Origin of the sequence: Methylomonas sp. DH-1, from assembly GCF_046097555.1 — a bacterium.
Lineage (GTDB): Bacteria > Pseudomonadota > Gammaproteobacteria > Methylococcales > Methylomonadaceae > Methylomonas > Methylomonas koyamae.
In genome coordinates, this window is record NZ_CP143089.1 from 3,263,850 (window position 1) to 3,320,598 (window position 56,749).

The window sequence follows — 56,749 nt, forward strand, 5'->3', positions numbered from 1 at the left end:
TTGGCAATCGCTTCCGGGCTGGCGCGGCTCATCAAGGTATCCATTTCCCGCGACTTGCTGATGTCCCAGTTCTGGCAAAATTTGCAGGCCAGATTGCAGCCGGCGGTGCCGAACGACAGAATCGGCGTGCCGGGCAGAAAGTGGTTGAGCGGTTTCTTTTCGATCGGATCGACGGCAAAGCCGCTGGAACGGCCGTAGCTGGTCATCACGATTTGCTGATTCAGGTTTTGCCGAACAAAACACAAACCGCGCTGACCTTCATGCAATTTGCAGAAACGCGGGCACAAATCGCATTGCACTTTGCCGTCTTCCAAAAGGTGCCAATAGCGGGTGGCGGCAGTGTCGGGACTGAGTAAAGTAGCCATGATGACGCTCCTTGAACCTAGCGGAAAAAATCCGGTCGTTACCGGTGCAGTTAGCAGTAGAATAACTCCGGAGCGGCCACGGACTGTAGTTATTTCGACAGCCACGGCTGCCCCGGCTTACTGATCGATTACAACTCTAATAAGGATCAGCGCATGAACAGAAAACCCGCGGTCGCCGGCCGCTTTTATCCGGCGCAACCCCAACAACTCCACGCCGAAATCGCCGGCTTTCTGCAGCAGGCCGAACCGGCGGAACAAGTTCCCAAAGCCATTATTGCCCCGCACGCCGGTTATATTTACTCGGGGCCGATTGCCGCCAGCGCTTACGTGCGCTTGAAGCCGGCGGCCGGATCGATCAAGCGCGTGGTAGTGATCGGACCCTCGCATCGGGTGGCGTTCCGCGGCTTGGCGGTCAGCCGCACCCACGCCTACACCACGCCGCTCGGCGACGTTCCGGTGGACCGGACCGCGGTAGAAACCTTGTTGCAACTCCCCTTCGTCGAATATATCGAGCAGGCGCATACGCTGGAACACAGCCTGGAAGTCCAGCTGCCATTTCTGCAAGAAGTTTTGCGGGACTTCAGCCTGGTGCCTATCGTAGCCGGCGACGCCAGCCCGGACCAGGTCAGCCAAGTGCTGGACCTGCTGTGGGACGGACCGGAAACGCTGCTGGTGGTCAGTTCCGACCTCAGCCACTACCACTCTTACGCCAGCGCGCAACGGATGGACCGCAATACCAGCCAACTGATCGAGCAATTGCGTTATCAGGACATCGGCGGCGAGGATGCCTGCGGCAAAGTGGCGGTGAACGGCCTGTTGAAATTACTGGGCGAAAAAGGCCTGTCGATCAAAACCATAGACCTGCGCAACTCCGGAGACACCGCCGGCGACAAGCAGCAAGTGGTGGGCTACGGTGCCTATGTCGTTGACTGAAGACCAAAGGCAGCGGCTATTGGCGCTGGCCCGGCAATCAATAAGCCACGGCCTGCAGACCGGCCGGCCGCTTACTGTGGAGCTGTCGGACTATCCCGGCGAGTTGAGCGCCCACCGCGCCACCTTCGTCACGCTGGAGCGCGCCGGCCAGTTGCGCGGCTGTATCGGCATGCTGGAAGCGCGGCGGCCGTTGGCGGAAGACGTGGCGGAAAACGCCTTTGCCGCCGCCTTCCGCGATCCGCGCTTCCCGCCGCTACGGGACAGCGAGCTGGCCGGACTCGATCTGCACATCTCGGTGTTGGCACCGGCGGAACCGCTGCCGGTCGCGTCGGAAGCCGATTTGCTGCAACAACTTCGCCCCGGCATAGACGGTTTGATCCTACAGGAAGGTGGCCGGCGGGCAACTTTTCTGCCGGCGGTTTGGGACGATTTGCCCGAACCGGCCCGTTTTCTGAACCACCTGAAACAAAAAGCCGGCCTGCCGGCCGCATATTGGTCGGACAGCCTACGGTTTTTCCGCTACACCACGGAAAGCTTCGGCTGAGCCGCCGCTTCCGCACAACCCAGTAAATTCGCGGCCTCCGGGCTTTTTTCTTGTTCGAAAAGCCGTTGCAACATTATAATGGCGGCATTTTCGGCTAATTTCGGCCCGCCGATTTTGCAGCCGTCGGCAGGATCGCCGCCGGCACCGAACGGATTTCAGCGTATTTGGGTACCATTGATGAAAAACCACACCTATAAACCCTGCGACCTAGTGATTTACGGTGCGCTGGGTGATTTGTCCAAGCGCAAGCTGTTGATTTCTTTATATCGCCTGGAAAAGTCGGAATTACTCGAGCCCGACACCCGCATCGTCGGCGTCGACCGGCTGGACGAGACCAGCGAAGGCTTCGTCAAAATCGCCCGCGCCAGTCTCGATGCGTTTCTGAACAACACCATCAACGAAGAAATCTGGCAACGTTTTTCTAAGCGCCTGTCTTATTTGAAAATCGACCTGACTCAGCCGGAACAATACCTGCAGCTCAACGCTGCCGTGGAGCCGGACAAACGGGTCATGGTCAATTATTTCGCCGTTGCACCGTTTTTGTTCAAAAACATTTGCCAGGGCCTGCAAAGCTGCGGCGTGTTGACGCCGGAAGCGCGAATGGTGATGGAAAAGCCTATCGGCCACGATTTGAAATCCTCGAAAGAAATCAACGACGCCGTCGCCGACGCGTTTCACGAAGACCAGGTTTACCGGATCGACCATTATCTGGGTAAGGAAACCGTATTAAACCTGCTGGCTTTGCGCTTCGCCAACTCGATTTTCACAACCAACTGGAACCACAACACGATAGACCACATCCAGATCACGGTCGGCGAAGACATCGGCATCGAAGGCCGTTGGGAATATTTCGACAAGACCGGCCAGTTGCGCGACATGTTGCAAAACCATCTGTTGCAAATCCTAACCTTCGTGGCGATGGAGCCGCCGGCCGACCTGGAAGCGGAAAGCATCCACATGGAGAAAATCAAGGTGCTGAAAGCCCTGCGGCCTATCACGGCGCGCAACGTCGAGGAAAAAACAGTACGCGGCCAATATACCGCCGGTTTCATCAAAGGCCAGGCCGTACCGGGTTATCTGGAAGAAGAAGGGGCCAACAAGGAAAGCACTACCGAAAGCTTCGTCGCGATCCGGGTCGACATCGACAACTGGCGTTGGGCCGGCGTGCCGTTTTACATGCGTACCGGCAAACGCATGCCCAACAAGCGCACCGAAATCGTCGTCAACTTCAAACAGTTGCCGCATAACATTTTCAAGGATAGTTTCCGTGATTTGCCGGCCAATAAACTGGTGATCCATTTACAGCCTAACGAAGGCGTAGACGTGGTGATGTTGAACAAAATCCCCGGCATCGACGGCAACATCAAGTTGCAGCAAACCAAGTTGGACTTGAGCTTTTCGGAAACTTTCAAAAAGAGCAGCATCTTTGGCGGTTACGAAAAGCTGATTCTGGAAGCCCTGCGCGGCAACCCGACGCTGTTTTTGAGCCGCGAGGAAATCGAACAAGCTTGGGCGTGGGTCGATTCGATCCAGGACGCTTGGGCGCACAGCCACAGCGCGCCCAAATCTTATCCGGCCGGAAGCTGGGGCCCTATCGCCTCGGTGGCGTTATTGGCTCGCGACGGCCGAGCTTGGGAAGAGTAACCATCTAAATCCATCACGAGTAAAACGATCATGGTTAGAGAATTTTTTTTCGAACAGCGCAACCACTTGTTCACCGCATTGGTAGCGGAATGCCACGACGTCTTGTCCGAGGCGATCAGCAAACATGGCCATGCCGTGCTGCTGGTTTCCGGCGGCACCACGCCGGCACCGTTGTACGAAGCGCTGTCCAAATCCGACCTGAACTGGAAAAAGATCAAAGTAGCCCTAGTCGACGAACGCTGGGTGGACAGCGACCATAGCGCCAGTAACGAAGCCTTGATCCGCCGCAGCCTGCTGATCAACAACGCTCGCAATGTCGAGTTTGTCGGCATGAAAACCGCTGCCGCGACCGCCGCGGCCGGTCAAGCCGAAACCGAAAGCCGTTACCAAGCATTGCCTCAGCCGTTTACCTTGAGCATCGTCGGTATGGGCATCGACGGCCATACCGCGTCGTTGTTTCCGCACGCCCCCGGTCTGGCCGAAGCGTTGAGCGAAGATAACACGCAACTGACCGCGGCAATCGACGCGATTCAGAGCGAAGTCACCGGGCCCAACACCGAACGCCTGACCTTGACCCGCAACGGCCTGCTGAAGTCGGAACGCATCGTGATCCTGTTCACCGGCGAGGACAAACTGGCCGTATTCGGCCAAGCCCAACAGCCCGGCCCGGTCGAAGACATGCCGATCCGCGCGCTGTTGAACCAGGAGCAAGCGCCGGTGGAATTGTACTGGGCGCCTTAACCAACGTATTTCAGGGCGGGTTAGGCGCGCATGACCCAAGAATGCTCGATCCCAAGACCTATAGGCGCGTCGCAAGCTAATCGGCGCAATGGCCGCCAGGAGATTCTATGCACCCTACTTTAGAAAAAGTCACCGCGGACGTGGTGAAACGCAGCCGCGAAACCCGTGCGGCTTATCTGGCTCGGATCGACGCCGCGGCCGCACAGGGCCCGCATCGCGCCAAATTGCCCTGCGCCAATCTGGCGCATGGTTTTGCGGTGTGTTCGGCGGCTGAAAAAGAAGAGCTGGCCCATGGCCCCAAAGCCAATGTCGGCATCATTTCCGCTTACAACGACATGTTGTCCGCCCACGAACCGTACAAGGATTATCCGGCGTTGATCAAGCAAGCCGTGCGCGAAGCGGGCGGCGTCGCCCAGTTTGCCGGCGGCGTGCCGGCGATGTGCGACGGCGTTACCCAGGGCATGCCGGGGATGGAATTGTCGTTGTTCAGCCGCGACGTGATTGCGCTGTCCACCGCCATCGGCCTGAGCCACAATATGTTCGATGCCGCACTGTATTTGGGAGTCTGCGACAAAATCGTGCCCGGCTTGCTGATCGGCGCGCTCAGCTTCGGCCATTTGCCGGCCGTGTTCGTACCGGCCGGCCCGATGACCAGCGGCCTGTCCAATAAGGAAAAATCGCGCGCCCGCCAAAAGTATGCCGAAGGCAAGATCGGCGAGAAAGAATTGCTGGAATCCGAGTCCAAATCCTACCACAGCCCCGGTACCTGCACCTTCTACGGCACCGCCAACAGCAACCAGATGATGGTGGAAATCATGGGCTTGCATTTACCGGGCGCGTCGTTCGTCAATCCGTACACGCCGCTGCGGGATGAGTTGACCAAGGCCGCCGCCAAGCAGGTGTTGAAATTCACCGCACTCGGCGACGATTTCCGGCCGATCGCCCACGTCGTCGACGAAAGAGCCATTATCAACGCGATTATCGGCCTGTTGGCGACCGGCGGTTCGACCAACCACACGATACATTTGATCGCCATCGCCCGCGCGGCCGGCATCATCATCAACTGGGACGACTTCGACAAACTGTCGAAAATCATTCCGCTGCTGACCAAGATTTATCCGAACGGCCCGGCCGACGTCAACCAGTTCCACCATGCCGGCGGTATGGGCCTACTGATCAAGGAATTGTTGGAAAACGGCCTATTGCACGGCGACATTCTGACCATCGGCGACCAGCGGGGCATGGCCCAATACAGCCAGGCTCCCGCGCTTGACGGCGCCGGCAAGCTACACTGGGCGGAAGGCCCGGCCCAATCGCTGGATCCGGAAGTCATCGGCAGCGTCGCCCAACCCTTCGCCGCCGGCGGCGGCTTGCACGTGATGCACGGCAACTTGGGTCGCGGCGTCTCGAAAATTTCCGCCGTTGCCGAAAAGCACCAGGTAGTAACGGCGCCGGCCATGGTCTTCGACGATCAGCTCGACGTGGTTGCCGCCTTCAAACGCGGCGAACTGGAAAAAGACGTCATCGTGGTGTTAAGGTTTCAAGGCCCGAAAGCCAACGGCATGCCGGAACTGCACAAACTGACCCCGGTACTGGGCGTGTTGCAGGACCGCGGCTTCCATGTCGGTCTGGTGACCGACGGCCGCATGTCCGGCGCCTCCGGCAAAGTGCCCTCGGCCATCCACATGTGGCCGGAATGTATCGACGGCGGCCCATTGGCCAAGGTGCGCGACGGCGACATCATTGTGCTGAACACCCAGACCGGCGAAGTCAACGTCCAAGTCGACCAAGCCGAGTTCGAGGCCCGCGCCGCCGAGCCCAACCACGCCACCGGCCACCACTTCGGCATGGGCCGGGAATTGTTCGGCGCGATGCGGGCGCAGGCGTCGTCGGCGGAAACCGGCGCCACCAATCTATTTTTTGTCGATTGAACGACCGGATTTCAAGCGACTCGGCCAATGCGGTTTTCGCGCTAAGTCGAATCGGATTTAACATATTGGCAACAGGCAGCGGCAGGCAAACATGAAAGCAGATATCGGTTTAATCGGATTGGCGGTGATGGGACAGAATTTAGTCCTGAACATGAACGATCACGGCTTCAAGGTGGCGGTCTACAACCGCACCACCAGTAAAGTCGACGAGTTCCTGGACGGGCCGGCTCAAGGCACCCAGGTCGTCGGCACTCATTCCCTGGCGGAATTGGTCGACAGCCTGGCATCGCCTCGCAAGGTCATGCTGATGGTCAAGGCCGGCAGTGTCGTCGATCAATACATCGACGATTTGTTGCCGCTGCTGGCGCCAGGCGACATCATCATCGACGGCGGCAATTCGCTGTTCACCGACACCAACCGCCGCACCCAATACCTGGCCGATAAAGGCCTGCTTTATGTCGGTACCGGCGTCTCGGGCGGCGAGGAAGGCGCCCGCCACGGCCCGTCCATCATGCCGGGCGGCAATAAAGCGGCGTGGCCGGCGGTGAAGCCGATTTTTCAAGCGATCAGCGCCCATGTCGATAACCAACCGTGTTGCGAATGGGTCGGCGACAACGGCGCCGGCCACTACGTGAAAATGGTGCACAACGGCATCGAGTACGGCGACATGCAATTGATTTGCGAAGCCTACCAATTATTGTCGGAAGGCCTGGGCTTGAGCACCGACGAAATGCAGGCAATTTTCGCCGACTGGAACCGCGGCGAATTGAGTTCTTACCTGATCGAGATCACCGCCAACATCCTCGCCTATAAAGACGAAAACGGCGAGCCGCTATTGGACAAGATTCTGGATACCGCCGGCCAAAAAGGTACCGGCAAGTGGACCGGCATCAATGCGCTGGATTTGGGAATTCCACTGACCTTGATCGGCGAATCGGTCTTCGCCCGCTGCCTGTCGGCGCAAAAAGACGAGCGGGTCAGAGCCGCGAAAATTCTGCCCAAGCAGCATAAAGCTTTCAGCGGCGACCGTCAGGCCATGGTCCACGCCATCCGCCAGGCATTGTACGCATCCAAAATTATTTCGTATGCCCAAGGTTTCCGCCTGATGCGCGAAGCCGCCCAGGAATACAAGCTGGCGCTCAATTACGGCGACATTGCCCTGATGTGGCGCGGCGGTTGCATTATCCGCAGCCAATTTTTGAACGATATTAAACAGGCTTACCAACAAAACCCCGACTTGGAAAACCTGCTGCTGGCGGATTTCTTCGCCGCGGCGATGCAGCAGGCCGACGCCGGCTGGCGCCAAGCCGTGGTCATGGGTATCGAATTGGGCATTCCGACGCCGGCGTTTTCCTCGGCGCTGGCCTATTACGACGGTTACCGCAGCGAACGCCTGCCCGCCAACCTGTTGCAAGCCCAACGCGACTATTTCGGCGCCCATTCCTACGAACGCACCGACAGTCCCCGCGGCGAATTCTTTCATACCGACTGGACCGGCCGCGGCGGCAAAACGGCGTCGACGACGTATACGGTTTAACCGCCGGCACCGGAAAGCGGGTTATCCGATAAACACGAGTTGGGTTAGCGTAGCGTGGCCCGACAATTAAGCCCAGTTGGGTTAAGCTACAACCCAAACCCACTAATGGATAAATCAATGACAGTAACTATCAAAGAAGTCATGACCACCTCGCCGGTAATGCCGGTCATGGTTATCAATAATCTGGAAAACGCCGTGCCGCTGGCCAAAGCCCTGGTCGAAGGCGGCTTGAAAGTGCTGGAAATCACCTTGCGCACGCCGGTGGCGCTGGATGCGATTCGCCGAATCAAAGCCGAAGTACCCGGCGCGATCGTCGGTGCCGGCACCATCATCAACGTCACCACCCTGCACCATGCCATCGACGCCGGCGCCCAGTTCATCGTCAGCCCCGGCGTGACCGAAAATTTATTGGACGCTGCATTGGAAACCAGCGTACCGTTGTTGCCCGGCGTCATTACCCCAAGCGAAGTCATGCGCTTATTGGATAAAGGCATTACCGCGATGAAGTTTTTCCCGGCCGAAGCCGCCGGCGGCATTCCGATGCTGAAGTCGATAGGCGGGCCGCTGCCGCAAGTCACCTTCTGCCCGACCGGCGGCGTCAATCCGAAAAACGCGCCGGAATATTTGGCGCTGAGCAACGTCGCCTGCGTCGGCGGCTCGTGGATGGCGCCGGCCGAACTGGTCGACGCCGGCGATTGGGCCGAAATCACCCGCCGCGCCGCAGCCGCATCGGCTTTGAAAAAGTAATCGGCCGGAGCCGCCCTGCGGCCAACGGCCTGGCGGCGGGATGCGTTGGCTGCAGCCGCCGCCGTTCGCAAGCCTCCGGCGGCGCTGACCGTCGCCCTCGTCCGGATTGGAAAAGCGCAATCTGTTCCGATCCGGTTCAATCCCACATCACCGCCGCCGGCACGGCTAGCCGAGCCATGAAAAAACCGCCGCTGCATTATTTCCGCCGCGATTTCAACGCCATGGGTACGCCGTGCCAAATCCAGTTGTTCGCAGCCGGCGCAGCCGAAGCGATGGCCGTCGCCGATGCGGCCATCGCCGACGTCCGGCGTTTGGAAGCCCGCTATTCGCGTTACCGCGACGATAGTTTTCTATCCGAGATCAATCGGGCCGCCGCCAGCGGCGCCGCGATCGAGGTCGACGAGGAAACCGCCGGCCTGCTGGATTACGCCGCAACCTGCTACGCGCAAAGCGGCGGCCTGTTCGACATCACCTCCGGCATCCTGCGCCGGGCCTGGAAATTCGATTCCGGCCAATTGCCGGAGCAATCGTTGATCGACAATTTGTTGCAACGCGTGGGCTGGCACAGACTAAGCTGGCAGCGGCCGCGGCTGGCCTTTGCCACGGCCGGCATGGAAATCGATTTCGGCGGCGTGGTCAAGGAATACGCCGCGGACCGGGCCGCAGCCTTATGCCAGGCCCATGGCATCCGCCACGGCCTGGTCAACTTGGGCGGCGATATCAAAGTCGTCGGCCCCCGCGCCGACGGCAGCCCGTGGCAAATCGGTATCCGCCATCCCCACCGAAGCGGCGGCTTGCTCGATACGCTGGCCCTGGCGGCGGGCGCGGTCGCCAGCAGCGGCGATTACGAACGCTGCATCACATTGGACGGCGTGCGTTACGGCCACGTCTTGAATCCGCGGACCGGCTGGCCGGTGCGGCATCTGGCTGCGGTAACCGTCGTCGCCGAATTCTGCGTCGTAGCCGGTAGCGCGTCGACGATTGCGATGCTGAAAGAAGGCGACGGCCCGGCCTGGTTGGCCGATCTGCAACTGCCGCACTTATGGGTGGACCTGAACGGCGAATGCGGCGGCTCGGCGGCACTCGGGGTAGCGCAGCCGGCAGATCCGGAGCGGCAGCGCTGAACCTTCAGGGCCTATCCGGCTCGGCGAACTCGTAGAGTTTGTACTTTTCCACCAACGGCCGCAGCACTTGCTGGGCGACCCGCAGATATTCCGGATCGTGCAGAAATTGCTGGTAAGCCTGGCGGCTTTCGAACACGGCGGAAACGGCGACATCGTAACTTTCGTCCAGCGCCGCATTGGCTCGGCTGCGCCGGACTGCGGCCGGCGTACCGGCATCGTAAGCCACCACCCCCGGCAATCGGGCCAGCGGCCGGCTGGCCTCGATGTATCGCTGGCGGGCTTGCGGGTCTCCCGGCTGTTTCAACCAGACCACGGCGACGTGGTGCATTCTGCCGCCGGCTTCCCCGGTTTGCGGTTGCACGGGCTGGGAGCAGCCCGCGGCTAGCCAAGCGGCCAGCGTCAGCCCATAAAATGGTTTCATAGTGTGGTCTCCACAGCGGTTCTAATGGCCGGCAACCGCTTCATTGGCTGCGCAGGCGTTGGATACGTTCTTCGCTATTCGGGTGGCTGGACAGGTAATCCAAACCGGCGCCGAATTTTCCGTCAAGGCGACTTTGCCGGGCGGTTTCCAATTTCAGCAGCATATCGGCCAAGCGGCCAGCCGAAAGCCCGTTCGCCCGCAGCGTTTCGGCGGCAAAATTGTCGGCATCGCGTTCGAACTCGCGGGAATAGCGCGTTTCCAGCGCCAAGGCCGGCGCCGCCGCCAGCAAATTGCTGAAATCGCCGAGATACCAAGCCATCGCCAGACCGACCGCCGAAGCCTGCAACATCTGACGCAGAGCATGGCGCCCGGCGACATGCCCCAGTTCGTGCAGCAAAACCGCAACGATTTCGGCGTCGTCTTCCGCCAATTCGACCAGCGCGTCCAATACCACCACGCTCCCGCCCGGCAAGGCGAAGGCATTGGCACCCAGTTCGGCGCTGGCGCGAAATTGCAGTCCGGCCGGACGGACGGACGGATCGGGCAATACCAAAGCCGCGAGTTTGGCTTCCAGTCCGCGCCGCCGATCCTGGCTTAAGCCGCTGGGCTGCAATACTTTACCGTCCAGGTCGGCCAAAACTTCGCGGTCCAGGCCCGCGGCCAGTTCGGCCGGAATCCGTTCCGCCAGGTTTTGCGCGGCATAGGGCAAGCCCCACAGATAGCCGGCGCCGGCCGTCGCCAGCACCAGTAACAAGGCCAAGCCCGACCAGCGCCAGCTATTCTCCAACGCCGCCACCCGGCTATCGGCACCCGGAAACAACTCGGCAAACCCGCGGTTGTCGGCTACCTCGCAGCGGGCGCCGTCGGCGAACAAAACCACGCGCGGCGTGCTGCCGAGCGGCGGCTGAATGTCAAGGCCGGCCAGCGCGTCGCGGCGGACCACATCCTTACCTTGCAGCAACAGCTTGTCGCCCTCCAGGCACAATGTGACCGGATGGGCCTTGGCGTTACGCCCGTCGTAGTAAACCGCCGCTACCCGCATTTACAAGGCGATATCGAAATCGAACATTTCGGCCATTTCGTCGCCGGCCGCCGAAGCATCGGCCTGCAGTCCGGCGACGAAATCGTCCGGATTGCCCTCCATCAGCACGTGCAGATGTTCGATCCGGTAACGCGCCAGCCTGATATCGGCAAACGGTTTGTACAAGCCCAGCGTCAGCACCACCAACACGACGTTGCTCAGCATCAATCCCAACAATTGGTAGGCACTGACATTGGCCACGAAACGGTGCTCGCCCAGCGTCGTCGCCCCCCAAACCAGATTCTGCAAACGCGCCGTGACATAGGGATAGGCAAACAGCAGCAACCCCAAATAAGTGCCAAGCGCAGCCAGCAACAGGCTCATCGCCGTCAATTGGCCCTCTTCCACGGCGAACCAGCCGTTGCTGCCCAATATGCTGGTCAACACCATCAAACCGGCGAACAGCACCACGCCCAACATCAACGTCATTAGATAAATGGCGTAATAGGCGCCGGCACCTGCCGAAAACCTGAATTCGGCGCTGCCGTAGCTGCTGTTGTTGCGGGTATAGGCCGCCATGCGTTGCTGCGCGAACGGCCACAACAAACCCAAACTGAGACCGGCCAACAGCGGCCACAGCAAAAACGCCAGATAAGCCGGCCCGGTCCGGCCGCGAAAGGCAAAGCGCAAGCCGCGATAGCTGGTATTGTGCATTCTGAACCGCAACGACCGCACCAGCAGCCAAGGCGCCAAGGCCATAATCAACATCAGAATGAACGCCGCCGCGGTTGGTGCAAAGCTGCTGGCTGCGGTATAAGCGGCAAACAAGGCAAAGGCCGCCAGCCGGCCTTTCAAGATGGCTATGGGCTCGCCGTGGTAATCGAAACCGGCCCCGGCCAGACGGGTGTGCCGATAAAAATACTGGTTACGCCGCACCTTGGCCCAAGCCGAATAGATTCCGAGCGTCGCGATACTCAAGCCAACATTGACTATCCAAAGTCGAAAATACTCGCTGCCGCTACCGCTGAAATGCAGTGGCAGCGGCTGCGCCTGATGCTGTGCCATGTGAAGCCCCCTTCGGTTAAATTATCGGACCAAGCATAGTGCATGTCTTGGCACTGGCAAAAAATCGGCGTTGGCAAATACAGACCGTGGCCTATAATGGCCGAAAGGGGCTCTGACGGGTTCGACCCCGGTTCCGGACCGCAGCCGCCGCAACGCAGGCAGCGGCCGATGCCCCCGGTTAAAAGCCCTGTCCACCCGGAACCGAATAACAAGAAGAACGATGAAAAACAATCAACCGGTTACTCAGCGGGAAATCTCTTACAGCCCGGAAACCACCATCACCTCGGCCACCAATCCGGCCGGCGCGATCAGTTACATCAACCAGGATTTTCTAAAAATCAGCGGATTCGGCCAAGACGAGCTGATCGGCAAAAGCCATAACGTCGTCCGCCATCCGGACATGCCGCCGGCCGCTTTCGCCGATTTGTGGCAAACCATTAAAAGCGGCCGACCCTGGATGGGCATCGTCAAAAACCGCTGCAAAAACGGCGACCATTATTGGGTGGATGCTTTCGTAACGCCGCGTTTCGCCAACGGCAACATCGTCGGCTACGAGTCGGTCAGGGTCAAACCGAATGCCGCTTGCGTTGCCCGCGCCGACGCCATCTACCGGCAATTGAACGCCGGCAAAAACGCCGCAGCCGGCCGCGGCTCCAGCCTATCGGCCAGACTGACTCTGGGCTTTGCCGCGATCCAAGCCGCCGGCTGCGCCGGATTGGTCTTGGCCGGCACGATCTCGCCCACCGCAGCAGCCATGGCCTTCGCCGCCACGGCAGTGCCGGCCTATGTCTGGAGCGCGTTGGCACTGCGGCCGTTAAAAGCCGCCGCCGGCGAAGCCGGCGACATTATCCGCAACCCGTTGATGCAGCAGATCTACACCGACGATGCCGGCGAAGTGGGCCAACTGCTGTTGGCGATCAAATTGCTCAAAGCCAAGTCCAGAACCATCATCCGCCGCCTGATTCAAGCCACCGAACCGTTGGCGGAAAAGGCCGAAGCCAGCGACCGCGCCGTGAAAAGCGTCAATCTGGCCATGGCCCGACAAATGGGGGAAATCGAACAGGTGGCCGCGGCGATCCACCAAATGAGCGCGACGGTCAGCGAAGTCGCGCGCAGCGCGGCCCAGGCCGCGCAAGCCACTAACGACGTCAACCGCCAATCTCACGATACGCTGGCGCGGGTCAACGACAGCATAGAGATGATCAATCGGCTGGCCGCCGCCGTCGACCAAGCCGAAGCGGTGATCCAGGTTCTGGCCGACCGCAGCAAACAAATCGGCGGCGTATTGGATGTAATCCAGGGCATTGCCGAACAGACCAACCTGCTGGCGTTGAATGCCGCAATCGAGGCGGCCCGCGCCGGCGAACAGGGCCGCGGCTTCGCGGTGGTAGCCGACGAAGTGCGCACCCTGGCCGGCCGCACCCAAAACTCGACCGAACAAATCCATAAAATGATCGAAGCCTTGCGCGGCGGCGCCGACAATGCGGTGCGGGAAATGGCTAAGGTCCGCGAACTGGCCGCCTCCGGCGCGGCGCAAGGCAAGAATTCGACGCAACTGTTGCAGGAAACCGGACGTTCGGTGGGCGTGATCAACGACATGATCGTGCAAATCGCCAGCGCAGCGGAGCAGCAGCATGCCGTGGCGGAAGACATCTCCCGCACTGTGGAAGCGATTGGCACCTTATCGCGCGAAACCACCAATCACGCCAACCTGGCCAGCGCAGCCAGCGGCAGCGTATCCGAGTTGAGCAAAGAACTGGACATGATGGTCGAGCAATTCGACGACAAAACGGATTAGCCCGGCGCCGGCATTATTCGGCCGGCTTCCACTTGATGTTGCAGCCGATGCTGGGGATTTGCTCGGCGCCGATCGGCCGGCCGGCCAACAGATTATCCAGCGCGTTGCGCAAATCGGCGCCGGTAACCGGCTCGGCGTTCTTCGGCGTCGCCGCATCCAGCCGGCCGCGGTAGACGCAGGCCAGCCCGGCATCGAACAAATAGATGTCCGGCGTGCACGCCGCCTGGTAAGCCTTGGCCACAGCCTGGCTTTCGTCGTACAGGTAGGCGGCAAACGGATTGCCCCACTCGGCCATCATCGCTTGCATTTTGTCCGGCGCATCCTCCGGATAATTGGCGATGTCGTTGGCGCTGATGGCGATCGTCGCGACGCCGGCCGCAGCATATTCGCGGGCGATGGCGATCAATTGTTGTTTGACGTGCAACACGTAGGGGCAATGGTTGCAGATAAACATCACCAGCGTCGCCCGCTCGCCGCGCAAATCCTGCAACGCGAACTCGCGGCCGGTGACGCTGTCGGGCAAGCGGAAATCGGGGGCAATGGTGCCGAGCGGCAACATCGTGGAGGCGGTAGCGGCCATAATTGACTCCTGTACGGATTGAGAAACGGCCGCGATTATAAAACAAGCCAGGTCTGTTTTTAGCCGGCGAATCGCATTAACATCCGTCACCGGTTTCGGTTTATTTCAGCTTTATCCGCCTATGATCGAATCAGCACCTACCCCGCGGCTGGCCGGCGCTCCCTATCTGGAGAGCTACGTATTGACCGAAAAACTGGGCGAAAGCCTGCAAGCCGCGGTTTACAAGGGCTACCACAAGCACGTGCCCGAGTATCCGCTGGTAATCAAATGCCTGAAACTGCTGTCGAGCTGGGAAGACCAATCCCGCCATTTGCGGCAGAAAATCGAGCGGCTGAAAGTCTTGCACGACGCCCGGGTCAGCACGCCGCTGGCCTTGGAATCCGACGACGGCGAACAATTCATCGTCCAACCCTGGTTCAACGGCCAGCCGCTCAACCATTGGGCCGCGTTAAGGCAAGCCGTGCAACTCGGCGATTTTTTCACGCTGGCCTGCGCGCTAGCCGAAACCCTGCAGGCGGTCCACGATGCCGGCATCACCCACGGCGGCATCAAGCCGAACAACATTCTGATCCACAACGGCAATCTGAACCTGCGTTTGACCGACTTCATCACACCGCTGGACATTCGCGACGTCAGCCATTTCATCTACGATCCGGAGTTCGTCCGCAACACGCTAGCCTATACCTCGCCCGAGCAATCCGGCCGAATCAATTACCGGGTGGACTTCTCGACCGACCTGTACTCGCTCGGCATCGTGTTCTACGAGTTGCTGACCGGCCGGCTGCCGTTTTTTTCCAACGACCCGTTGGAATTGATCCACTCCCACCTGGCCGAGGAAGCGGTCAAAGTCCACGACATTTGCCCCGGCATACCGCGCCCGCTGAGCGAGATCGTCGCCAAACTGACGCTGAAGCAACCGGAGAAACGCTACCAAAGCGCATCCGGCCTGCTGGCCGATTTGTTGCGCTGCCAAAAGGATCACGCTAGCGGAGTCGCAGTCGGCGATTTTGCCATCGGCCAACACGACCGCAGCCGGCGGGTGATTTTCATTTCGAAAATGGTCGGCCGCCAGGCCGAAAGCGAATTGATCCGCGGCGAATACGAACAAGTCGGCCGCGGCCAGTTCCGGTCGGTGTTCATTTCCGGACTGTCCGGCATCGGCAAAACCCGCTTGATCCAGGAGTTGCAAAAGCCGCTGGTCAAAAACCGCGGTTATTTCACATCGGGCAAATTCGACCAGTACCAGAAGAACATCCCATACAGCTCGCTGATCCAAGCCCTGCGCAATCTGATCCGCACCTTTTTGACCGAAAGCGACGCCCAACTCCGCCAGTGGCGCGACAAAATCCTGGAGGCGGTGGAACACAACGGCGGCGTGATCATCGACGTGGCACCGGAATTGGAATTCATCATCGGCCCGCAACCCGAGCCAGCGCATCTGCCGCCGATGGAAGCCCGCCACCGCTTCAACAATTTGTTCGGCCGCTTCCTGGCCTGTCTGGCCAGCGCCGAGAATCCGCTGGTGTTGTTCATTGACGATTTGCAATGGTGCGATAGCGCCAGTTTCGACTTTCTGCAAAACCTGTTCGCCAACCACCGCGAACATCCCTTCTTATTTTTCATCGGCGCCTACCGCCACAACGAAGTCGACAGCGCCCACCCGCTGACCAAATTGATCCGCAACGTCCGCGAACTGGACGGGCCGCTGCGGGAAATCCGGCTGGAAGCGCTGAGCGACGCCGACTGCCACGAAATGGTGGCCTATATCCTGGATTCGCCGTTGGCGGCGACGGCAAAACTGGCCGAATTCATCGCCCATCTGACCGAAGGCAATCCGCTGTTCGTCAGCGAAAGCCTGGCCTGGCTCTATAACGAAGGTTTGCTCAACACCGACGCCAACCGCTTTTGGCGCTGGGACATGCAGCGCATCCGCGAATCGCGGATGCCGGCCAGCGTGGTCGAACTGTTCGGTGCCAAGGTGCGCAAGTTGCCGGCGGAGACGCTGCGAGTATTGCAACATTGCGCCTGTATGGGCAACCGTTTCAGCGTCGAGGAACTGGCACTGGTGATGGACCTGCGCATCGAAGCCTTGTTCGAAGCGTTGAAGCCGGTATTGAGTTCCGGCCTGCTGCTGGAAAACAAGGCCGATCTGCAGTTCGTCCACGACCGGGTGCAAGAAGCCGTGTTGCAACAGGTCGATCCCGCGGTCCGGCCCGACATTCACTGGCGTATCGGCCACCGCTTGATGCGTGCCGTCCCGGTCGGCGGCGATCTGCAAAGCCTGGACAACCTGTTTACCATCGCCGCGCACCTGAACCGCGGCCGGCCGGAGCTACTGGACCAAGAAACGGCGTATTGGCTGGTCGACATCAATTTCCAGGCCGGCAACAAAGCCCTCGATGCACTGGCCGGCGACGCCGCCAACGAGTTTTTCCAAAAAGCCCGCGATTATTTGCCGGAAGATAGCTGGGAAGCGGCCTACCCGCTGACTTTCAGGATTTACCAACGCCTGGCCAAAACCCATCTGATGTGCGGCCGCTACGAGAGCTCGGAGGCGCTGCTGAACAGTTTGATCGAGCGCGCGGTCAGCGACCTGGACAAAGCCGAGGCTTTGGCCGAGCAAACCACCTCGCTGTCTTCGTTCGGCAATTTCAAGCAAGCCATCGCCACCGCCAACCGCGGCTTGGCCTATTTCGGCAAATCCATCCCCGACGACGCCGACGCAGCCCGGCAACGCATGTTGGAGCTGATGGCGCGCATCGACCAATGCGGCGACGTCTGGCAAGCCATATTGAATATGCCGTTCACCGAACAGCGGCAAAGCAAAATCGAGCTGGCTTTTTATAGCGAGTTGATCCCGGATTTGTACATGTGCGGCCTGGTGCCGCAACTGTATTTGTCAGCCGCACAGTCGACGCTGCATTGCCTGGAAGGCGGCATGGACGAATCGGTGATTTACTCGTTTTCGATCATGGGCTTGAATCTGGGGGAACAGGGCCGCTTCGACCAAGCCTTTAAATACCAGGATCTGGCGCACGACCTGTGCGCCAACTACCCCAATACGTTCGGCGCCACCCGCGGCATGAACGGCATCGTCTGGTGCAATATGCATTCGCGCAGCCATCCGGCCCAAATCGTCGAATATGCGCAAAAAGCCATACAGTGCGGAAAAAACTGCGGCGACCTGTACAACGCCGGCCTGTCCTACGGCCCGCTGATGTGGAATCTGCAAGTTCAGGGCAAAAATCTGCGCTGGGTCGAGGAAACCGCGGAAGAATGCCTGCAATTTTCCGGCAAAAACCAATTGTCGTTTTCGGTCGGCCTGGCCGAGGCGGTATTGGCCGGCTGGGTGACGCCGCTGAAACCGGAACGGCCGGCCATCGACATGCAGGCCACGTTGCGGCATTGGGCGGAAAACAACTATGTTGCGGCCTCCGGCAGTTATTTCGTGTTGCTGGGTTTTGCCGAATATTACCTCGGCGACTATAACGCGGCCGCCAAATCCCTGGCGGCGGTGGAACATTACCTGCACGGCCTGACCGACAACGTGCTGAAGCGGATGTGGTACGCGTTCCGCATTCTGAACCGTCTGCGCCTGCCGGAACCGCTGGATTGGCCGGAAATCGACCGGGAGATCGCCCCGCTGCTGAGCCAACTGGAAACCTGGGCCGCACTGGGGCCGCTGCTGCAACCTTACCTGGCGCTGATTCATGCCGAAATCGCGCTACGCCAGCAACAGTACCGGGAAGCGCGCAATTTATATCTGGACGCCATCGCGCTGGCTCTGGAATACCAATACGGCTTGTTGGCCGGCCATCTTTACGAAGCGTTAGCCGACTTATTGGTCAAACAGCGTTTGGGCGACGCCGAGCTTTACTACGGCGAAGCCCGCCGCCATTACCGGTTGTGCCGGGCCGATGCGTTGGGCAAGCGGCTGCAGGAACGCCACCCCTACGTCCACCCGGAAACCGGCGCCCGCCACACCGCCAAATCGGAACCCGCCGCGGCGACGCTGCCGAATCTGGATATCAATTATTTGATGAAATCGGCGATGGCATTATCGGCTGAGATCGATCTGACCCAACTGATGCAGAAAATTTTGGCGGTGGTACTGGAAAGTTCCGGGGCCCAACATGCCTATTTGCTGATCGGTCAGGGCGAAGAATTGTGCATTGCCGCGGAACAGCACGCCGGCAAAAAGCGCTCGATCGCCAAAACCCATTACAGTCTGAACCAAGCCCAGGGCGTTTGCCGGGCCATCGTCAATTATGTGCACCGGACCCGGGAAAAAGTCGTGCTGCGCGACGCCGGCAGCGAAGGCGAGTTTCAAAACGCGCCGGAGGTCGCCGCTTACGGCCTGCGTTCGATTTTATGCCTGCCGGTGGTCAAGCAGACCGAACTGATCGGCTTGCTCTACCTGGAAAACCGGCTGGCCGACGGCGTATTCACGCCGGAAAAAATCGGCATGACCGAATTGCTGACCGCCCAGGCGGCGATCTCGTTGGAAAATGCCCGCTTACTGGAACAGACCCGCCAAGCCTACAAACAATTGCAGGAAAACCAGGATCACATGCTGCAGATGGAAAAACTGTCCGCCTTGGGCACTTTGGTCGGCGGCGTCGCCCACGAAATCAACAACCCGCTGATGGGGCTGATGAATTTCGTCGAATTTGCCGCCGAGCGCAGCGAAGATCCGAAATCCAAACACATCCTGCAGCAGGCGATGCAACAAATCCAGCGCATAAAAAACATCGTTTCGAACATGCTGGTGTTCATGCATAACCAAACCGCGCAAATCGGCAGTTGCTCGCTGGCGGAAGTCTTGGAGCAAACCCTGCTGTTGATCGGCGCGGAACTGCGCAAGGCCGGCGTGGAGGTGCGTAAGGAGCTGCCGGCAGGTTTACCCAACATCGGCTGCAGTGCGGAAAGCCTGCAGCAAATCCTGCTGAATCTGCTGATTAACGCCCGCGACGCCTTGGCCGGCCGCGAACAGCCGGTCATTGAAATCTCGGCGACTGCGGCGGAAAAAATGCTAGAGTTGACGGTAACCGATAATGGTCCCGGCATCAGCGACGAAGTGCAAAACCGTATGTTCGATCCGTTCTTTACCACCAAACCTCCCGGCAAAGGTACCGGCCTGGGCTTATCGGTGACACGGCGCCTGGTGCAAGACAATGGTGGCACCATTGCCGTGGAAAGTAGCGTTGGTCAGGGTTGCCGCATCCGGTTAAAATTTCCCCACTATTAATCTTTGAAATTCACGGACCTGAACAATGGTAAACAGCATCTTGGTGATCGACGACGATCCGGCGGTACGCGGCGCGTTCAAGCTGATTTTGGAAGACGAAGGCTACAACGTGCGCGAAGCCGAAAGCGGCGAAGCGGGCATCGCCCTGGTCAAGGCCGAACGCCCCGATCTGATTTTTCTGGACCTGCGCATGCCCGGCATCGACGGCGTGGAAACCTTGCGCCGCTTGAAAGCGCTGGACCAAAGTCTGAACATCTACATCGTCACCGCTTTCGCTGCCGAGTTTATGGACCAATTGAAGAGCGCCCACGACGAAGGCCTGCAATTCGAATTGGCCAGCAAGCCGCTGTCGGCGACGCAAATCCGCAATATCGCCCAGGTCGTGCATATAGCCAAAATTCACGAGGTACGCCGCGCTAACCACCACAAATTGGTGTTGACGCTGTATGTGGTATCGCTGAATCCGGAAACCCGGCGCCTGGTCGAGCAAATCAGCGCCGTGTTGGCCGGCATTTACGAGCCCGGCCAATGGGTTTTCGATGTAGTCGAGGTGCTGGGGATGCCGGAAAAAGCGTTGGAGAAGGAAATCTTCGCGACACCGATGTTAGTGCGCGACTTGCCGGAGCCGGTATTGAAATTGCTCGGCGACCTGTCGCGGATGTCTTCGGTCATGGCCGCAATCACCACCCAAGCCCAGGGGACCGGCGTACAAACCGTGATCGTCTGAAGCCGGATCCGCACCGCACAATGCCGCAAACCTTCAAACAACTGAAGCTGATATTGGACACGATCACCGACGGTGTCATGGTGGTGGACCCGCAAGGCATCGTGCTGTATTCCAACCAGGCCGCCGAACAACTGTTGGAACGCGGCCCGCTGACCGGCCAGGCTTTGGCCATCCCGGCCGCCACCGATCAAGGTACTCACCAGGATATCAATCTGATCCGGCCCAGCGGCATCGCCTGGGCCGAAATGCGCTCCACTCCGCTGGATTGGGAATCGGCCCAGGCCTATGTAATTGCGCTACGCGACATCACAGCGCGCAAACAAGCCGAACTTGCGCTGCAGGAAAGCGAGCTGCTATTCCATACCTTGTCGAAAATCGCTCCGGTCGGCATTTTCCGCACAGACCAGTTTGGCAGTTGCGATTACGTCAACCAGCGCTGGTGCGAGATTACCGGGCTCAGCCACAGCCATTCTCACGGCGACGGCTGGCTTGCCGGCTTGTACGTCGGCGATTTGGAGCGGGTCAAGGCCGAGTGGGCGGCGTGCGTCGCCAACGCCAAACCCTTCACGCTGCAATACCGGTTTCAGCATATCGACGGCCATCTGCGCTGGGTCATCGGCCGGGCCGAACCGGAGTTGGACGAAGCCGGAAATCTGCTGGGTTATGTCGGCACGATTACCGATATCTCCGAAATCAAGGCCAAAGAAGAATCGCTGGGCCAAGCCGCCGCGGTATTCGAAAGCACCCGCGAAGGCGTCATGGTCACCGACGCCAACCGCCGCATCTTGATGGTGAACAAGGCATTCACGACCATAACCGGCTACAGCGCGGACGAGGTCATCGGCAATAGCCCGCGCCTGCTCAGTTCCGGCCGGCACGATGCCGAATTTTACCGGGAGATGTGGAGCAGCATCGAGGCCACCGACCATTGGCAGGGCGAAATCTGGAATCGGCGCAAAAACGGCGAAGTCTATCCGGAACTGCTCAGCATCAGTACCGTGCGCGACGGCGACGGCGCCATCAGCCACTATGTCGGCGTGTTTGCCGACATTACCAAACTGAAGGCTTCGGAAATGGAGCTGGAATTTCTGGCCCATCACGATCCGCTGACCAAACTGCCGAACCGGATGCTGTTTCTATCCCGGCTGCAACATATCATCGAGAAAGCCCGGCGCCAGTCGACGCAAATGGCGGTGTTGATGCTGGATCTGGACCGCTTCAAGGATGTCAACGACAGCTTCGGCCATTTGGCCGGCGACGACTTATTGCAGATGGTCGCCAAGCGGCTGACCAAACGCCTGCGCAGTTCCGATACCGTCTGCCGCCTCGGCGGCGACGAATTTGTCGTGCTGCTGGAAGAAGTCGGCCATCCGGAGGCGGCCGCCCACGTCGCGACGCAGATCATCAAGACCTTGAGCCAGACCTGGCACCTACCCAGCGGCAACGAAGTGCGCATTGGCGTCAGCGTCGGCATTTCCATGTTTCCGGAACACGGCAACACCCCGGACCAATTGATCCAACATGCCGATACGGCGCTGTACCAAGCCAAAAACGAAGGCCGCAACCGTTTCAAATACTTTTCCGAGGAATTGACCCGGGCCGCGCGCGAGCGCATCGATATCGAGATCCGCCTGCGCCAAGCCATCGAGCTGGGAGAGTTGCGGGTATTCTTCCAACCCCAGGTCGATGTCGAAACCGGCGAAATTCTGGCCGCCGAAGCACTGGTGCGCTGGCAAACGGCGACCGGCGAAACGGTGTTGCCGACTCGCTTCATTCCGATCGCCGAGGAAACCGGACTGATCACCGCAATCGGCAATTGGGTGCTACGCGAAACCTGCCGCCAGGGCCGGGAATGGCTGGATGCCGGCTTGCCGCCGTTGCGGCTGGCGGTCAACCTGTCGCCGCAACAGTTCCTGCACAGCGACATTCGGGCCGAGGTGACCAAAACTCTGCGCGAGACCGGCTTCCCGGCGCATCTGCTGGAACTGGAGTTGACCGAAAGCGCATTGATGAAACGCGAAAAAGAGGCGATCCAAATCCTGCACAATCTGCACGACTTGGGCGTGCATCTGGCGATAGACGATTTCGGTACCGGTTATTCGTCGCTGGCTTATCTGAAATTGCTGCCGCTGGACGTGTTGAAGATCGACCGCAGTTTTATCGAAGATATCCCGCACCACACCGACGATATGGAAATCACTGCCACGATTATTGCCATGGCCAAAAACCTGCGCATGCGGGTTATCGCCGAGGGCGTCGAGACCGCGGAGCAGTTGGCTTTTCTGAAAACCCGCCAATGCGATTTGTACCAGGGCTTTTTAACCAGCCCACCGCTGTGTGCGTTGGAGTTCTCGGAATTTTTGGCGGCTTACCGCCGGGAGCGGTCGCAGCCGGCGGCTTAAACCGGCCGGCAAGGCGGAGGCGGATTTCGCTGCCGCGATCCCGGTTTTAGCCAATCCGCGGAAAAACGTTATAATGCGGCTTTTTAACCCGACCCATAAGGATCAAAAGATGGCCGACAATCTGATTGCACCTTCTATTCTTTCCGCAGACTTCGCGCGCTTGGGCGAAGAAGTCGTCAATGTTTTAAATGCCGGTGCGGATATCGTGCATTTCGATGTGATGGACAACCATTTTGTGCCTAATTTGACTATCGGTCCTCTGGTCTGCGAAGCGTTGCGCAAACACGGCGTCACCGCACCGATCGACGTGCATTTGATGGTAGAACCGGTCGACCGCATCATTCCCGATTTCGCCAAAGCCGGCGCCAGTTACATCACCTTCCATCCGGAAGCCTCGCGCCACATCGACCGCAGCCTGCAAATGATCCGCGACCACGGCTGCAAATCCGGCCTGGTGTTCAACCCGGCCACGCCGTTGACCTATCTGGAACACGTACTGGATAAATGCGACATGATCCTGTTGATGTCGGTCAATCCCGGCTTCGGCGGCCAGTCCTTCCTGCCGTCCGCATTGCCCAAATTGCGCCAAGTCAGAAAAATCATCGACGACAGCGGCTTGGACATTCGTCTGGAAATCGACGGCGGCGTCAATACCGCCAATATTCGCGAAATCAAGGAAGCCGGCGCCGACACCTTCGTTGCCGGTTCGGCGATCTTCGGTAAACCGGACTACAAAGCCGTCATCGACGAAATGCGCGCGGAATTGGCCAAAGCCAAATAACCAAGCTTGATCGGCAGCCGCTGCGGAATCGCTCCGCAGCGGCTGAACCAGAGCCACACCCGCCGGCCCTGCCGGCAAACGTCTACCTTTCTCCTCTGCATGGACTTGGAGCCTACGCCGCCGACTCGAATCGGATGCTTTGCGGCTTGGCTGAATTTCCAGACCGATTCGCGCAGCCGCAACGCAGCGGCAAAGTTAAACTTCTAATCCGCAATGGCGATTGATAGAATCCGAATACCGTTTAGCAACCGAGATTAACCATGAGCGTTATCGAAAAAATTCAAAACCAGTTATCCGAAAACCGCGTGATGTTGTACATGAAAGGTACGCCGGAATTTCCGCAATGCGGTTTTTCCAGCCGGGTGGTACAAATATTGGCGGCATGCAATGCCGAATATAGCCACTTCAATATTTTCGAAGACCAAGAGTTGCGCGAAGCATTGAAGGAATACTCCAATTGGCCGACTTATCCCCAATTGTATATCGACGGCCAATTGGTGGGCGGTTGCGATATCGTCACCGACTTGTACAACAAAGGCGAACTGGCGAAGATGCTGTCCGCCGCAGGCGCCGCAGAATAATTTGCCAGAAAAAACCCCGCCCAGCCTGCGCTTGCGGGGTTAGACCGAACCGGCCCGCGACTAAGCGGAGCGATCCCGACTATTTCGAGTAGTAATCGAAGTCTTCCTTTTTTTCCAATTTGAAACGCGGCTCGACATTGATCGTTTGCTCTTTGATCTCGTCCTCGGCTGCCGGCTGTTTGCGCAGTTCTTCCAGAAAATCTTTGAACCACTGGCTGCCGACCACTGCCGCCATGTCCGGGTCCTGCAAAATATTTTGCTCGTCCGGCAAACTGCCGAATTCGCGGGCGGTTTGCAGCGCTTTCAGGCAAGCGTCCTGGTCGCCCCGTAATGCATAGATGCAAGCCAAGTTGTAGGCGGCACTGCCTTTTTGAATCGCGCCGGCTTTTTCGAAAAAATCCTCGGCGAATTTATACAACTCGGGTTTTGCCGAATCGGGGCTGATACGGGCCAATTCCATAAACGCGACGCCGCCGTCGATCGCAGCCCCCAAGTAGTTCGGTGCGGTCAACAGGCAGAACGAAAACTTGGAAATTGCATCCTCGTATATTTCGATGGCTTGTTGCGCTTGCTGGCTTCTGGCTTCGTGCAGTAAGGCAAATCCCCAGTGGTAAAGCGCTTCGGACACAATCAAATGGTCGGCGATCACGCTGGCGAAGCCCTGGTAAGCGCCTTTGTACAGTTGCTCTGCCTTGCTGCCTTCGCTTTTGCGGGCCTGAGCGACTTGCTTGATGGCGGCATCCAAGGTCGAACGCTTCTTAAATGAACTCAACAACGACATGAAGATTCCTCACTTCTGTTTTACAAACCGGGTTGCGATAAAATAGCGCAGCATACTACAACATCCCGCCACAACCGGAAAAGTAAATGAGCGAAACCCTCGCCGAGCTGGAAAAAGCCAAAATCAATTTGGAAACGTCGACGATTCCTTGGTCGGAGTTACAGCGTTTTTTTGCGGCCGGCCTGGCGGTTGCCGTCGCCGACGACTTGGATTTGCTCGAGGTGGCTTGCCAATTTTCGTTGGACAACAAGGCTCAGGTCGAAGCATGGCTGAACGCCGGCCAAGTCGGCCATGTTTCCGACGCCCAGGCCGCCGCCTGGATCGCCGCCGACAGTTCGGTCTGGGCCGTGGTGGTTAAACCGTGGGTGTTGGTACAGAATTACCGAAGCTGAACGGTGTCGGCGACGGGTAAGCCGGCGACAGCAACTGCCGCCGCCGGCCCGCCGATTGAATCACTCTATCCCGTAATGGCGGCGCAACCAGTAATCCGCGCTGACGAAACGGCCGCCACCCAGGAAAAACAAAGCCAGCAGCATCACGAAATACGTCGCCGCAAATTCGATACCGTTATTTAAAATCGCCAACGCACCGTTTTCGGTGATCCATTCGTAATCGCCTTGCGCCTGCAGGATTTCCTTGGCCCGCTCCAGACGCTCGATTGCACCGACGGTCCGGTCGGTAGCGAAAATCCCGCTGCCGGTGGCGATGGCAAGCCAACCGTTTTGCAGGTGGGCCGTGGCCGCGGCAACCGCCATGATCACCATCAACGGCAGACAGATCGGCCGGGTCGCAAAACCGAACAACAGGCACAAGGCGCCGACCAGCTCGAACAACGCCACCAAAAACACCAACACATAAGGAGCCGGCAGCCCCAGCCCCCACTCGGCATTGCCGAACCACTCCGCCGTATCGGAAAAACTGGCGAACTTTTTGGTGCCTGCCATCCAGAACACCGGCACCAAATACAGGCGGATCAGCAAAGGCGCCAGAAAATCCAGAGTCCCGGCTTTATCGCAAAAGCGGCTGGACAGCCGCATCGCATCGGGTATATTGCCGATCAGCGTCTCAAGTACCTTGTTTAATGGCGTAATATTCATTAGTAACCTCCCCCAAGTTTTTATTATTGATCTGCCATATGCGCATCAGCAGTTCGTCTATTTTTACAGGCATTCCAGTTCAGTTGCCAATTGAATTATGCCAAACCTTGTTCGCCGCGCCCAATCTGCGCATCGAGCGCATCGTCTCGCGCGGGCATATCACGCCAAAAGACGCTTGGTACGACCAGGCCTGGGACGAATGGGTGCTGGTATTGCAAGGCGCTGCGCGGCTGAGTTTTAAAACCGCTGCGGCGCTGGAGATGGTTGCGGGAGACTATGTCATGATCCCGGCGCATTGCTTGCACCGGGTCGATTGGACCAGCCCGGACCAAGACACGGTCTGGCTGGCGATCCATATCGGCGATTCCGCCGCTAACGAGGTTTAGCGGCGTTGACGTTGCCGCGGCGCGGTTTGCGCGGAGGGGTGCGTTTGCCGGGATCGGACTTGCCGCCGCTTGGTTGGGCGCGGCGCCCGGTTTGCTGCGGTTTGGGCCGCGGCGCTATCGGCTTTGCCGGCGGCTTGCCGTTGCCGGGCTCCAACGATACGCGAGGGTAACCGGTATCGGCGACGCGCGGAATTTGCCGTTTCAACAATTTTTCGATTGCCGCCAACAAATGCGCCTCTTCCGGGTCGACCAACGAAATGGCCTGCCCTTCCGCGCCGGCCCGGCCGGTGCGGCCGATGCGGTGCACGTAATCTTCGGCGACCTGCGGCAAGTCGAAATTGACGACATGCGGCAATTGGTCGATATCCAGCCCGCGCGCGGCAATATCGGTCGCGATCAACGCAGTAATCGCACCATTTTTAAATTCGTCCAAAGCCCGGACCCTGGCGCCCTGGCTCTTATCGCCGTGCAAGGCCGCGCAACGGATGCCGTCTTTGATCAATTGCTTACACAAGCGGTCCGCGCCGTGTTTGGTCCGCACAAATACCAGTACTTGCTGCCAATGGCCGTCGCCGATCAAATACGCCAACAGCTCGCGTTTGTATTCGCGCTGAATGCCGTAAACCAATTGCGAGACGGTATCCGCGGCGGCATTGCGTTTAGCCACGGCGATCTCGACCGGATCGTTCAGCAATTGCTCGGCCAACGCACCGATTTCCGGCGCGTAAGTCGCGGAAAACAGCAGGTTTTGCCGTTTTTCCGGCAACAGCGCGATGATTTTGCGAATATCGCGGATGAAACCCATATCCAGCATCCGGTCGGCCTCGTCCAGCACAAAATGCTCGACGTGGGACAAATCCAGGTGCTGTTGCTGAATCAAATCCAGCAATCGCCCCGGCGTGGCGACAACGATATCGGTACCGCGGCGGATTTTCTGAATCTGCGGATTGATACTGACGCCGCCGAAAATCGCCTCGGCAAACAGCGGCAGATGCTTGCCGTAAGTTCTGACGCTTTCGTAGACCTGCATCGCCAGCTCGCGGGTCGGCGTCAACACCAACACCCTGACCGGCCGCGGTTTTTGCGGAATCGGCTGTTGCTGCAGGATGTGCAACAACGGCAAGGTGAAGCCCGCGGTCTTGCCGGTACCGGTCTGCGCACCGGCCAAAACGTCTCGACCCTGCAGAATCACCGGAATCGCCTGTGCCTGAATAGGCGTCGGCGTTTGATAACCTTGTTCGGCAACCGCCCGCAACAATTGTTCGGACAAACCCAGTTCTGAAAATAACATTGATCAACCCATCAGATGGCGTCCGCTGAGCCGGACGCGAAACCATTAATGCCCAATTACCCGATTTATCGCCGGGAAAAATCGGCAAACACAAACTTTTTATCTAAAATAACCACCCTAACAGGCAAGTTATTCTTTTTACGGAGGCCCGCATGACCGAGAAACGCAATCACCCGAGATTACAACCGAAAGGCCTGAAAGCCGGCCTCCGCTTCTACTCCGCCGAACAGGAAATCGCGCTGGATGCCGATATTCTGGACATCAGCTACAGCGGAATTCGGGTTAGACTGAAACAACCGATCGCCGCCGAAATCATCGGCCATATCAAAATCACGATGACGCTGCCCGAATCCGGCAGCACCTTCAGCGTTCACGGCATCCTGAAACACCAACAAAACGAATCCGAATGCGGCGTGCATTACGTGGACCACATCGACGGTTCTATCGACGATGTGATGTTCGAATGCATCGAGCTGGATAACTCCACCGTATTCATCAAAACCCAATAAACCGCTAACTGGTAATCACGAAACGCAGCGCATCCAACCGTAACTGGGTATCCTGGATGCATTCGTGAGACAGCATCGTTTGCTGTTTCAGTTGTTCGATTTCTTGCGGTTTGATGCCCGGATTGATTTTTTTCAAGCGTACCAACCGCTTGATCTCGCCGGTCAACGCCGCAATCATCCGGTTGCCGCTCTCGGTCACCAACCTTTGCATCTGCGCCGCGGCCAAGCGTTCGGCCACCTGGATCATGTCCTGAATGTGCTGGCGCTGGCTATGCAAAAACTGGGCGATCTGCAGTTTATCGAAGCTGTCTCCGGTCTCGGTCAAGCTATCGTGGCCGACAACGGCCGTCAGATCTTTCTTGTTTTGGTCGACCAGGACGCGGATTGGAGTGTGCGGCAAAAACCGGCCTAATTGCAGTTCTGCCGGTGCGCTACATTCGGCGACGAACAATAGCTCCAGCAGGAATTGGCCGGCTTTCAACTGCGGATGTTTGACCACGCTGACTGCGGCGTTGCCGGTTTCGCTGGACAAGACCAAGTCCATTGCCGACAGCACCATTGGATGCTCGGCCGTCAGAAACTGCATGTCCTCGCGCGCCAAGGCAATATCCCGATCCACCGTCACCGTCAGGCCGTCGTCCTGCAACATCGGAAAATGGGCGATGCGCAGGTTTTCGCTGGGCCACAAGATATAACAATCGCGGGAATGGTCCTCGACATCGACCCCGTAACAATCGAACATCTCCTCCATGTAAGGCCACAGACTGCCGTCCAGCTCGTTGCGGCGGATCTGCTCCACCAACTGCGCCGCCTCCTGCGGCCGGCAGGAATTCAGCTCCAGCAATAAATCGCGGCCTTTGTGCAATTCTGCTTCAACCCGACTGTTCAAGTCGCGGGTCTTGGCGATCAACACCTCGATTGCCGCCGGATCGCGCGCGCGCAATACCTCATGCAGTTCGCTGCCGAGCAATTTCAGCACTTGCGCCGCGCCAGAACAGTTGTGCCTGAACGCATCCAAACCTTCTTCGTACCACCGGTAGAGCACATGCTGGCCGCTGCCGACCAGATACGGGATATGAATCTGAATCACATGCTTCTGCCCGATCCGATCCAGCCGGCCAATGCGTTGCTGCAATAAGTCCGGATTTTCCGGCAAGTCGAATAAGATCAAATGGCGGACAAATTGGAAATTGCGGCCTTCACTGCCGATTTCAGAGCAGACCAGCAATTGTGCCCTGCTCTCTTCGTCGGCAAAAAACGCCGCGGCGCGGTCGCGTTCGACGATGCTCATGCCTTCGTGGAACACTGCAGCCATATGGCCGACATGGTGGCGGAGCAACTGTTCCAATTGGATCGCGGTCTCGGCCCGCTTACAAATCAGCAGGGCTTTTTCGTCGCCCAGTGCTTTTAATTGGCCGACCAGCCAGTGCAAATACGGGCTATTGGCCAAATCGGCGCCGTCCTCGCCCTGCAAGGGATAGGCATGGCGTTGCCGGTCCGGAAATCCCTGCACGGTATGCCGCGAATTGCGGTATAGAATCCGACCGGTGCCATGATGGTCCAGCAACAATTTGATCAATTCCTCTCGGGCGCTGCCTTCGGCGGCATTAACCTCGCGCAACCAATTGTCGACATTGTCGTGCTGCAACAAACGTTGCAACAACGCTTGTTGCTCGCCGTCAAGCATTTCGCCGGCGATTAACAGATTCGCCAGGCGGGCAACCGGCTCGAATTGGCCTTCCTCCACCAGGAATTGCTTGAAATCGTAAAAGCGGTCCGGGTCCAATAAGCGCAGGCGGGCAAAATGGCTTTCCTTGCCCAATTGCTCCGGGGTGGCGGTCAATAACACCAAACCCGGTGCCGCGGCGGCCAGTTGTTCGACGAATAAATATTCCTCGCTCGGCGCCTCCGCGCTCCATTCCAAATGGTGAGCCTCGTCGACCACGACCAAATCCCAGCCGGCCTCGAGCGCCTGCTCGCGCCGCTCCGGAAAATCGGCGAAGAACTGTTGGCTGCACAGAATCAATTGTTCGTGTTGAAACGGATTGCCCTCGTCGGCAAACGACATGCAGCGCGACTCGTCGAACAGGCTGAAGCGCAAATTAAAACGGCGCAACATTTCCACCAACCACTGGTACATCAAACTTTCCGGTACCAGAATCAAAACCCGCTGGCTCAGGCCGTTGATCAAGCGGTGTTGAATGATCAAGCCGGCTTCGATGGTTTTGCCCAAACCGACTTCGTCGGCCAGCATGATGCGCGGTTCGGCGCGATTGGCAGCTTGGTGGGCAATGTACAACTGGTGCGGAATCAGCGCCGCACGCGCGCCCTGCAGGCCTTTAACCGCGGATTGCTGGTGTTGCTGTTGCCGGCGCCAGGTCTCGTAGCGCAACAAAAACCAAGCGGTCGGGTCGAACTGGCCGGCAAACAAACGGTCTTGCGGCTTGTTGAATTGAATATGGTGATTCAATTCCATTTCGTCGATTTGCTGTAACCGGCCGTTTTCATCCAAGCCGATATAGGTCAACAGGCCGGCGTGTTGCTGTACCTGCTGCACAGTGATTTTGGCGTACTCCACCGACTCGATAACGTCGCCGGCGCTGAACTGTACCCGCGTCAACGGCGCATTGTCCTTGGCGTAAACCCGCCGGTCGCCGGTCGCTAAAAACAAGACGGTGACGCGGTTGGCTTCGGCTTCGACTACCATGCCCAAACCCAATTCGGATTCGGTATTGCTGATCCAGCGTTGGCCGGGAATAAATTCGTTCATGTATTTCTGTTTTAGTTGATTTCCAGTCGGTGCCGACACGAAGGGTCGGCCGGTTCCCGGATAGCAATATAGTCCGGCCGGCATGGCTGCCGAACCGAAAGCTCCGTTTTGCTGGGCCACGCACATTTCCGCCGCCGGCAAAAACCGGTATAAACTTGAGTCCGACCGATATTTTAACGTTTAACCCAGCCTCGTGACCGCCATGCCGAAACCAATTACACCTCTGCTTGCCGCCGACATCCTGATCGAATTGATCGACCATCCGCAAAGCCCGTTCGTGCTGATCGAACGCAAATATCCGCCTTACGGCTGGGCGGTACCCGGCGGTTTCGTCGACGTCGGCGAAACCGTCGAACACGCGGCGATTCGGGAAGCGAAGGAGGAAACCGGATTGGAGGTCGAACTGACCGCATTGCTCGGGCTGTATTCCGATCCGGCCCGAGACCCGCGCAACCACACCGTTACCGCCGTTTACCTAGCGCGAGCCCACGGCGAACCGTTGGCGGCGGACGATGCGAAAAATTGCGGATTGTTTACATTCGACAGTTTGCCGGCCGTTCTGGCTTTCGATCACGCCCAGGTTATCGCCGACTACCGGCATTATAAACTGACCGGCGCGGTAACGCCGTTGAGAATATAAGATTTTGCTGATTTTACCAGGCCGGAGCTTAGTCCGGCCACTTGGCTCAGGTTTTCAAGCCCAGCACGTCCTGCATGTCGAACAGGCCGCACGGCTTATCCGCCAACCAAATCGCGGCGCGCACCGCACCGTTGGCAAACGTCATGCGGCTACTGGCCTTGTGGGTGATTTCGACCCGCTCGCCTTCGTCGGCAAACATCACGGTGTGTTCGCCGACGATATCGCCGGCACGGATCGTCGAAAAGCCGATGGTTTTGCGGTCGCGAGCGCCGGTTTCGCCTTCCCGGCCGTAAATCGCACAGTCTTTCAGATCGCGTCCCAATGCGGCCGCGACCACTTCGCCCATCCGCAATGCGGTACCGGACGGCGCATCGACTTTATGCCGATGGTGGGCTTCGATCACCTCGATATCGGTGTAATCGCCCATCACTTTCGCGGTCATTTCCAATAGTTTCAGCGAAAGATTGACGCCGACGCTGAAATTGGGCGCAATCACCATCGCCACCTGGTCAGCAGCAGCGGCTATCGCCGCTTTCTGCGCGTCGGAATAGCCGGTGGTGCCGATCACCACTTTTTTCCCGGTCTGGCGGCAAATTTCGATGTAATTCATCGATGCTTCGGGGCGGGTGAAATCGATCAACACGTCGAAGCGATCGGCGACCGCGGCCAAATCGTCGGTCACGACTACCCCGGCCGGCGCCAGGCCGGCCAATTCGCCGGCATCTTTACCGACGGCCAGACTCCCCGGCCGCGATACCGCAACAGTCAATTCGGCCTGCTGCGCAGCCAACGCCGCCTTGATCAAACACAAACCCATGCGCCCGGAAGCGCCGGCAACAGCGATTCTTTGCATGGATTATCCTGTCAACTTGTCGAAGAAATTTTTCACACCGTCCATCCAGCTATGTTCTTGCGGACTGTGGTGTTTGCCGCCGCCGGACAAAGATTCGCCCAGTTTCTCGATCAAGGCTTTCTGGTCCTTGGTCAAATGCACCGGGGTTTCCAGTTGCACCTTGCACAGTAAATCGCCGACCGCGCCGCCCCGGACCGGCTTGACGCCCTTGCCGCGCAAGCGGAACATGCGACCGGTTTGAGTTTCCGGCGGAATTTTCAGCATGACCTTGCCGTCCAGGGTCGGCACTTCCAAATCTCCGCCTAAACAGGCCATCGGGAAACTGATCGGTACTTCGCAATACAAGTTGGCGCCGTCGCGGGTGAAGATCGGATGCTCTTTGACCTGCACCTGTACGTACAGATCGCCTGACGGCCCGCCATTCAATCCGGCTTCGCCCTCGCCAGCCAAACGGATCCGGTCACCGGTATCCACGCCGGCCGGAACTTTGACGTTGAGAGTTTTGGTTTCCTGCACGCGGCCTTGGCCGTAGCATTTCGGGCACGGATCTTTGATCTGCTTGCCGGTACCGCGGCAGGTCGGGCAGGTTTGCTGTACCGAAAAAAAGCCTTGCTGCATCCGCACTTGGCCGTGGCCGTGGCAAGTGGTGCAGGTGACCGGACTGCTGCCTTTTTTCGCGCCGCTACCGTTACATTCGCCGCACGCGACCAATACCGGCACTTTGACGGTGGCTTCTGTACCGCCAACCGCTTCTTCCAACGTCAATTCCAGGTTATAACGCAAGTCGGCGCCGCGCTGTACGCTGCTACGCTGCTGGCGGCCGCCGCCGAAAATATCGCCGAACACGTCGCCGAAAATATCGCTGAAGCTCTCCGCCCCGGTAAAACCGCCACGGCCGCCGCCCATCGACGGGTCGACACCGGCATGGCCGAACTGGTCGTAAGCCGCGCGTTTTTTGGAATCCGACAAAACCTCGTAAGCTTCCTTGATCAGCTTGAATTTTTTCTCCGCCTCTTCCGGATTATCCTTATTTCTATCCGGATGGTATTTCATCGCCATCTTGCGATAGCTTTTTTTAATTTCGGCTTCGCTGGCGTTGCGATCCACTTCCAGCAGTTTATAAAAATCTTCTTTTGCGGCCATTTTAATTTTGGAATTTTTTATTGCTTTTTATTTAAAAAACTATTCAGTCAGTTGAAACGTTCAGAGATATTTTCCAATAATCGTTTACCGTGAATCACAGCCAGGACAGTAACTTGCTTTTCATCAGCCTTATAAACCAACCGGTAGCTGTATACAAACCGTTCTCTGATGATACTGTTGCCGATTTCCGGAACTATTCGGCCAATGTTAGGAGAACTCGGAATTTCTTTGGCTATAGAGAATACTTTACGCACCACTGAACGAGCATAGAATACCGAGTCTTTTGCAATATATTCCGCAATCGAATTCAAATCTTCGACAGCCTCGGGAGACCAAATTAGTCTGAGAGCCATTGTGCAAATTGTTTTTCGACTTCAGCATGAGGAATACCGCCTTCAGATTCTGCACGAGCTAGCCCCTGCTGTATTTTTGCAATCACATATAAATGGTATTGAATATCCTCATAACTGCTTTCTTCAGGCAGCCTGTCTAGCAATTCTTTGACTTCAGAAACCGCGGTTTGCATATCGCCTCCTCAAACAAAAAGGTACGCGATGCGTACCCTACAGAACTACCCTACTTTGGTCACTTGTGTTTTTACATCGTCAATTGCCTTTCGCAATAGAGGATATAATTCACCCAACTTTTTATAACAATTCAATAACCGGGGCTCCCCCTCAACTGAAATATTGCTACCAATCATTTCTTGAGGGGCTATCGTTGATAATCTAGCTTTCAACCTGTCTTTTCCATACACGTACCCATGAAAGGCTGATGCCACTTCAGGGTAATTATCTTCTATTACTAAGAAAATTTTTTCAGCGCTCAAGTTTTGATTTGGGTCAATCCCAATTTCAGCGGCAATCATTCTCAACATACCGTCTAATTCGTAGTCCGTGAATTCCATTTAATATCTCCTATACACAAAATGAAAGCCATATTAGGCATCTTTAAGATATAAACAAAAAAGCGGACGGATTTCTCCGTCCGCCCAGAGTTTTACACCTTACTTCTTATCGTCCTTAACTTCCTCGAACTCGGCATCGACCACATTGTGGTCTGGCTCGGCTTGTTGGCCGCCGGCTGCGTGTTCGTGGCTGCCGGATGCAGCCGCTTCGGCGCCGCCTTTTTGGGCATAGACGCGTTCGGCCAGTTTACCCGATAGTTCGGTCAGGGCGTTGGTTTTGGCTTCGATGGCATCTTTGTCGTCGCTTTTCAATACCGCATGCAGGTCTTTAATCGCCGCTTCGATCGCCGATTTTTCGTCGCTGCTGACTTGGTCGCCCAGCTCTTTCAGCGATTTTTCGGTAGCGTGGATCATGCCTTCCGCCGCGTTGCGGGCGGAAACCAGCTCTTTCAGCTTGCGGTCTTCGTCGGCATGGGCTTCGGCGTCCTTGATCATGCGTTCGACTTCGTCGTCGGACAAACCGCTGGAAGCTTTAATCACGATGGACTGCTTCTTGCCGGTGGCTTTGTCTTTGGCAGAGACGTTCAAGATACCGTTGGCGTCGATATCGAACGAGACTTCGATTTGCGGAATGCCGCGCGGTGCCGGCGGGATATCTTGCAAATCGAAACGGCCCAGCGATTTATTGCCGGACGCCATTTCCCGCTCGCCTTGCAATACATGCACAGTCACCGCGGTTTGATGATCTTCGGCGGTCGAGAACACTTGCGAAGCGTTGGTCGGGATCGTCGTGTTTTTCTCGATCAATTTGGTCATCACGCCGCCCAGAGTTTCGATACCCAAAGACAACGGGGTAACGTCCAGCAACAACACGTCTTTAACGTCGCCGCCCAATACGCCGGCTTGAATCGCCGCACCCAAGGCCACCGCTTCGTCAGGGTTGACGTCTTTGCGCGGCTCTTTGCCGAACAATTCTTTAACGAACGCCTGCACTTTCGGCATCCGGGTTTGACCGCCGACCAGGATCACGTCGTTGATTTTTGCAGCCGAAATACCGGCGTCTTTGATCGCTTGCAGGCAAGGACCTTTGGTACGTTCGATCAAGTCGTCAACCAAAGACTCCAATTTGGCGCGAGTCAATTTGACGTTCAAGTGTTTCGGGCCGGAGGCGTCGGCGGTGATGTAGGGCAGATTGATGTCGGTTTGCTCGGCTGACGACAATTCGATTTTGGCTTTCTCGGCTGATTCTTTCAGACGTTGCAAAGCCAAAGGATCGTTGTGCAAATCGATGCCGGTGTCTTTTTTGAACTCGCCGGCCAGGAAATCGATGATGCGTAAGTCGAAGTCTTCACCGCCCAAGAAGGTATCGCCGTTGGTGGCCAAAACTTCGAACTGGTGCTCGCCTTCGATTTCGGCGATTTCGATAATCGAAATATCGAAAGTACCGCCGCCTAGGTCATAAACCGCGATAGTGGTGTCGCCTTTAGGCTTGTCCATACCGAACGCCAGTGCAGCGGCGGTCGGTTCGTTGATGATGCGTTTGACATCCAAACCGGCAATACGCCCGGCGTCTTTAGTGGCTTGGCGCTGCGAGTCATTGAAGTAAGCCGGCACGGTGATGACCGCTTCGGTCACTTCTTCGCCCAGGAACGCTTCGGCGTCTTTTTTCAGTTTCATCAACACGCGGGAAGACACTTCCGGCGGCGCCATTTTTTTACCGTGGCATTCCACCCAAGCGTCGCCGTTGTTGGCTTCGATGATTTTGTAAGGCACCATTTTGATGTCTTTTTGCACCGCGTCTTCTTTGAAACGACGGCCGATCAAACGTTTGATCGCAAACAAGGTGTTTTCCGGATTGGTTACGGCTTGGCGCTTAGCGGATTGGCCGACCAATACTTCGTTATCGTTGGTAAAGGCGATGATGGAAGGCGTGGTACGGGCGCCCTCGCTGTTTTCGATGACCCGCGCGGTGCCGTTTTCCAGTACGGCTACGCAGGAGTTGGTGGTTCCTAAATCGATACCGATCATTTTGCCCATTGAAATTCTCCAGACTTGAATAAGTGGTAAGTTAAAAAGTTGTTAGCGATATGCGGTTGATCGTTTGATTTTCAAGCCTGCTCATCGATTTTTGCGCCGTCGGCCGGTTTGTCGGCAGCCTTCGCCACCACGACCATGGCCGGACGCAACAAACGGCCGTTCAGAATGTAACCTTTTTGAAATACGTTCAATACCGAATTCGGCTCGGCGGTTTCGCTGGGTTGCATAACCATGGCCTGGTGGAATTCCGGGTTGAACGGCTGGCCCAGCGGGTCGATGGTTTCGATGTTGAATTTGGCGAATACCGATTCGAATTGTTTGACTGTGAGCAAGCTGCCCTCGCGTAACTTGACCACTTCCGGGCTGTCGCCGGATGCGGCCTGAATCCCCAATTCCAGACTGTCCAGCACGCTGAGCAATTCCTTAGCGAATTTAGCCAAGCCGTATTTGCGCTCGTCGTCCAAATCCTTTTGTACCCGTTTTTTCAAATTCTCCATTTCGGCCTGAGTCCGCAAGGCTTTATCCAGATTAGCGGCCGCCTGTTGTTGGGCTTGTTCCAATTGCTGGCGCAAGGATTCGATGCTGACCGTTTCTTCCGCTGCCGGCTCTTCGCCGCCGGCTTCCGCCGCGGCCGGTTTGTTTTGCTCCAGTACTTCGGCGATCAGTTCGGCGTCCGTCTGCTGTTCGTGACTCGATTGCTGGTGACTCATAGTTTCTCCATGGTTCTAATTTTTTGAGTTGGGCTAACGATAAGGGCTTTTATTTCGGATTCAAGGCCGCGCCCAATAATTTTGCCGTGACGTCGACGAACGGAATCACCTTCTCGTAAGCCATCCGGGTCGGACCGATCACGCCCAGCACGCCGACGACTTCGTCGTTGACCGAGTAAGGCGCGGTTACCAGGCTGCAACGCTCGAACACGCTGTAGCCGGACTCTTCGCCGATAAAAATCTGGACGCCGTCGGCCTGCAGGCATTGGTCCAACAAATGGATCACGCCGCGTTTCTGGCTGAAGGCTTCGAATAACTGTTTGAGCCGGTCCATGTCCGACAGCTCGGAAAAACCCATCAAGTTGGTTTCGCCGCTTAACACATAGTCGTCGTTGGGCTGCTCGGCAAAGGCCAGTTGCGCCATGTTGACCGCATCGATCATGCCCTGGTTGACCGAATGCCTGTCTTTTTCCAGATCCTTGACCACCAATTCGCGAATTTTGGCCAAACTGCGGCCGGTAAAGACCGAGTTCAAATAATTGGCGGCCTGCTGCAACTCGGCCGGCGAAAATTGTTTTTCGGTATGGATGATCTTGTTATGCACTTCTTCGGTATCGGTGACGAAGATCACCAGCAGCCGGGTACTGGACATCGGCAAAAACTCGATGTGGCGCAGGGAGACGCTTTCGCGGCGCGGTAAGGTTACGACGCCGGCCATTTTGGTGACGTCGGACAGCAGCTTGGAGGCCTTGCCCAACAAATCGCTGGCCGTCTCGGTCTCGCTGAGCAAGCCGGCCTGCAACTGGTCCAGCTCGCTGGACGCCAACGGCCTGACCGTCAGCAGGCTATCGACGAACAAGCGGTAACCGCTGACTGTCGGCACTCGCCCGGCGGAGGTATGTGGCGAATGGATCAAGCCCATCTCTTCCAAATCCGCCATCACGTTGCGGATACTGGCCGGGCTTAGTTTCAAATTCGGATCCTTGGACAACAGGCGCGACCCGACCGGTTGGCCGTCTTGGATGTAACGCTCCACCAGGGTTTTGAGCAAATAAAGCGATCGTTCGTTTAAATCCTGTCCGCCAGCCACATTCGGTACCTTCGAAATTCGTTAGCACTCCACACTGCCGAGTGCCAACAGCAAAACTATCAGTTGCCCCAACCCTTGTCAATGTCGGGTAAACCTTAATCCGGGCCGGAAAAAACGGGGTTTGGCCTTATTACGCACCGGCTTGCCCACTACCGGCGGACAAACCGGCTCGGCTTATCTAAACTTAAAGCTCCTAGCAACCCGACCATTGTGACCGATGCTCACCACCCCGAAACGCGAAACCCGCGATTTTTTGCGCGCTGCGCGACAGACTTCCCCGTACGGGGCAAAGTCTGCCTGAGGTTCCGGGCATGAACGGCAACAAACACATCCTGTTCGTCGACGACACCGAGCACGTGATCAGCGGCATCAAACGCCAACTGCGCCCTTACCGCGGGCAATGGCATCTGCACTTCGCCACCTCCGGCAAACAAGCCCTGGAGCTGATGCAGCGCCAACCCATCGATTTGATCGTTTGCGACATGATGATGCCGGAAATGCGCGGCGACGAATTATTGGCCAAGGTCGCCGCGGCCTACCCCGGCACGGTCCGCATGATCCTCAGCGGCTATGCCGACGAAACCAGCTTGCGCCTCGGCCTGGAAGTGGCGCATCAATATTTGGCCAAGCCTTGCAGCGCGGAAATCTTGCGGGAAACGATCTGCCAAATCTTCAAAATCCAGGCTTGCGTCAATAATCCGCGTATCGCCGCGGAAGTTGGCGAGGCCAGCCAATTGCCGAGCCTGCCGAAAATTTACCACGAGCTGAACGCCGCGATCGGCGACGAACGCGCCACCAGCACCCAAATCGCCGATATCTTCGCCAAAGACATGGTGCTTTCCGCCAAACTGCTGCATTTGGTCAATTCGCCTTATTTCGGCTTGCAGCGAACCGTGTCGAATCTGACCGACGCGATTAATCTGATCGGCCTGAAAAAACTCAATAGCCTAGTGTTATCGGTACACGTCAAAACCGCCTTTCCGGTCAACGATCCGGCTGTGGAACGGTACATGGAGTATCTATGGCAGGACGCCGCCCGGGTGGCCGAACTGGCGCGGCTGATTGCGTTATCGGAACGGCAAAGCGAAGACAGGCCTGACCAGGCTTATTTGGGCGGCCTGTTGCACAATATGGGTTTGCTGATTTTTATGTCGCGCTGCGGCGATAAACTGAAAATCCTGGTGGAACAAGCCATAAACAGCGATAAGCCGCTGGCGGAACTGGAGTTGTCCATCTTCGGCTTTACCCGCGCGGAAGCTGCCGCTTACGTGCTAAGTTTATGGAAAATACCGCCGCGTATCATCGAATCGATTTTGCTGCAAAACACGCCGAGCGATTCCGAATACGACGGCGTCAACGCACTGACCGCAGTACACGTAGCATCATGCTTGCTCAACCCTGCGGTGGCGCCCGGTTACGGCCGTTTGTTCGACATGGCGCTGGACCAAACCTATTTGCAGCGAATAGGCAAGCTGGACCGTATCAGCGAGTGGCGGACACTGGCCGAGAAGGTCACGGCAAGTTTCGCGAAAAAAATAGGAGGCTGAGATGGCGGATACGCCGCAAGACAAAATTCTGTGCGTAGATGACGAGCAAAATATATTGGACATGTTCAAACGCACACTGGGCCGCCAGTTCGCATTGTTTACCGCAAGTTCCGCCGCAGAGGCGCTGCGCATCTTGCAGCAGGAGCGCGACATCGCTGTGATCATGTCCGATTACAGCATGCCCGGCACTAACGGCTTGGAGTTCCTGCAGCGCGCCGGCGAGATATCGCCCGACAGCGTGCAAATTGTGCTGACCGGCAACATCGAGTTGGACGTCGCCATCAAAGCGATTAACGAAGCCCACATCTTTCGTTACTTGCCCAAACCTTGCCCGATGGAGGTCACCAAAAAAATCATTGCCGACGCGCTGGCGCAATACCGGCTGGTGGTCGCCAAGCGCCAATTAAGCGAACAACTGGAACAGAAAAACCTGGAATTGCTGCAACGTAACGCCGAACTGGCCGAAAAACAGGCGCTCCTGGAACACGAGCTGGAGACCGCCAAAATCGTTTGCAGCAAATTCGGCAAATACGGTTACCAAGTGCCGGACGGCCTGGACTTTTTCATCTCGGCCAAGGAGGCGGTGGGCGGCGACTTCATCCTGAACGCCGTCAGCCGCGACGGCCGGGCGTTTTATCTGATGATGGGCGATTTGACCGGCCACGGTTTGCAGTCGGCGCTGGGCGGATTATTGGTCACCGAAATTTTCGACGAACAATGTCCGGACCGTCCGCCCCTGCACGAGTTGGCCTCTATCATTAACCGGAAAATGTGCCGTAAATTACCGACCGGTTTGTTTTGTGCGGCCGCGCTGATGGCGTTGGATTTGGCCGAAGGCCGTTTGCAGGTCTGGAACGGCGGTATGCCGGATATATACTTTTTGGACAAGCAGGGCAGCATCGCCGATAAAGTACACTCGGCAAATCTGCCGCTCGGCATTGCCGCCGACGCCGGCCTGATCGGCACCATCGCCGACTACGACATCGGCGACATCGAGTCGGTGTTTCTCTACAGCGACGGCGTTACCGACCAAATCGGCGCCGATCTCGGCTTGTTCGGGGCGGAGGCTTTACAGCGCGCGCTGACGGCCGCTCCTACTGCAGCAAGGCGTATCGACCGGGTGGTGGCGCAGTTGCGCATCCACCAGCAGCAACAGCCGCAAACGGACGACATCTCGATGGCCGAAGTCAATTTACCGCTTATTTGCCAGACTCTGACGATCCGATGAACGCAAGCGCCGGTTTTTTACCTAAAGCAGCGCAGTCGGGCTCCACTGCCGCGCTGCGCCACGCCGGAGCCTGAACATGTTTGTCGAAGCCGAAGACCATTCCAAAATACTGGCAGTCGACCCGAATCCCGCCTTGCGCAACCGGCTCGACGCGATGTTCAACGGCAGCGCCCGAGCATCGTTGGAATTCGCTGCTGAAAATCTGAGTTATCAGTTTCTAGGCTGCTCCAGCGCGGCTGAAGCAACTGCCGCCGTTCGTAGCGGCATCGAGTCCGGACAAGTGTTCCAGCTGGCATTGGTCGAAAACAGCCTGCCGGACGCCCAAGGCTTGGATCTGATCCGCAGCCTGTGGCAAGCCGATGCCGACCTGCATGTCGTATTATGTTGTGCCAGCCAGGAGCTGAGTTGGGAACAAATTGCCGCGAAATTGGGCGAAAGCGACCAGTTGTTGATCTTGGAAAAACCGTTCAGCGATCTGGAACTGCGCCAGATAATCCACGCCGCGTTGGGCAAATGGCAGTCGCACAATGTGATGCGCTATATGGAGCAACAAATCGAGCTGCGCACCCAGGCCATCGAACAAGCCAACAAAAACCTGCTGCAAGCCGAAAAACTGGCCGCGGTCGGCCAGCTTGCCGCCGGTATCGCCCACGAAATTAACACGCCGGCGCAATACGTCGGCGACAATCTGCAAGCCATCGGCGATTTCTTCGCCAGCGTTACCCGCCTGCTGGAACAGTACCGCAAATTACTCGCGGCACAGGGCGAGCATCGGCAATTGATCGATCAATTGGAACAACAGGCCGATCTGGCATTTATCCTGGAAGACGCGCCGCTAGCCATCGCCCAATCGTTGGAAGGCATTTCTCAAATCGTCCGTATCGTGCAAGCCATGAAAGGGTTCTCGCATAGCGGACAAAGCAATGCCGGCTGGGTCAACGTGAATCTGGCGCTGGAGAATACGTTGCTGATTGCCCGCAACAGCTACAAATATGTGGCAGAAGTCGAAACCGATTTCGGCGACGTGCCGGCTATCGAATGCTTCCCGGGAGAATTGGCCCAGGTATTTTTGAACATCATCGTCAACGCCGCGCAAGCGATCGAGGACGGCAAAAAAGGCGGCGGTAAAATCGTGATCCGCACCGCGGCGGTCGGCGATTGCGTCGAAATCCGGATTGCCGACAACGGGCCGGGTATCCCGGAATCGATTCGCGACCGCATCTTCGACCCGTTCTTCACGACCAAGGACTTCGGCAAAGGCAGCGGCCAAGGCCTGCATATCGCCTACCGCATCGTCAACCAGCAACACGGCGGTTCGCTGAGCTTCGCCAGCGAAACCGGACAGGGTACCGAGTTTTTGATACGGCTAAACCGGCAATTGCGCCGTTAAGCGCATCGCCGGCCGCCTAACCCCGTTATTCCTGCGCCACGAAGCGCTTCCGCTCCTCAGCGCTCTTGCCCAATGCCTTGGCCATCCACGGCGGCGGCGCGTCGAACACTTTCTGGAATTCGCGCAGTTGGTCGGTGGCTTCGATCACGTCCGGAATCTTGATCGGGTAAATGTCGGCGCGGATCACTTTGGCCGCCGCCGGACCGCCGATAGACTGCACGAACAGCACATGGCAATCCTTGATCAGTTCGGCGCGAAACAGGTTTTTGTCGTCGGCGGTGTCGGCATCGACCGTGGAGCGGATATCCACCAGCCGCATGTCGTCGCGCGACAACTGGTACACCAGGAAGCGGATGCAGGAGCCGAAATGGCCGTTCAATAATGCGCCGCTGTTCGACGCAATCGCGACCCGGATCGACTCCGGCAAATCGCCGTCCTTGTAAGGCATGATTTCCGGCAAACCTTCGTCCCCGTCTTCCTCGCCCCACAGGTAGCGTACGGCCAGTTTGATGTTGGCCAGGCCGATATCGATGTCCTCGCCGTCCTCCTCGCCGTCGTGGCTGCCGATGCCGGTTTTTAAGTTGGTCACGGTAATCGACTTCAACTTCTCGTCCGTCAGCGGCGAGCCGGCTTTTTCGTGCAAGATGCCGATCAGCGTCGCCACATCGACGCCGGGCAGCACGCGCGACGCCAACGCAATCCGCAACGCCAAATCTCGTGATAATTGTTCCATAGCCTCACCTTTCAAGTTTGTGCTGCTCTTTCCAGTCGGCATAACCGCCGGCCAGACTGTAAACCGCTTGGAAGCCGAAATCGCCGAACATTTCCGCCAAATGTTCGCTGGCGTGGCCGTAATAGCAATAAATCAGCAGCGGCTTGGTTTTATCGGCCTTGCGCAGCAGCGAATCGCGCAGTTGTTCGTGCACGTGCATCGCGTTTTCGATGTGGCCGGCCCGGTAATCCTTCAAGTCGCGGCAATCCAGAATCATCGGTTGCTGCGCGGCTATCAATTGCTCCGATTCGGCGACGGAAACCGTTTTAAAGTTTTTCATGCTCGCTCCCAATCTGGATCAAGCCGCGTTATACCGGACCGTAGCTGGCTTCGCGCTTGACTTCGATGGTTTTGCCCAGCGCCGTTGGGTAATCCACCGTTTCCGCTTTGAATTTAAAACCTTTGGCGGCTTCGTAAACGGTTACCACCTTATCTTCGGCCGACTGGCCTTTCAGGTCGGATTTTTCGATGTAGAGCAATTCCATGGTTTCGTTCCAGACCATGCCTTCGCTGTAAGGCAGTAATTTGAACTTGACGCCGCCGATTTCGACTTCCAGATTGCCGGCGATGTTTTCTACGTAAATCAACGCCAGGGTTTCCGGAGTCAGCGCAGATTTGTATTTCTCGACAAACGCTTCCAGCGAATCCAGCAGGTAAACCATGCCGTTAATGAACAGGATTTTTTCGTTATCGGCCAACATCGCGGCTTGATGGATCAGCAGCTTGGGCGGATTGCGGTCGTTGGGATTGGTGGCGCCCTCGCGCATTACGCCTTCGACCAATACCAGATCGCCGCGCCAGGCCGAAACTCCGGCCATGCTGGTCTTGCCCAGCACGGAAGTAATGTTTAAAAGGCCTTGGCTGTCGTAGCTCTCGAATAACATCGGAAAAGTCTCCTGTCGCATGAATGGAATCGTGTTACTTGGGAACAAAGCAAGAGGCTTGCCAGCTTGTTAAAGCCTTATCGAGATTGAGATTATTCGGGCGGCGTCCGTAGTGTGCGGCGGCAAAACCAACCAATTCGGCATAGAAACGGCCGACATTGTCGCAAAACCGACATTGGCTTCGGACTCGCGCCGCCGCCTGTGTAGCATTTACGACCATACAAAGGGCTGATCCGGCCGAACAGCGCCTGCCGCTGGTGGCCCGGCTACTAAGACAGACCTACGCCGCGCCGGATTTGCAGCGGCCTCGCTCGGCCGTAGGCATAGAAGCCGGCGCCAATTCAATTACGCATACGACAATGATTCGCAGGCAATTGGCTACCGCTGCCGACAGCCATGGTTGCCTGAGCCGAATTATATAGTCCCGCATTTTCGTTATTTACATGAGCACATAACGGCAAGTAAGCTAGCCGGAGATTTTATCTGGCCGAAGCGTAAGCCCGCTCCGGCAAGTCGATGTCTAGCACTACTGCACGCGCAGCGTATTAACTTCGATATCCGGTTGAACCATGAAACCCTTACCAATCTGCAACACGTGGGCGGCTATCGCCGTCGGCGGCATTTACCTGGCCGGCACCGCGACCGTAGCGCAAGCCGCCGAGAAGAAAAGCTACAGCCGGCCGCCGTTTGCCGTTTTTTCCAGCCAAATGCCGGACGCCTTACTGGGCAACGACAAATACGAAAAGCCGGTCTGGAATCTGCACGACAGCCTCGGCTTGCCGAAATGGCTATCGGTCGGACTGGAGCAGCGTACCCGCTACGAAACGCTGGATAACGCCTTCAAAGCCAACGGCAAAGGCGGCGACCAGCAAATCGCGCTGCAAAGCGACCTTTGGCTGCAGGCCGGTTTCGATGCCTTCCGCCTTGGCGCGGAATTTCTGGATGCCCGAGCCTTGGCAGCCGACAGCGGTTCCGGCATCAACAACACCCACGCCGACCAGGCCGATTTCATCCAGGGCTACCTGGCCTGGGCCAAGCAGAATATTTTCTACAGCGGTCTCGGTTTCGAAGTAGTGGCGGGCCGCCAAACCCTGAATCTGGGCAGCCGGCGCCTGGTGGCGCGCAACGCGATGCGCAATACGATCAACACCTTTACCGGCGTTAAATTGCGGCTGCTGGACTACAACGCTTGGCAATTCACCGGCTTCGTCACGATGCCGGTCAACCGCTATCCGACCGCTGCATTAGATTTGCTCGAGGAAACTCACGAATTCGACGAGGAAGACACCCACACCTGGTTTTCCGGCGGGTTCTTGGAGCTTTACAATTTGCTAGGTAACACCAGCGCCGAAATCTATTTGTACCATCTGGACGAAGGCGACAGTATCCGCAATCCGACCCGCAACCGCCGCTATTTCACGCCGGGAGCTCGGTTATTCAGCAAACCGGCCAAGTCCAGTTTCGACTTTCAATTGGAGACGATCGGCCAGTTCGGCACGGTCAGAGCGACCAGCGGCGCCCGCGACGGGCTGGACCAACAGCACAGCGCCTGGTACCAGCACGCCGATGTCGGCTACAGTTTCGATGCGCCCTGGTCCCCGCATCTGACACTGGAATACGATTACGCCAGCGGCGACGACAATCCGAATGACAATAAAGAGCAACGGTTCGATACCCTTTACGGCGCTCGCCGGTTCGAGTTCGGCGCCACCGGCATTTACGGTGCGTTCGCCCGTACCAACGTCAACTCGCCCGGCGCTCGAATCACGTTTTCGCCGCGTGGCGATGTCCAGGCATCGGTGTCGCACCGCTTGTTCTGGCTAGCCTCGCCGACCGACAGTTGGGCCGGCACCGGCTTGCAGGATAAAACCGGCCGCAGCGGCGATTCGGTCGGCCAACAATTGGAATTGACGACGCGCTGGGACGTGAACAGCAGCCTGAATTTCGAAACCGGCTGGAGCCATTTGTTCAAAGGCGAATTCGCCAGAATCGCGCCGTCCGCACCGCGCACCCCGGATACCGATTATTTTTACCTGCAAAGCCTGCTCAGGTTTTAATCCGGCTTGCAGGCGTCGCCGAATCCGGCTGCGTTCTCGAGGAAGTTTTCTAGCAGCAGCGGCCGGCAGCCTTCGGCCTCGGCCAACGCTTTGTCCTGCGGCAGGTTGTAACCCCACAAGGCAAAGCCGAGCCGTAAATCGGCCAACTCGGCATGCTTGCGTACGTTCTGCAGCGAGGGCAGCCGATCTTCGACAAAATAGAGCGGCCGGCCGGGGTGCGAGCGCTGCAACCCTTTCAATACCTCCGGCTTACTCATGTTCCGATCCAAACCGAAGATGCGGTCGGCGGCCAGTTCGATATCGTTCGCAGTCAGGATTTTCTTGACGAAACGCTCCTGCTTGGTGGTAACCACGTACCAGACATGGTCCCTACCCAAACGGCGCAGTTTTTCGGCCATGCCGGCGAACAGCGGATTCACGGCAATCCAGCCCGCTCTGTCTTCGGCTATCCATTGGTCGCGGGTATCGCCGAACAACTGTTTCAAGCCCGCCACCGTCAAACCCGCTTCCGCCATTAAGGCTTGCGCCTTTTCGCCATAACCGGCGTAAATCGACTCGATAGTTTCGCCCGCATGCAACAGCCGAATCACCAAGATGGCTTCGTAGCCGGTTTCTATGATCGGGCGCACCGCGCGGAATTGCTCGACCAATTCCGGCGGAGCGGTTTCGGCCATGCCGCTCCAAATGGTGGCAGCGGCTTTCCAGCCGGTCAGCGCGGTTTCCAGTGCGCTGTCGCAAATCACGCCGTCGAAGTCCAGCGCGTAGATAATTGAATCAGTCATTAACAAACCAGGGGTGCGGGATAAAAGGCGGCTATTGTACCGAACCCGGCCGCCGATAACCGCGACCGCGTCACTAAGCCGAGCCAAACCCGGCCAAAATCAACTATTTCAACGAATTATGCTATAAATCCGAGCGGGCCAGCGCAACGGCATCCCGGACTTGAGCCGGGTGCCGGCGACGGCCGCGCTGCTTGCGGACGCCGGGCAGCCACTACAAAAACACACAGCGCGCCCAGTCGGGAAACCGGGCCGGCTTTGTAAATAACAACACTCTTTCAAAGGGGGACCGTCATGTTGGAAACTTTATCGATTCTCGGCATATCGCTGCTGCTATTGGGCATTGCTATTTGGGCCTTCGTCCGCCATCGCCGCAAGGTCCAGGCCGCCACATCGGCGATAACATCGCAACCGCCGCAAGCGCCGATCAAATCCGATCAGGCAATTCCGCAAACCAGAACCGAAGCGGCGCCCGCAGCGCCAACCCCTATACCGGCACCCGCGCCGGCTATTAGGCAAGCAGAACCAAGCCTGGCTCCGGCGGTTACGGCCAATACCGAACGCGTGCCCGAAGACTCGGTATTACGCCGCCACTACCAAGCCGCCAAATTGGCCGAGAAGGAAGCGCTGACCAACCCGTATCCGACCGATTCGGTGTTGCGCCGGCATTACGCCGCCGCGCACGGCGCCGATTCGGCTCCAGGGCGAATCGGCGAAAACCGGCCAACCAGGACGGTGGCCGAATCCTGCCCGCCGCCGACGTTAGCGGTGGCCGCAGAACCCGGCATTCCGCAAGATTCGGTGCTGCGGCGGCATTTCTTGGCCCGCCTGGCCAATCAGATCGAAAGCGAACTGCCGGTCAAACCGTCCGACTCTGTGCTGAGACGGCATTACGAGACCATCGTCGCCCAAAAACTGCAACAATACCTGGCACGGATGCAGTCGGCTTAAGCGCCGGGTGTGCGTTGACAAATCCGCGGCCAACGGTAATCTGCAGCCGTTCGCGCCGCGGTTTGTCGTCTTGCGTATCGAACTTGGATACCCCTTCCGGCCAATTTTCGGAAGGCCGACACAATTCGGGCCACGGCGGTGTGCAACCATGGCCTCGCGACAAGCTACCGTTCTTTACTCCGAGCTAAGTTTTCACTATGAGCGATATTTACCAATTTTCCGCCGTGAACATACACGGCGAAGCCATTTCGCTAGCCCAATTTCGCGGCAAAGTCATTATGGTGGTCAACACGGCCAGCCGCTGCGGTTTCACGCCGCAATACCGCGGCCTGGAAGCGTTGTACCAAACCTACAAAAGCCGCGGACTCGAGATACTGGGGTTTCCGTGCAACCAATTCGGCCAACAGGAACCGGGTTCCAACCAGGAGATTGCCGGATTTTGCGAAACCAACTACGGCGTAAGTTTTCCGATGTTTGCCAAAGTGGACGTGAACGGCGCCGATGCCGACCCGCTGTTTCGTTATCTGAAAGCGGCCGCGCCGGGCTTGTTGGGAAGCCAATCGATAAAATGGAATTTCTGCAAATTTTTGATCGGCCGCGACGGCACTGTGTACAAACGTTACGCACCCTTCGTCGCGCCGTCGGCGTTGAGCCAGGATATCGAGCGCTTGCTGGCCGCAGCCTAACCCTTATGGCGACCCGAAACTTTTCACCCAGTCTCCGGGCCGAACTACGCCCTGCGCGCCGGAATCCAGACTACCAGCCGCAGTGTTGGCGCTGACTTCATTGATCGTCAAAATTCCGACCTGGTCGCTCAAGCCCCGCCCGCTGGGCGCAATGCCGGCTGCCGAGTAGACCATCAGCTTGTCGCCCATCCTGATTTTGTCCTGAGCGCCGGCCGCAATCACGATGCGATTGTTTGCCGACTCCAATACCCGGGTGGTAAACGGATAACAACCGAACAAGCGGTGCAAATCCTCGCTGGCCTGCTGGATCAATTCGCTGATTTTATGCCCCGACGGCGTGTCGTTGAAACGCTCGCTGCCGACGTTATAGCCGTTGGGCAGCGAGACATCGCCCAGGATCGACGCACTGTAGCGTTGCTGGAACAGCAGCACACCGCTGAATCCGTCGTGGACGAATACGTCGAAATCGATGCTGCGCCGGCCAATGAAGTCGCGCGCCATCGATTTGATTTCGGCCAATACACCTGTGCCCCTGACGAACTCGGTCGATTCGGTACGAAACCCGCGGATTACGCCGGACAGCACAAACTGGGCGTTATATTGGCGGGCGACGTTGACGATCACCGACTCGGCGGAGCCGGTGGTCGGCAAAATTTCGGGCGCAATATCCGGCCGGGAATACAACACGGCGTTGGTCAGATTACGGCCGATAAAATCGCCGGTTTCCATCAACCGGTTATTGATCTCGCGCGGGATGCCGCTGAACAAGTCCTGGCTTTCGCTGCTACTGACCTGCTCGGCGTTCATGATCGGAAAACCGGTAGCGACGATTTTTTTGCGGTACGGCGACGCGCAATGTTGGCGCTCGGACAATACCGCCAAGGCCTGAACCCGATAGACCTCGCCGTCCTGCCATTCGTCGACCACCTTGATGTCGCTGATCATGGCTCCGGCCGGATTGCTGCGTTTCAACTGCGACGACGCCCGCTGCACCGCATCGTCTATCGCTGCGCGCCGCGCGTCCTCGACGCCGCCGGCGCCGATGGCCGCCGCGCCTTGTACGCTGGTTTGCCGTCCGGAAACGTTTGCCTCAGAGTCGCTGGCACCGCTTTTATGCAACACGCCGCCGTCGCAGGCGGCCAACACCAACGCCAGTAGTAACGGCAGGATCAGACTGTTAAAGCGAATTAAAGAAGCCATTGAACAGGAAATATTGCAGAAAGCCACGTGCACCAGTATTGACTATCCCTTGCGCGTCGTAAAGTCCGGCATCCAGCAAAACGTCGTCCAGAATGTTCGGTCGTTTGGAGAAACCGCTGACGTAATACAGGTCGTTGCAATCCCGCGAGCCGCAAGCCAGATTGGCCGACGTTACCGTCGCCTCCTTATAGCCCAACCGGGTGAACGGAACTTTATTGTCTTGTTGCAAACATTGGTCGACGTTGCCGGTACCGCCGCTCATGCAACGGTAAAAACGCGGGCTTAATTGCAGCTCCAATGTCGCTTTCAGCGTGTCTTTTACCGTGCGGTAGTCGGATGCGGCGGCGCCGCGCAAATAGGTATCGAGATAAACGCGGTAAGTTTCGTCGCGCATCACTTTGGCGCCGACCGTATCGCCGCCGTCCAGCGGCTCCCGGTACAGCTGGTCGGCCAAGCTGCGGAACGCCTCCAGCTTGGCCGCCTGTTGCGCTTGCAACCAGCGTTGGTTGACCGAAAGCCGGCCGCTGTTATCGAAATTGCTGAAGCCGCTGGCACGTAAGGTTTTAGTCTGCGCCGCCGTCTCGGCATTTTTAGCGCCGGGGCCAGCACAGGCCGCCAAGGCCAAACAGGCCGCCAAACCGATTAGTCGCAACGTTTTCATAACCCCTCCTTTAGCATGCCTAAGTCATCGACTGGGCCGGACTTTTCTTGAGGGGAGCACCGAAAAATTAGCGCGGCAAAGCCGGCAAAATCGCGTTTCCGCGCCGAATCCTCAGGCGCGGGCGGCGTCGCCGCTGACCGACCACAATTTTTCCAATTGGTACAGCTCGCGGGCTTGCCCGGTCATCACGTGCACAATCACGTCGCCCAAATCCAGCAAGATCCAATCGGAACTCTGGTCGCCTTCCAGGCCCAGCGGTTGCAGGCCGTTCTCCTTAACTTTTTCGACCACGTAATCGCATAACGATTTGGCGTGGCGCGACGAAGTACCGGTGGCGATCACCATAAAATCGGTGATGCTGGTCTTACCGCGCACGTCTATGGTTTTGATATTCAGGCCCTTGCGAACGTCGAGTTCGGTTTCGACCAGTTTCACTAACGCTTCTGATTGCATTCGAATTCCTATTGATCAGTAGTTGCTTGATAAAGTTGATGCTGACGGATCAAAGCAATAACCCGATCAGGCAATAAAAACTGTGGACTGCGGCCGGCCGCGATTAAACGGCGGATTTCGGTGGCGGAAATCGCCAAAGCCGTTACCGGTTGGAAATAAATCCGTCCGGCTGGGGCGTCGCTCAACAGCCGGGAATCGTCGGCCAGCCGCTGTTGCAAAAAATCCGGTAACGGCCGGTGCTGGAAGCCGGGCCGGGTCATCACGACGACATGGGCCAACTCGAACAAACGCTGCCACCGGTGCCAGCGTTCCAAGCCGGCAAAGGCGTCGGCGCCGATGAACAGCAGTAACGGCGTATCGTCAGCCAATTCGCCGCGTAAGGCCGCCAAGGTATCGACCATATACGACGGCCCGTCGCGCTCCAGCTCGCGCCTATCGGCGAAAAATCCCGGCGTATCGGCCACCGCCGCCGCCAGCATTTGCATCCGAATCTCGGCGTCGGCTTCGGGTTGGCCGCGATGGGCCGGCAGCCGGCACGGAATCAGGTGCAGCCGCTGCAATCCGAACAGTTCCTTGACTTCCAGTGCCGTGCGTAAGTGGCCGTAATGGACCGGATTGAAGGTGCCGCCGTAGACGCCGATCATTTATTGGCGGATATGGCCGTCGCCGAGCACGACGTATTTCAACGAAGTCAGACCGTGCAAGCCAACCGGCCCGCGGGCATGCAGCTTATCGGTACTGATGCCGATTTCGGCGCCCAGACCGTATTCGAAACCGTCGGCAAACCGGGTGGAGGCGTTGACCATCACCGAGCTGGAATCGACTTCGCGCAGGAACCGCCGCGCCAACGTGTAATCCTCGGTGACGATAGCTTCGGTGTGGGCCGAGCTGTAGGTGTTGATATGGTCGATCGCTTCGTCGATATCGGCCACGATCTTGATCGACAAAATCGGCGCCAGATACTCGGTATGCCAATCTTCTTCGCTGGCGCGGACGGCCTGTTTCACCAACGAACAGGTTTTCAGGCAACCGCGCAATTCGACGCCCTTCTCCGCGAATTTTTCGGCCAAAACCGGCAACACCGCCGGCGCGATGCTTTCGGCGACCAACAAGGTTTCCATCGCGTTGCAGACGCCGTAGCGGTGCGTTTTGGCGTTCAGCGCAATCGCCACGGCTTTATCGATATCGGCCTTGCCGTCGATATAGACATGGCAAATGCCGTCCAGATGCTTGATCACCGGAATCGTCGCTTCGGCGCTGATCCGCTCGATCAGGCTCTTGCCGCCGCGCGGCACGATTACGTCGACATACTGCTGCAGCCGGACCAGTTCGCCGACCGCGGCCCGGTCGGTGGTTTCGACCACTTGTACCGCCTGTTCCGGTAGGCCGGCCGCGGCTAAGCCTTTGGCGATGCAGGCCGCGATTGCCCGATTGGAATGTATGGATTCGGAACCGCCGCGTAAGATGCAGGCATTGCCGGATTTCAGGCACAAGGCCGCCGCATCGACGGTAACATTGGGCCGCGATTCGTAGATGATGCCGATCACGCCCAGCGGCACCCGCATCTGCCCGACCTGGATGCCGCTGGGCCGGTAGCCGAGGTTGCTGATTTCGCCGACCGGGTCAGGCAAGGCCGCGACTTGCTTCAAGCCCTCGACCATGGCGCCGATGCGGGCCGGCGTCAACTCCAGCCGGTCCAGCGAAGCCGCATCCATGCCGTTGGCTCGGCCGGCCTCCAGATCCTTGCGGTTTTCGCCGGCCAATTCGGCACCGGCTTCGGTAATCGCTGCGGCGATTTTGAGCAAGGCATCATTTTTCCGGCCGCTATCGGCTTTGCTGATTTCTCGGCCGGCCTGTCTGGCTTGGCGGCCGAGTTGCTGCATATAGGTTTTTATATCCACGGCTTGACTATCCGATGATTTGGAAAAACCGGGCATTATAACCATTGTCGGCCCGAGCAGGGCGCGGCGCACGTCGGAATCGCTAAAAACTCGGCCGATCCCGCTATATCCCGGCCAGCGGTGAACCGGCCGGCCATAGCCGACCGAAATCAAATCAGAATCCGTCGGCTAAATGCTGTCATGCCGAAACGCGGTGATGTAGGTGTAGCAGGTGCGGGCATCCTCGGCCAGTTCGAAAAAACCGATGCTGCGTTTGCGCCACGGAGAAAAATCCGGTTCGCCGTTGAGCCGGGATAAATCGCGAAAACCCATGTTCCAATTCGGAAAAATCCGCCGCTGCTGCGGCGCCTGCACTACCAAGTGGAAGTCTCGGTGGCGCGGATCGAGCTTTATCCTCTCGACCAACTGCAATACCGTTTTGCGCCTACCTTCCAATATCTGCATAAAACAACCATCCATGTACAACAGGCAACCGGTAATGCTTCTGGCGTTATTCGCCGCGCGGGTCCTTTCCAGCAGTGCGTCCAATTGGCTATCGCTAAACGGCCGGACCGCCCTGCTGACGTAAATCAGGAAAAACAGCGGCGGCTCGGCCCCTACCAGCGACTGCTCCTGGAGCTCGTGGCTAAACCGGTCGATAAACATCGGCTCTTCCAACGGCCGATGAAATAGGTAACCCTGAATGTAGTCGCAGCCCAATGCGCGCAGTTCCAGTAACTGCTCGATATTTTCGACGCCTTCGGCAACCAGCTTCAAGCCCAAGGCCCGCGCCAAACCGACAATGGCGCGATTCACGGCCCGGTTTTCCGACTGGGTTTCGATACCGTCCACAAACGCCCTATCGATTTTCAACACATTGACCGGCAGCCGGGTCAATTGCGCCAGCGACGAATAGCCGGTACCGAAATCGTCTACCGCCACCCGCATCCCCAAATCGGCCAATCGTTGCAATACGCGCAAATTGTTGTCGATATCGGCCATCAACGAGGTTTCGGTAATTTCCAACAAAATACGCCGCGGGTCGGCGCCGGTTTCCCGCAGAATCTCGGCAAAATCCTCGGCCAGACTTTGTTCGCTCAACTGCCGGGCCGATACATTCACCGAAATATAGGCCGGCGCCGAGTCGGACCAGCGCCGGCGCCAGTCGAATTCGGCCCGGCACGCCTGGCGGAAAACCCATAAACCCAGCGCCACAATCGCACCGGTCATCTCGGCTATCGGAATAAAAATCGCCGGCGAAATTTCGCCCTCCTGCGGAAACCAGCGCAGCAAAAGTTCGGCGCCGACGATCCGGCCGCTATCGGCGCAAACTATCGGCTGAAACCTGGGCGACAATTCGTTGCGTTCTATCGCCAACCGCAAACCTTGAGTCACCGACAGGCGCTGGCGAACCTTTTGTTCGAGGCTGTCGTTGAAGAAATGCCAACCGTCGCGGCCTTTTTGCTTCACCTCGTACATCGCGGTATCGGCATAGCGCAACAAGTCATCGGTGGAATGGGTGGAACCGTGGCCGGCGGCAATACCGATACTGGCCGTCACATACAAGGAATGTCCGTTTAACGCCATCGGTTGGCGTAACGCGGCATTGATGCGCTCGGCAATCAAAGACAGTGCCGTCGGTTGATCGATTTGTTCGCACAGCACCACGAACTCGTCGCCGGCCAGACGGGCCAGCGTATCGCCCGGGCGTATCAGTTCCCGCAAACGCGCGGCGATAGTTTTCAGCAGCGCATCGCCCATCTCGTGGCCGTAGGTATCGTTGATCAGTTTGAAATCGTCGAGATCGACAAATAACAGCGCGACGTTGGCGCCATGCCGGCGCGAACGCTGCAAGGCACTGGCCAAACGTTCGCGGATCAGCGCCCGATTGGGCAAGCCGGTCAGATTGTCGTGCGTGGCCTGCCACAGCAATTCCTCCTCGGCCTGTTTGCGGCTGGAAATGTCGCGTAGCGTCACGACCAACATCCATTGCTCGCCGAAACGGACTTTACCGATCGAAGCTTCCAACGGAAAAAACGAGCCGTCCTTGCGGTAACCGGCCAGTTCTCCGCGCCCACCCATATTGCGTTGCGTCTCGTCGCTTTCGACAAACCGCTTGACCAGTTCGGCGTGGCGCTGGCGAAAATGCGGCGGCAGCAATAAGTGCACCGACATACCCAAAATTTCCGCGCCCGAATAGCCGAACATTTTGCAGGCGTTGACGTTGGCTTCGGTGATGATGCCGTTTTCGTCGGCCGCCAGAATCGCCATATCGGCAATAGACAATATCTGCTGCGCGGCATTCGATTGGGCCAATACCGACTTGGCCCCCTGCATGACCTGGCCGGTATCCTGCGGAGACGGCGGCGAAATATGCAATTCGGCGGCTTGGCGACTATAGCGCTCCGGTATACGCGGCGGATTCAGCTCGAAACGCTCGACAATACGGAAGCTGCCGTCGGCGTTACAGCGCGCCAAATAGGTATTCACCCAGGCATGATGGGTTTCCGCATCCATGCTGACGTTGCCCTGCGGCGCAGTAACGCTGACCGTTTCCAAAGCATCCACCAAGGCTTCGTTGGCGGTGGAACCGGCTTGCTCGACGGCTTTAGCGAAAGCTTTCACGCAAACGTAGGTCGCTTCGCCGAAGTTAGTCAATATGCCGTTGCCGTTCGGCCAAATGCCGTCGATACCGGGTTCGGCGGCTAACTTTTGAAAATAAGTCCGATTTTCCTCGCGATCCAGCGACATGAAATAAGTGTTGCTGGAATAAAAGCCTTCCCGCACGTGAGCCGGCAACAGGCTCGCCAATACTTCGTCGAAATGCCCCATCACTACCGCCATGTGCTTCTTCAAGCCCATCTCGGCGAAACCGGTCAACAATTTGAGTTGATCGATGCCGGCGAAATAAGGTACGAATACATCGGCTCCGGAGCAGGCGACCAGTTCCAGCAGGGCGTTGATCTCGTCGCCACTGGCGCCTATCGGCAGATATTCTTCGCCGACCACATCGCCATCGAGTTTGTGCAGGCAACGTTTGGCCGCATCGATGGAGCCGCGCGGCCATTCGTAATTATTGCCGGCAAAAAACATTTTCAGCCCGTAGTGCTCGGCCATGTACGGAATCATCTTGTCGATCTGCTGGTTCGGCAGTGCGGCGAAATGAAAGAAATAACGGCTGAAAATACTGCCTTCGTAAAACGAGAAATTCAGATAGGGAATCTTTTCCGGTTCGGCCACTTGGCTGGCGACGGCAATCCGGGAACTGGACAATAAATTGCCGATGATTGCCACGCAGCGGTGCTCGCTGACCAAGCGCCGCGCGGCAGGCACCGCGGTCTGCGGCAAACTGCCGTCGTCCTCGACGATCAACTCCAGCGGCCGGCCCAACAAACCTCCGCTGCGGTTGACTTCGGCACAGGCGATCCGGGCGGCGTGGATGATTTCGCTGCCGTATATCGCCACCACGCCGGTCAGCGGCGGCATTAAGCCCAGACGAATCGGCTCAGTTGATGGTAATGAATCCACTATGCTTGTTCCCAATCGATAAATCTCGCAATTAACCTGAATTTGACAATGGTATTGTCCTTAGCGACGCCTTATAACCGAATCGCCCCGGACTGACAATCCGCCCGCCTTACCGAAAAAACGGCCGGACTGTACTGCCCAGGCAAAAGCTTAGCCCTTCCCGGCGGCCATGGCGCTTGCCGGCCGCATATCCGCAATCCGGGTTTGTCTGGGGAAGTGGCGCGATAACCAGCTGCTCGACAGCGCCACCCGGATCAGACTGCGATCCGCTGTCCGGCCGACGCAAGTCGTAACTCTCTGTAAGAAAGCCCCACAACCATATAAAAAAC

51 protein-coding genes (1 of these 51 running past the window's edge) are annotated in these 56,749 nt (G+C 57.7%); 24 read left to right on the forward strand and 27 right to left on the reverse strand.

The genetic code is table 11. The features are described 5' to 3' along the window. Positions 1–365, reverse strand: partial view of an AmmeMemoRadiSam system radical SAM enzyme gene (amrS, locus tag VXJ35_RS14805; RefSeq protein ID WP_064022158.1) — the beginning only. 718 nt of this gene lie to the left of the window's left edge; 365 of the gene's 1,083 nt are visible here — the first part of the coding sequence; the start codon lies at positions 363–365; its stop codon lies beyond the left edge, outside the window. Positions 366–518: 153 nt separating this feature from the next. On the opposite strand from amrS, the gene amrB reads away from it, so the two are divergent. From amrB to VXJ35_RS14845, 8 genes are all read left to right on the forward strand, one after another. Beyond that, a complete protein-coding gene (gene amrB / locus VXJ35_RS14810) occupies positions 519–1,298 on the forward strand; it encodes an AmmeMemoRadiSam system protein B (RefSeq protein ID WP_064022159.1) in 780 nt (259 codons plus the stop codon). After that, positions 1,285–1,842, forward strand: a complete 558-nt coding sequence (gene amrA / locus VXJ35_RS14815) for an AmmeMemoRadiSam system protein A (RefSeq protein WP_064023533.1) — start codon at positions 1,285–1,287, stop codon at positions 1,840–1,842. The genes amrB and amrA overlap by 14 nt, the downstream gene beginning before the upstream one ends. Positions 1,843–2,019: 177 nt before the next feature. Next, the gene (gene zwf, locus VXJ35_RS14820; RefSeq protein WP_064023534.1) at positions 2,020–3,486 is read left to right on the forward strand and encodes a glucose-6-phosphate dehydrogenase; all 1,467 of its coding nucleotides are present in this window, start codon (positions 2,020–2,022) and stop codon (positions 3,484–3,486) included. A 30-nt stretch (positions 3,487–3,516) separates the two neighbouring features. Beyond that, positions 3,517–4,227 (forward strand): 6-phosphogluconolactonase, encoded by a 711-nt coding sequence (pgl, locus tag VXJ35_RS14825; RefSeq protein WP_064022160.1) that lies wholly within the window; start codon positions 3,517–3,519, stop codon positions 4,225–4,227. A gap of 107 nt (positions 4,228–4,334) precedes the next feature. Beyond that, on the forward strand, positions 4,335–6,158 hold the full coding sequence (edd, locus tag VXJ35_RS14830) for a phosphogluconate dehydratase (protein WP_064022161.1): 1,824 nt from the start codon (positions 4,335–4,337) through the stop codon (positions 6,156–6,158). Between the two features lie 91 nt (positions 6,159–6,249). Next, positions 6,250–7,695 (forward strand): decarboxylating NADP(+)-dependent phosphogluconate dehydrogenase, encoded by a 1,446-nt coding sequence (gene gnd, locus VXJ35_RS14835; RefSeq protein WP_064022162.1) that lies wholly within the window; start codon positions 6,250–6,252, stop codon positions 7,693–7,695. Positions 7,696–7,812: 117 nt separating this feature from the next. After that, positions 7,813–8,442, forward strand: a complete 630-nt coding sequence (locus VXJ35_RS14840) for a bifunctional 4-hydroxy-2-oxoglutarate aldolase/2-dehydro-3-deoxy-phosphogluconate aldolase (RefSeq protein WP_064023535.1) — start codon at positions 7,813–7,815, stop codon at positions 8,440–8,442. Positions 8,443–8,618: 176 nt separating this feature from the next. Next, positions 8,619–9,566, forward strand: a complete 948-nt coding sequence (locus VXJ35_RS14845; RefSeq protein WP_064023536.1) for an FAD:protein FMN transferase — start codon at positions 8,619–8,621, stop codon at positions 9,564–9,566. Between the two features lie 4 nt (positions 9,567–9,570). Here the strand turns inward: VXJ35_RS14845 and VXJ35_RS14850 are convergent, their stop codons facing one another. Genes VXJ35_RS14850 through VXJ35_RS14860 form a run of 3 tightly spaced genes read right to left on the reverse strand, consistent with a single transcriptional unit; the run spans position 9,571 to position 12,073 of the window. After that, the gene (locus VXJ35_RS14850; RefSeq protein ID WP_064022163.1) at positions 9,571–9,987 is read right to left on the reverse strand and encodes a Dabb family protein; all 417 of its coding nucleotides are present in this window, start codon (positions 9,985–9,987) and stop codon (positions 9,571–9,573) included. Between the two features lie 40 nt (positions 9,988–10,027). Next, complete coding sequence (locus VXJ35_RS14855) at positions 10,028–11,029, reverse strand: M48 family metallopeptidase (RefSeq protein WP_064022164.1); 1,002 nt, start codon at positions 11,027–11,029, stop codon at positions 10,028–10,030. After that, a complete protein-coding gene (locus VXJ35_RS14860) occupies positions 11,030–12,073 on the reverse strand; it encodes a YjgN family protein (protein ID WP_064022165.1) in 1,044 nt (347 codons plus the stop codon). Between the two features lie 220 nt (positions 12,074–12,293). Between VXJ35_RS14860 and VXJ35_RS14865 the strand changes: the two genes are divergently transcribed. Next, positions 12,294–13,871, forward strand: a complete 1,578-nt coding sequence (locus VXJ35_RS14865) for a PAS domain-containing methyl-accepting chemotaxis protein (protein WP_064022166.1) — start codon at positions 12,294–12,296, stop codon at positions 13,869–13,871. A 13-nt stretch (positions 13,872–13,884) separates the two neighbouring features. Here the strand turns inward: VXJ35_RS14865 and VXJ35_RS14870 are convergent, their stop codons facing one another. Next, positions 13,885–14,451 (reverse strand): thioredoxin family protein, encoded by a 567-nt coding sequence (locus VXJ35_RS14870; protein WP_054763297.1) that lies wholly within the window; start codon positions 14,449–14,451, stop codon positions 13,885–13,887. A gap of 121 nt (positions 14,452–14,572) precedes the next feature. Here VXJ35_RS14870 and VXJ35_RS14875 point away from each other — a divergent pair, with 121 nt between their 5' ends. The 5 genes from VXJ35_RS14875 to grxD all read left to right on the forward strand — a co-directional run bounded on the left by VXJ35_RS14875 (position 14,573) and on the right by grxD (position 24,190). Further along, on the forward strand, positions 14,573–19,699 hold the full coding sequence (locus VXJ35_RS14875) for an AAA family ATPase (protein ID WP_064022167.1): 5,127 nt from the start codon (positions 14,573–14,575) through the stop codon (positions 19,697–19,699). Between the two features lie 25 nt (positions 19,700–19,724). After that, the gene (locus VXJ35_RS14880; protein WP_064022168.1) at positions 19,725–20,426 is read left to right on the forward strand and encodes a response regulator; all 702 of its coding nucleotides are present in this window, start codon (positions 19,725–19,727) and stop codon (positions 20,424–20,426) included. Between the two features lie 20 nt (positions 20,427–20,446). Next, a complete protein-coding gene (locus tag VXJ35_RS14885; RefSeq protein WP_064022169.1) occupies positions 20,447–22,828 on the forward strand; it encodes an EAL domain-containing protein in 2,382 nt (793 codons plus the stop codon). Between the two features lie 109 nt (positions 22,829–22,937). Then, positions 22,938–23,609 carry a ribulose-phosphate 3-epimerase gene (gene rpe / locus VXJ35_RS14890; RefSeq protein ID WP_054758591.1) on the forward strand — a complete coding sequence of 224 codons (672 nt, stop codon included), beginning with the start codon at positions 22,938–22,940 and terminating at the stop codon, positions 23,607–23,609. A 260-nt stretch (positions 23,610–23,869) separates the two neighbouring features. Then, on the forward strand, positions 23,870–24,190 hold the full coding sequence (gene grxD, locus VXJ35_RS14895) for a Grx4 family monothiol glutaredoxin (protein WP_064022170.1): 321 nt from the start codon (positions 23,870–23,872) through the stop codon (positions 24,188–24,190). Positions 24,191–24,269: 79 nt separating this feature from the next. Here grxD and VXJ35_RS14900 read toward each other — a convergent pair whose 3' ends face one another. Continuing rightward, positions 24,270–24,971, reverse strand: a complete 702-nt coding sequence (locus tag VXJ35_RS14900; protein WP_064022171.1) for a TPR end-of-group domain-containing protein — start codon at positions 24,969–24,971, stop codon at positions 24,270–24,272. Between the two features lie 86 nt (positions 24,972–25,057). Between VXJ35_RS14900 and VXJ35_RS14905 the strand changes: the two genes are divergently transcribed. After that, entirely contained in the window at positions 25,058–25,363 is a 306-nt protein-coding gene (locus tag VXJ35_RS14905; protein ID WP_054758585.1) for a DUF2288 domain-containing protein, read from the forward strand. Between the two features lie 60 nt (positions 25,364–25,423). Here the strand turns inward: VXJ35_RS14905 and VXJ35_RS14910 are convergent, their stop codons facing one another. Then, positions 25,424–26,068, reverse strand: coding sequence for a DoxX family protein (locus tag VXJ35_RS14910; RefSeq protein WP_082880943.1), 645 nt, complete (start codon positions 26,066–26,068; stop codon positions 25,424–25,426). 83 nt (positions 26,069–26,151) lie between these two features. Here VXJ35_RS14910 and VXJ35_RS14915 point away from each other — a divergent pair, with 83 nt between their 5' ends. Next, complete coding sequence (locus VXJ35_RS14915) at positions 26,152–26,454, forward strand: cupin domain-containing protein (RefSeq protein WP_331711073.1); 303 nt, start codon at positions 26,152–26,154, stop codon at positions 26,452–26,454. Here the strand turns inward: VXJ35_RS14915 and VXJ35_RS14920 are convergent. Then, on the reverse strand, positions 26,441–27,745 hold the full coding sequence (locus VXJ35_RS14920; protein WP_064022174.1) for a DEAD/DEAH box helicase: 1,305 nt from the start codon (positions 27,743–27,745) through the stop codon (positions 26,441–26,443). The two genes, VXJ35_RS14915 and VXJ35_RS14920, sit on opposite strands and share 14 nt — an antisense overlap. A 152-nt stretch (positions 27,746–27,897) precedes the next feature. On the opposite strand from VXJ35_RS14920, the gene VXJ35_RS14925 reads away from it, so the two are divergent. Continuing rightward, positions 27,898–28,254 (forward strand): PilZ domain-containing protein, encoded by a 357-nt coding sequence (locus tag VXJ35_RS14925; RefSeq protein ID WP_054758583.1) that lies wholly within the window; start codon positions 27,898–27,900, stop codon positions 28,252–28,254. Positions 28,255–28,258: 4 nt separating this feature from the next. On the opposite strand, the gene rapA is transcribed toward VXJ35_RS14925, so the two are convergent. Next, entirely contained in the window at positions 28,259–31,024 is a 2,766-nt protein-coding gene (gene rapA / locus VXJ35_RS14930; RefSeq protein WP_064023537.1) for an RNA polymerase-associated protein RapA, read from the reverse strand. A 202-nt stretch (positions 31,025–31,226) separates the two neighbouring features. Here rapA and VXJ35_RS14935 point away from each other — a divergent pair, with 202 nt between their 5' ends. Continuing rightward, entirely contained in the window at positions 31,227–31,664 is a 438-nt protein-coding gene (locus VXJ35_RS14935; RefSeq protein WP_054758582.1) for an NUDIX hydrolase, read from the forward strand. Positions 31,665–31,710: 46 nt separating this feature from the next. Here the strand turns inward: VXJ35_RS14935 and dapB are convergent, their stop codons facing one another. From dapB to hrcA, 8 genes are all read right to left on the reverse strand, one after another. Next, on the reverse strand, positions 31,711–32,517 hold the full coding sequence (gene dapB, locus VXJ35_RS14940; protein ID WP_064022175.1) for a 4-hydroxy-tetrahydrodipicolinate reductase: 807 nt from the start codon (positions 32,515–32,517) through the stop codon (positions 31,711–31,713). Positions 32,518–32,520: 3 nt separating this feature from the next. Further along, positions 32,521–33,660: a molecular chaperone DnaJ gene (dnaJ, locus tag VXJ35_RS14945; protein ID WP_064022176.1), complete on the reverse strand. Its 1,140-nt coding sequence runs from the start codon at positions 33,658–33,660 to the stop codon at positions 32,521–32,523. 47 nt (positions 33,661–33,707) lie between these two features. After that, positions 33,708–34,013, reverse strand: coding sequence for a type II toxin-antitoxin system RelE/ParE family toxin (locus VXJ35_RS14950; protein ID WP_082880944.1), 306 nt, complete (start codon positions 34,011–34,013; stop codon positions 33,708–33,710). Then, positions 33,998–34,186, reverse strand: a complete 189-nt coding sequence (locus VXJ35_RS14955) for a hypothetical protein (RefSeq protein WP_064022177.1) — start codon at positions 34,184–34,186, stop codon at positions 33,998–34,000. Before VXJ35_RS14955 ends, VXJ35_RS14950 begins: the two co-directional genes overlap by 16 nt. Before the next feature lie 45 nt (positions 34,187–34,231). Beyond that, positions 34,232–34,567, reverse strand: a complete 336-nt coding sequence (locus tag VXJ35_RS14960; protein WP_064022178.1) for a hypothetical protein — start codon at positions 34,565–34,567, stop codon at positions 34,232–34,234. A 99-nt stretch (positions 34,568–34,666) separates the two neighbouring features. After that, a complete protein-coding gene (dnaK, locus tag VXJ35_RS14965; protein ID WP_064022179.1) occupies positions 34,667–36,604 on the reverse strand; it encodes a molecular chaperone DnaK in 1,938 nt (645 codons plus the stop codon). 71 nt (positions 36,605–36,675) lie between these two features. Next, positions 36,676–37,314: a nucleotide exchange factor GrpE gene (gene grpE, locus VXJ35_RS14970; protein WP_064022180.1), complete on the reverse strand. Its 639-nt coding sequence runs from the start codon at positions 37,312–37,314 to the stop codon at positions 36,676–36,678. Positions 37,315–37,363: 49 nt separating this feature from the next. Further along, positions 37,364–38,404 (reverse strand): heat-inducible transcriptional repressor HrcA, encoded by a 1,041-nt coding sequence (hrcA, locus tag VXJ35_RS14975; RefSeq protein ID WP_064022181.1) that lies wholly within the window; start codon positions 38,402–38,404, stop codon positions 37,364–37,366. A gap of 311 nt (positions 38,405–38,715) precedes the next feature. Here hrcA and VXJ35_RS14980 point away from each other — a divergent pair, with 311 nt between their 5' ends. The 3 genes from VXJ35_RS14980 (at position 38,716) to VXJ35_RS14990 (ending at position 42,569) form a co-directional block, all read left to right on the forward strand. Beyond that, positions 38,716–39,951 carry a response regulator gene (locus VXJ35_RS14980; RefSeq protein ID WP_064022182.1) on the forward strand — a complete coding sequence of 412 codons (1,236 nt, stop codon included), beginning with the start codon at positions 38,716–38,718 and terminating at the stop codon, positions 39,949–39,951. 1 nt (position 39,952) lies between these two features. Beyond that, on the forward strand, positions 39,953–41,179 hold the full coding sequence (locus VXJ35_RS14985; RefSeq protein WP_064022183.1) for a SpoIIE family protein phosphatase: 1,227 nt from the start codon (positions 39,953–39,955) through the stop codon (positions 41,177–41,179). A gap of 76 nt (positions 41,180–41,255) precedes the next feature. Continuing rightward, entirely contained in the window at positions 41,256–42,569 is a 1,314-nt protein-coding gene (locus VXJ35_RS14990; RefSeq protein ID WP_064022184.1) for an ATP-binding protein, read from the forward strand. Between the two features lie 25 nt (positions 42,570–42,594). Here the strand turns inward: VXJ35_RS14990 and VXJ35_RS14995 are convergent, their stop codons facing one another. From VXJ35_RS14995 to VXJ35_RS15005, 3 genes are read right to left on the reverse strand one after another with little or no spacing between them, the layout of a single operon-like run. Further along, complete coding sequence (locus tag VXJ35_RS14995; protein WP_054758558.1) at positions 42,595–43,302, reverse strand: dinitrogenase iron-molybdenum cofactor biosynthesis protein; 708 nt, start codon at positions 43,300–43,302, stop codon at positions 42,595–42,597. A gap of 4 nt (positions 43,303–43,306) precedes the next feature. Next, a complete protein-coding gene (locus VXJ35_RS15000) occupies positions 43,307–43,621 on the reverse strand; it encodes a thiosulfate sulfurtransferase GlpE (RefSeq protein WP_054758556.1) in 315 nt (104 codons plus the stop codon). Positions 43,622–43,649: 28 nt separating this feature from the next. Further along, complete coding sequence (locus tag VXJ35_RS15005; protein WP_064022185.1) at positions 43,650–44,225, reverse strand: hypothetical protein; 576 nt, start codon at positions 44,223–44,225, stop codon at positions 43,650–43,652. 569 nt (positions 44,226–44,794) lie between these two features. Between VXJ35_RS15005 and VXJ35_RS15010 the strand changes: the two genes are divergently transcribed. Then, positions 44,795–46,282, forward strand: coding sequence for an alginate export family protein (locus VXJ35_RS15010; protein ID WP_064022186.1), 1,488 nt, complete (start codon positions 44,795–44,797; stop codon positions 46,280–46,282). Here the strand turns inward: VXJ35_RS15010 and VXJ35_RS15015 are convergent. Continuing rightward, positions 46,279–47,064, reverse strand: coding sequence for an HAD family hydrolase (locus VXJ35_RS15015; RefSeq protein ID WP_064022187.1), 786 nt, complete (start codon positions 47,062–47,064; stop codon positions 46,279–46,281). The genes VXJ35_RS15010 and VXJ35_RS15015 overlap by 4 nt on opposite strands. Positions 47,065–47,355: 291 nt before the next feature. Between VXJ35_RS15015 and VXJ35_RS15020 the strand changes: the two genes are divergently transcribed. Then, positions 47,356–48,012 carry a hypothetical protein gene (locus VXJ35_RS15020; protein WP_064022188.1) on the forward strand — a complete coding sequence of 219 codons (657 nt, stop codon included), beginning with the start codon at positions 47,356–47,358 and terminating at the stop codon, positions 48,010–48,012. Positions 48,013–48,209: 197 nt separating this feature from the next. Beyond that, positions 48,210–48,698: a glutathione peroxidase gene (locus tag VXJ35_RS15025; protein ID WP_064022189.1), complete on the forward strand. Its 489-nt coding sequence runs from the start codon at positions 48,210–48,212 to the stop codon at positions 48,696–48,698. Positions 48,699–48,701: 3 nt separating this feature from the next. Here the strand turns inward: VXJ35_RS15025 and VXJ35_RS15030 are convergent, their stop codons facing one another. The 6 genes from VXJ35_RS15030 to VXJ35_RS15055 all read right to left on the reverse strand — a co-directional run bounded on the left by VXJ35_RS15030 (position 48,702) and on the right by VXJ35_RS15055 (position 56,420). After that, positions 48,702–49,898: a flagella assembly protein FlgT middle domain-containing protein gene (locus VXJ35_RS15030; RefSeq protein WP_231914753.1), complete on the reverse strand. Its 1,197-nt coding sequence runs from the start codon at positions 49,896–49,898 to the stop codon at positions 48,702–48,704. Beyond that, positions 49,876–50,559 carry a hypothetical protein gene (locus VXJ35_RS15035; RefSeq protein WP_064022190.1) on the reverse strand — a complete coding sequence of 228 codons (684 nt, stop codon included), beginning with the start codon at positions 50,557–50,559 and terminating at the stop codon, positions 49,876–49,878. Before VXJ35_RS15035 ends, VXJ35_RS15030 begins: the two co-directional genes overlap by 23 nt. Positions 50,560–50,670: 111 nt before the next feature. Beyond that, the gene (rsfS, locus tag VXJ35_RS15040) at positions 50,671–51,012 is read right to left on the reverse strand and encodes a ribosome silencing factor (RefSeq protein WP_054758539.1); all 342 of its coding nucleotides are present in this window, start codon (positions 51,010–51,012) and stop codon (positions 50,671–50,673) included. An 8-nt stretch (positions 51,013–51,020) separates the two neighbouring features. Beyond that, positions 51,021–51,656: a nicotinate-nucleotide adenylyltransferase gene (nadD, locus tag VXJ35_RS15045; RefSeq protein ID WP_064022191.1), complete on the reverse strand. Its 636-nt coding sequence runs from the start codon at positions 51,654–51,656 to the stop codon at positions 51,021–51,023. Next, the gene (locus VXJ35_RS15050) at positions 51,657–52,895 is read right to left on the reverse strand and encodes a glutamate-5-semialdehyde dehydrogenase (protein WP_082881101.1); all 1,239 of its coding nucleotides are present in this window, start codon (positions 52,893–52,895) and stop codon (positions 51,657–51,659) included. Positions 52,896–53,081: 186 nt separating this feature from the next. After that, complete coding sequence (locus VXJ35_RS15055; protein WP_231914754.1) at positions 53,082–56,420, reverse strand: EAL domain-containing protein; 3,339 nt, start codon at positions 56,418–56,420, stop codon at positions 53,082–53,084. Positions 56,421–56,749 lie beyond the last annotated feature (329 nt).

Excerpts from the sequence above, each read along its gene's own strand:
- VXJ35_RS14885 (WP_064022169.1), top strand. The coding sequence starts at position 20,447 with ATGCCGCAAACCTTCAAACAACTGAAGCTGATATTGGACACGATCACC.
- VXJ35_RS14980 (WP_064022182.1), top strand. The coding sequence starts at position 38,716 with ATGAACGGCAACAAACACATCCTGTTCGTCGACGACACCGAGCACGTG.
- VXJ35_RS14860 (WP_064022165.1), bottom strand. The coding sequence starts at position 12,073 with ATGGCACAGCATCAGGCGCAGCCGCTGCCACTGCATTTCAGCGGTAGC.
- VXJ35_RS14905 (WP_054758585.1), top strand. The coding sequence starts at position 25,058 with ATGAGCGAAACCCTCGCCGAGCTGGAAAAAGCCAAAATCAATTTGGAA.
- gnd (WP_064022162.1), top strand. The coding sequence starts at position 6,250 with ATGAAAGCAGATATCGGTTTAATCGGATTGGCGGTGATGGGACAGAAT.
- zwf (WP_064023534.1), top strand. The coding sequence starts at position 2,020 with ATGAAAAACCACACCTATAAACCCTGCGACCTAGTGATTTACGGTGCG.
- VXJ35_RS15000 (WP_054758556.1), bottom strand. The coding sequence starts at position 43,621 with ATGAAAAACTTTAAAACGGTTTCCGTCGCCGAATCGGAGCAATTGATA.
- VXJ35_RS14900 (WP_064022171.1), bottom strand. The coding sequence starts at position 24,971 with ATGTCGTTGTTGAGTTCATTTAAGAAGCGTTCGACCTTGGATGCCGCC.
- grxD (WP_064022170.1), top strand. The coding sequence starts at position 23,870 with ATGAGCGTTATCGAAAAAATTCAAAACCAGTTATCCGAAAACCGCGTG.
- nadD (WP_064022191.1), bottom strand. The coding sequence starts at position 51,656 with ATGATCGGCGTCTACGGCGGCACCTTCAATCCGGTCCATTACGGCCAC.
- VXJ35_RS14850 (WP_064022163.1), bottom strand. The coding sequence starts at position 9,987 with ATGAAACCATTTTATGGGCTGACGCTGGCCGCTTGGCTAGCCGCGGGC.
- VXJ35_RS14935 (WP_054758582.1), top strand. The coding sequence starts at position 31,227 with ATGCCGAAACCAATTACACCTCTGCTTGCCGCCGACATCCTGATCGAA.
- VXJ35_RS15050 (WP_082881101.1), bottom strand. The coding sequence starts at position 52,895 with ATGCAGCAACTCGGCCGCCAAGCCAGACAGGCCGGCCGAGAAATCAGC.
- VXJ35_RS15025 (WP_064022189.1), top strand. The coding sequence starts at position 48,210 with ATGAGCGATATTTACCAATTTTCCGCCGTGAACATACACGGCGAAGCC.
- VXJ35_RS14995 (WP_054758558.1), bottom strand. The coding sequence starts at position 43,302 with ATGGAACAATTATCACGAGATTTGGCGTTGCGGATTGCGTTGGCGTCG.
- VXJ35_RS14865 (WP_064022166.1), top strand. The coding sequence starts at position 12,294 with ATGAAAAACAATCAACCGGTTACTCAGCGGGAAATCTCTTACAGCCCG.
- rsfS (WP_054758539.1), bottom strand. The coding sequence starts at position 51,012 with ATGCAATCAGAAGCGTTAGTGAAACTGGTCGAAACCGAACTCGACGTT.
- rapA (WP_064023537.1), bottom strand. The coding sequence starts at position 31,024 with ATGAACGAATTTATTCCCGGCCAACGCTGGATCAGCAATACCGAATCC.
- VXJ35_RS14925 (WP_054758583.1), top strand. The coding sequence starts at position 27,898 with ATGACCGAGAAACGCAATCACCCGAGATTACAACCGAAAGGCCTGAAA.
- VXJ35_RS14920 (WP_064022174.1), bottom strand. The coding sequence starts at position 27,745 with ATGTTATTTTCAGAACTGGGTTTGTCCGAACAATTGTTGCGGGCGGTT.
- VXJ35_RS14960 (WP_064022178.1), bottom strand. The coding sequence starts at position 34,567 with ATGGAATTCACGGACTACGAATTAGACGGTATGTTGAGAATGATTGCC.
- pgl (WP_064022160.1), top strand. The coding sequence starts at position 3,517 with ATGGTTAGAGAATTTTTTTTCGAACAGCGCAACCACTTGTTCACCGCA.
- rpe (WP_054758591.1), top strand. The coding sequence starts at position 22,938 with ATGGCCGACAATCTGATTGCACCTTCTATTCTTTCCGCAGACTTCGCG.
- VXJ35_RS14875 (WP_064022167.1), top strand. The coding sequence starts at position 14,573 with ATGATCGAATCAGCACCTACCCCGCGGCTGGCCGGCGCTCCCTATCTG.
- VXJ35_RS15020 (WP_064022188.1), top strand. The coding sequence starts at position 47,356 with ATGTTGGAAACTTTATCGATTCTCGGCATATCGCTGCTGCTATTGGGC.
- VXJ35_RS14840 (WP_064023535.1), top strand. The coding sequence starts at position 7,813 with ATGACAGTAACTATCAAAGAAGTCATGACCACCTCGCCGGTAATGCCG.
- VXJ35_RS14955 (WP_064022177.1), bottom strand. The coding sequence starts at position 34,186 with ATGCAAACCGCGGTTTCTGAAGTCAAAGAATTGCTAGACAGGCTGCCT.
- dapB (WP_064022175.1), bottom strand. The coding sequence starts at position 32,517 with ATGCAAAGAATCGCTGTTGCCGGCGCTTCCGGGCGCATGGGTTTGTGT.
- VXJ35_RS14990 (WP_064022184.1), top strand. The coding sequence starts at position 41,256 with ATGTTTGTCGAAGCCGAAGACCATTCCAAAATACTGGCAGTCGACCCG.
- VXJ35_RS14855 (WP_064022164.1), bottom strand. The coding sequence starts at position 11,029 with ATGCGGGTAGCGGCGGTTTACTACGACGGGCGTAACGCCAAGGCCCAT.
- VXJ35_RS15015 (WP_064022187.1), bottom strand. The coding sequence starts at position 47,064 with ATGACTGATTCAATTATCTACGCGCTGGACTTCGACGGCGTGATTTGC.
- edd (WP_064022161.1), top strand. The coding sequence starts at position 4,335 with ATGCACCCTACTTTAGAAAAAGTCACCGCGGACGTGGTGAAACGCAGC.
- VXJ35_RS14870 (WP_054763297.1), bottom strand. The coding sequence starts at position 14,451 with ATGGCCGCTACCGCCTCCACGATGTTGCCGCTCGGCACCATTGCCCCC.
- VXJ35_RS14985 (WP_064022183.1), top strand. The coding sequence starts at position 39,953 with ATGGCGGATACGCCGCAAGACAAAATTCTGTGCGTAGATGACGAGCAA.
- amrB (WP_064022159.1), top strand. The coding sequence starts at position 519 with ATGAACAGAAAACCCGCGGTCGCCGGCCGCTTTTATCCGGCGCAACCC.
- VXJ35_RS15005 (WP_064022185.1), bottom strand. The coding sequence starts at position 44,225 with ATGTTATTCGAGAGCTACGACAGCCAAGGCCTTTTAAACATTACTTCC.
- grpE (WP_064022180.1), bottom strand. The coding sequence starts at position 37,314 with ATGAGTCACCAGCAATCGAGTCACGAACAGCAGACGGACGCCGAACTG.
- VXJ35_RS14880 (WP_064022168.1), top strand. The coding sequence starts at position 19,725 with ATGGTAAACAGCATCTTGGTGATCGACGACGATCCGGCGGTACGCGGC.
- dnaJ (WP_064022176.1), bottom strand. The coding sequence starts at position 33,660 with ATGGCCGCAAAAGAAGATTTTTATAAACTGCTGGAAGTGGATCGCAAC.
- VXJ35_RS14950 (WP_082880944.1), bottom strand. The coding sequence starts at position 34,013 with ATGGCTCTCAGACTAATTTGGTCTCCCGAGGCTGTCGAAGATTTGAAT.
- dnaK (WP_064022179.1), bottom strand. The coding sequence starts at position 36,604 with ATGGGCAAAATGATCGGTATCGATTTAGGAACCACCAACTCCTGCGTA.
- VXJ35_RS14910 (WP_082880943.1), bottom strand. The coding sequence starts at position 26,068 with ATGAATATTACGCCATTAAACAAGGTACTTGAGACGCTGATCGGCAAT.
- VXJ35_RS15010 (WP_064022186.1), top strand. The coding sequence starts at position 44,795 with ATGAAACCCTTACCAATCTGCAACACGTGGGCGGCTATCGCCGTCGGC.
- VXJ35_RS14845 (WP_064023536.1), top strand. The coding sequence starts at position 8,619 with ATGAAAAAACCGCCGCTGCATTATTTCCGCCGCGATTTCAACGCCATG.
- VXJ35_RS15030 (WP_231914753.1), bottom strand. The coding sequence starts at position 49,898 with ATGGCTTCTTTAATTCGCTTTAACAGTCTGATCCTGCCGTTACTACTG.
- VXJ35_RS15035 (WP_064022190.1), bottom strand. The coding sequence starts at position 50,559 with ATGAAAACGTTGCGACTAATCGGTTTGGCGGCCTGTTTGGCCTTGGCG.
- amrA (WP_064023533.1), top strand. The coding sequence starts at position 1,285 with ATGTCGTTGACTGAAGACCAAAGGCAGCGGCTATTGGCGCTGGCCCGG.